The organism is Pseudomonas khavaziana, assembly GCF_036704165.1.
Classification (GTDB): Bacteria; Pseudomonadota; Gammaproteobacteria; order Pseudomonadales; family Pseudomonadaceae; genus Aquipseudomonas; species Aquipseudomonas khavaziana.
Genome location: NZ_CP129946.1, coordinates 4821280 through 4878731, shown reverse-complemented (window position 1 = coordinate 4878731; position 57452 = coordinate 4821280). Strand labels below are relative to the sequence as shown.

The 57452-nt window shown below is 60.2% G+C and carries 52 protein-coding genes and 1 pseudogene (3 of these 53 cut by a window edge); 26 read left to right on the top strand and 27 right to left on the bottom strand.

Translation table 11 applies throughout. From position 1 onward, the window contains the following. Positions 1–19, bottom strand: the beginning of a protein-coding gene (locus QYQ93_RS21695) for a helix-turn-helix domain-containing protein (RefSeq protein WP_043047106.1). The gene continues 350 nt to the left of window position 1, outside the view; only the first 19 of its 369 coding nucleotides appear in the window; its start codon is at positions 17–19; the stop codon falls past the left edge of the window. Then, positions 1–212 (bottom strand): annotated as a pseudogene (locus QYQ93_RS21690) (type II toxin-antitoxin system RelE family toxin) (its annotated part extends 40 nt beyond the left edge of the window); the annotation flags it as partial. The pseudogene QYQ93_RS21690 and the gene QYQ93_RS21695, both read right to left, overlap by 59 nt. A gap of 225 nt (positions 213–437) precedes the next feature. On the opposite strand from QYQ93_RS21690, the gene QYQ93_RS21685 reads away from it, so the two are divergent. Beyond that, positions 438–1127, top strand: a complete 690-nt coding sequence (locus tag QYQ93_RS21685) for an HAD-IA family hydrolase (protein ID WP_043047105.1) — start codon at positions 438–440, stop codon at positions 1125–1127. 111 nt (positions 1128–1238) lie between these two features. On the opposite strand, the gene QYQ93_RS21680 is transcribed toward QYQ93_RS21685, so the two are convergent. Beyond that, entirely contained in the window at positions 1239–1985 is a 747-nt protein-coding gene (locus QYQ93_RS21680) for a 3-oxoacyl-ACP reductase family protein (RefSeq protein ID WP_338475445.1), read from the bottom strand. Positions 1986–2091: 106 nt separating this feature from the next. On the opposite strand from QYQ93_RS21680, the gene QYQ93_RS21675 reads away from it, so the two are divergent. Further along, positions 2092–3015 (top strand): LysR family transcriptional regulator, encoded by a 924-nt coding sequence (locus tag QYQ93_RS21675; protein WP_043047103.1) that lies wholly within the window; start codon positions 2092–2094, stop codon positions 3013–3015. 116 nt (positions 3016–3131) lie between these two features. Here QYQ93_RS21675 and QYQ93_RS21670 read toward each other — a convergent pair whose 3' ends face one another. The 3 genes from QYQ93_RS21670 to QYQ93_RS21660 form a co-directional block, all read right to left on the bottom strand. Then, entirely contained in the window at positions 3132–3860 is a 729-nt protein-coding gene (locus tag QYQ93_RS21670) for an aspartate/glutamate racemase family protein (RefSeq protein WP_043047102.1), read from the bottom strand. Positions 3861–3873: 13 nt separating this feature from the next. Then, positions 3874–5403, bottom strand: a complete 1530-nt coding sequence (locus QYQ93_RS21665; protein WP_338475444.1) for an NCS1 family nucleobase:cation symporter-1 — start codon at positions 5401–5403, stop codon at positions 3874–3876. A gap of 473 nt (positions 5404–5876) precedes the next feature. Next, a complete protein-coding gene (locus QYQ93_RS21660) occupies positions 5877–6611 on the bottom strand; it encodes a phosphoadenylyl-sulfate reductase (protein ID WP_338475443.1) in 735 nt (244 codons plus the stop codon). Between the two features lie 150 nt (positions 6612–6761). On the opposite strand from QYQ93_RS21660, the gene thrH reads away from it, so the two are divergent. Next, a complete protein-coding gene (thrH, locus tag QYQ93_RS21655; RefSeq protein ID WP_043047099.1) occupies positions 6762–7379 on the top strand; it encodes a bifunctional phosphoserine phosphatase/homoserine phosphotransferase ThrH in 618 nt (205 codons plus the stop codon). Between the two features lie 130 nt (positions 7380–7509). Here the strand turns inward: thrH and QYQ93_RS21650 are convergent, their stop codons facing one another. The 6 genes from QYQ93_RS21650 to QYQ93_RS21625 all read right to left on the bottom strand — a co-directional run bounded on the left by QYQ93_RS21650 (position 7510) and on the right by QYQ93_RS21625 (position 12903). Then, on the bottom strand, positions 7510–7866 hold the full coding sequence (locus QYQ93_RS21650; RefSeq protein WP_043047098.1) for a helix-turn-helix domain-containing protein: 357 nt from the start codon (positions 7864–7866) through the stop codon (positions 7510–7512). Further along, complete coding sequence (locus QYQ93_RS21645) at positions 7866–8168, bottom strand: type II toxin-antitoxin system HigB family toxin (protein WP_043047097.1); 303 nt, start codon at positions 8166–8168, stop codon at positions 7866–7868. The genes QYQ93_RS21650 and QYQ93_RS21645 overlap by 1 nt, the downstream gene beginning before the upstream one ends. Before the next feature lie 227 nt (positions 8169–8395). Continuing rightward, a complete protein-coding gene (gene pabB, locus QYQ93_RS21640; protein ID WP_043047096.1) occupies positions 8396–9739 on the bottom strand; it encodes an aminodeoxychorismate synthase component I in 1344 nt (447 codons plus the stop codon). 103 nt (positions 9740–9842) lie between these two features. Further along, on the bottom strand, positions 9843–10829 hold the full coding sequence (locus QYQ93_RS21635) for an alpha-L-glutamate ligase-like protein (protein WP_005790412.1): 987 nt from the start codon (positions 10827–10829) through the stop codon (positions 9843–9845). Next, entirely contained in the window at positions 10829–12361 is a 1533-nt protein-coding gene (locus QYQ93_RS21630; RefSeq protein WP_043047095.1) for an inactive transglutaminase family protein, read from the bottom strand. Before QYQ93_RS21630 ends, QYQ93_RS21635 begins: the two co-directional genes overlap by 1 nt. Before the next feature lie 5 nt (positions 12362–12366). Further along, entirely contained in the window at positions 12367–12903 is a 537-nt protein-coding gene (locus QYQ93_RS21625; protein ID WP_043047094.1) for an ATP-dependent zinc protease, read from the bottom strand. Positions 12904–13174: 271 nt separating this feature from the next. On the opposite strand from QYQ93_RS21625, the gene QYQ93_RS21620 reads away from it, so the two are divergent. The 7 genes from QYQ93_RS21620 to prpD all read left to right on the top strand — a co-directional run bounded on the left by QYQ93_RS21620 (position 13175) and on the right by prpD (position 21721). Continuing rightward, positions 13175–13888, top strand: a complete 714-nt coding sequence (locus tag QYQ93_RS21620; protein WP_043047093.1) for a GntR family transcriptional regulator — start codon at positions 13175–13177, stop codon at positions 13886–13888. Continuing rightward, entirely contained in the window at positions 13885–14778 is an 894-nt protein-coding gene (prpB, locus tag QYQ93_RS21615; RefSeq protein ID WP_043047092.1) for a methylisocitrate lyase, read from the top strand. Before QYQ93_RS21620 ends, prpB begins: the two co-directional genes overlap by 4 nt. A 30-nt stretch (positions 14779–14808) precedes the next feature. Then, on the top strand, positions 14809–14952 hold the full coding sequence (locus QYQ93_RS28615) for a hypothetical protein (protein ID WP_164486652.1): 144 nt from the start codon (positions 14809–14811) through the stop codon (positions 14950–14952). Next, positions 14945–16072 (top strand): bifunctional 2-methylcitrate synthase/citrate synthase, encoded by a 1128-nt coding sequence (gene prpC / locus QYQ93_RS21605; protein ID WP_124379005.1) that lies wholly within the window; start codon positions 14945–14947, stop codon positions 16070–16072. The genes QYQ93_RS28615 and prpC overlap by 8 nt, the downstream gene beginning before the upstream one ends. Before the next feature lie 191 nt (positions 16073–16263). After that, a complete protein-coding gene (acnD, locus tag QYQ93_RS21600; RefSeq protein ID WP_338475442.1) occupies positions 16264–18858 on the top strand; it encodes a Fe/S-dependent 2-methylisocitrate dehydratase AcnD in 2595 nt (864 codons plus the stop codon). 11 nt (positions 18859–18869) lie between these two features. Further along, on the top strand, positions 18870–20060 hold the full coding sequence (gene prpF / locus QYQ93_RS21595; protein ID WP_043047089.1) for a 2-methylaconitate cis-trans isomerase PrpF: 1191 nt from the start codon (positions 18870–18872) through the stop codon (positions 20058–20060). Between the two features lie 176 nt (positions 20061–20236). Then, a complete protein-coding gene (gene prpD / locus QYQ93_RS21590) occupies positions 20237–21721 on the top strand; it encodes a 2-methylcitrate dehydratase (RefSeq protein WP_338475441.1) in 1485 nt (494 codons plus the stop codon). A 155-nt stretch (positions 21722–21876) separates the two neighbouring features. Here prpD and QYQ93_RS21585 read toward each other — a convergent pair whose 3' ends face one another. The 5 genes from QYQ93_RS21585 to QYQ93_RS21565 are packed head-to-tail and all read right to left on the bottom strand — an operon-like array spanning position 21877 to position 27354. Continuing rightward, entirely contained in the window at positions 21877–22611 is a 735-nt protein-coding gene (locus QYQ93_RS21585; RefSeq protein ID WP_338475440.1) for an alanyl-tRNA editing protein, read from the bottom strand. Between the two features lie 2 nt (positions 22612–22613). Continuing rightward, positions 22614–23606 (bottom strand): serine O-acetyltransferase, encoded by a 993-nt coding sequence (locus tag QYQ93_RS21580; protein ID WP_043047086.1) that lies wholly within the window; start codon positions 23604–23606, stop codon positions 22614–22616. A 37-nt stretch (positions 23607–23643) separates the two neighbouring features. Further along, positions 23644–24558, bottom strand: coding sequence for a PLP-dependent cysteine synthase family protein (locus tag QYQ93_RS21575; protein WP_043047188.1), 915 nt, complete (start codon positions 24556–24558; stop codon positions 23644–23646). 16 nt (positions 24559–24574) lie between these two features. Next, complete coding sequence (gene moeB / locus QYQ93_RS21570; protein WP_338475439.1) at positions 24575–26437, bottom strand: molybdopterin-synthase adenylyltransferase MoeB; 1863 nt, start codon at positions 26435–26437, stop codon at positions 24575–24577. 23 nt (positions 26438–26460) lie between these two features. Next, positions 26461–27354, bottom strand: coding sequence for a DMT family transporter (locus QYQ93_RS21565; protein WP_161796497.1), 894 nt, complete (start codon positions 27352–27354; stop codon positions 26461–26463). Between the two features lie 160 nt (positions 27355–27514). On the opposite strand from QYQ93_RS21565, the gene QYQ93_RS21560 reads away from it, so the two are divergent. Then, positions 27515–28939, top strand: coding sequence for a PLP-dependent aminotransferase family protein (locus tag QYQ93_RS21560; RefSeq protein WP_043047083.1), 1425 nt, complete (start codon positions 27515–27517; stop codon positions 28937–28939). Between the two features lie 121 nt (positions 28940–29060). Here the strand turns inward: QYQ93_RS21560 and ppsR are convergent, their stop codons facing one another. Beyond that, positions 29061–29879, bottom strand: coding sequence for a posphoenolpyruvate synthetase regulatory kinase/phosphorylase PpsR (ppsR, locus tag QYQ93_RS21555; protein WP_003193298.1), 819 nt, complete (start codon positions 29877–29879; stop codon positions 29061–29063). 178 nt (positions 29880–30057) lie between these two features. Here ppsR and ppsA point away from each other — a divergent pair, with 178 nt between their 5' ends. The 8 genes from ppsA to QYQ93_RS21515 all read left to right on the top strand — a co-directional run bounded on the left by ppsA (position 30058) and on the right by QYQ93_RS21515 (position 38196). Beyond that, positions 30058–32433 (top strand): phosphoenolpyruvate synthase, encoded by a 2376-nt coding sequence (gene ppsA, locus QYQ93_RS21550; protein WP_043047082.1) that lies wholly within the window; start codon positions 30058–30060, stop codon positions 32431–32433. A 106-nt stretch (positions 32434–32539) separates the two neighbouring features. Next, positions 32540–33529, top strand: coding sequence for an alpha/beta fold hydrolase (locus QYQ93_RS21545; RefSeq protein ID WP_338475438.1), 990 nt, complete (start codon positions 32540–32542; stop codon positions 33527–33529). A gap of 229 nt (positions 33530–33758) precedes the next feature. Continuing rightward, complete coding sequence (gene rraA / locus QYQ93_RS21540; RefSeq protein ID WP_043047080.1) at positions 33759–34250, top strand: ribonuclease E activity regulator RraA; 492 nt, start codon at positions 33759–33761, stop codon at positions 34248–34250. Positions 34251–34275: 25 nt separating this feature from the next. Next, positions 34276–35271 carry a zinc transporter ZntB gene (locus tag QYQ93_RS21535; protein WP_338475437.1) on the top strand — a complete coding sequence of 332 codons (996 nt, stop codon included), beginning with the start codon at positions 34276–34278 and terminating at the stop codon, positions 35269–35271. A gap of 86 nt (positions 35272–35357) precedes the next feature. Further along, entirely contained in the window at positions 35358–35603 is a 246-nt protein-coding gene (locus tag QYQ93_RS21530) for a hypothetical protein (protein WP_005790375.1), read from the top strand. Positions 35604–35605: 2 nt separating this feature from the next. Continuing rightward, positions 35606–36430: a mechanosensitive ion channel family protein gene (locus tag QYQ93_RS21525; RefSeq protein ID WP_003193288.1), complete on the top strand. Its 825-nt coding sequence runs from the start codon at positions 35606–35608 to the stop codon at positions 36428–36430. 87 nt (positions 36431–36517) lie between these two features. Next, complete coding sequence (sigX, locus tag QYQ93_RS21520) at positions 36518–37108, top strand: RNA polymerase sigma factor SigX (protein ID WP_003193286.1); 591 nt, start codon at positions 36518–36520, stop codon at positions 37106–37108. Positions 37109–37215: 107 nt separating this feature from the next. Then, positions 37216–38196, top strand: a complete 981-nt coding sequence (locus QYQ93_RS21515; RefSeq protein WP_043047078.1) for an OmpA family protein — start codon at positions 37216–37218, stop codon at positions 38194–38196. 57 nt (positions 38197–38253) lie between these two features. On the opposite strand, the gene cobA is transcribed toward QYQ93_RS21515, so the two are convergent. The 8 genes from cobA to QYQ93_RS21475 all read right to left on the bottom strand — a co-directional run bounded on the left by cobA (position 38254) and on the right by QYQ93_RS21475 (position 49530). Beyond that, on the bottom strand, positions 38254–38997 hold the full coding sequence (gene cobA / locus QYQ93_RS21510; RefSeq protein ID WP_338475435.1) for a uroporphyrinogen-III C-methyltransferase: 744 nt from the start codon (positions 38995–38997) through the stop codon (positions 38254–38256). A gap of 9 nt (positions 38998–39006) precedes the next feature. Next, the gene (locus QYQ93_RS21505; RefSeq protein ID WP_338475434.1) at positions 39007–41715 is read right to left on the bottom strand and encodes a molybdopterin-dependent oxidoreductase; all 2709 of its coding nucleotides are present in this window, start codon (positions 41713–41715) and stop codon (positions 39007–39009) included. Beyond that, positions 41715–42032 carry a nitrite reductase small subunit NirD gene (gene nirD, locus QYQ93_RS21500; protein ID WP_005790365.1) on the bottom strand — a complete coding sequence of 106 codons (318 nt, stop codon included), beginning with the start codon at positions 42030–42032 and terminating at the stop codon, positions 41715–41717. Before nirD ends, QYQ93_RS21505 begins: the two co-directional genes overlap by 1 nt. Next, entirely contained in the window at positions 42029–44482 is a 2454-nt protein-coding gene (gene nirB / locus QYQ93_RS21495; RefSeq protein ID WP_043047075.1) for a nitrite reductase large subunit NirB, read from the bottom strand. Before nirB ends, nirD begins: the two co-directional genes overlap by 4 nt. A gap of 223 nt (positions 44483–44705) precedes the next feature. Further along, a complete protein-coding gene (locus tag QYQ93_RS21490) occupies positions 44706–46376 on the bottom strand; it encodes a bifunctional protein-serine/threonine kinase/phosphatase (protein ID WP_338477283.1) in 1671 nt (556 codons plus the stop codon). Further along, positions 46376–47587: a nitrate/nitrite transporter gene (locus QYQ93_RS21485; protein ID WP_338477282.1), complete on the bottom strand. Its 1212-nt coding sequence runs from the start codon at positions 47585–47587 to the stop codon at positions 46376–46378. The genes QYQ93_RS21490 and QYQ93_RS21485 overlap by 1 nt, the downstream gene beginning before the upstream one ends. 154 nt (positions 47588–47741) lie before the next feature. Continuing rightward, positions 47742–48317, bottom strand: a complete 576-nt coding sequence (locus QYQ93_RS21480) for an ANTAR domain-containing response regulator (protein ID WP_043047073.1) — start codon at positions 48315–48317, stop codon at positions 47742–47744. A 13-nt stretch (positions 48318–48330) separates the two neighbouring features. Next, positions 48331–49530: a CmpA/NrtA family ABC transporter substrate-binding protein gene (locus tag QYQ93_RS21475; protein ID WP_338475433.1), complete on the bottom strand. Its 1200-nt coding sequence runs from the start codon at positions 49528–49530 to the stop codon at positions 48331–48333. A 245-nt stretch (positions 49531–49775) separates the two neighbouring features. Here QYQ93_RS21475 and QYQ93_RS21470 point away from each other — a divergent pair, with 245 nt between their 5' ends. The 5 genes from QYQ93_RS21470 (at position 49776) to QYQ93_RS21450 (ending at position 52290) form a co-directional block, all read left to right on the top strand. Continuing rightward, positions 49776–49898 (top strand): hypothetical protein, encoded by a 123-nt coding sequence (locus QYQ93_RS21470; protein WP_268794451.1) that lies wholly within the window; start codon positions 49776–49778, stop codon positions 49896–49898. Between the two features lie 65 nt (positions 49899–49963). After that, complete coding sequence (locus QYQ93_RS21465) at positions 49964–50179, top strand: FliM/FliN family flagellar motor switch protein (RefSeq protein WP_043047071.1); 216 nt, start codon at positions 49964–49966, stop codon at positions 50177–50179. 164 nt (positions 50180–50343) lie between these two features. Continuing rightward, complete coding sequence (locus QYQ93_RS21460) at positions 50344–50730, top strand: winged helix-turn-helix domain-containing protein (protein WP_043047070.1); 387 nt, start codon at positions 50344–50346, stop codon at positions 50728–50730. Further along, positions 50723–51184, top strand: coding sequence for a transglycosylase SLT domain-containing protein (locus QYQ93_RS21455; protein ID WP_043047069.1), 462 nt, complete (start codon positions 50723–50725; stop codon positions 51182–51184). Before QYQ93_RS21460 ends, QYQ93_RS21455 begins: the two co-directional genes overlap by 8 nt. A gap of 86 nt (positions 51185–51270) precedes the next feature. Continuing rightward, entirely contained in the window at positions 51271–52290 is a 1020-nt protein-coding gene (locus tag QYQ93_RS21450) for a quinone-dependent dihydroorotate dehydrogenase (protein WP_043047068.1), read from the top strand. 136 nt (positions 52291–52426) lie between these two features. Here the strand turns inward: QYQ93_RS21450 and rmf are convergent, their stop codons facing one another. After that, entirely contained in the window at positions 52427–52642 is a 216-nt protein-coding gene (gene rmf / locus QYQ93_RS21445) for a ribosome modulation factor (RefSeq protein ID WP_002553055.1), read from the bottom strand. Positions 52643–53185: 543 nt separating this feature from the next. Between rmf and rlmKL the strand changes: the two genes are divergently transcribed. Both rlmKL and QYQ93_RS21435 read left to right on the top strand, forming a co-directional pair. Further along, a complete protein-coding gene (gene rlmKL / locus QYQ93_RS21440) occupies positions 53186–55450 on the top strand; it encodes a bifunctional 23S rRNA (guanine(2069)-N(7))-methyltransferase RlmK/23S rRNA (guanine(2445)-N(2))-methyltransferase RlmL (protein WP_043047067.1) in 2265 nt (754 codons plus the stop codon). A gap of 232 nt (positions 55451–55682) precedes the next feature. Further along, a protein-coding gene (locus QYQ93_RS21435) for a diguanylate cyclase (protein ID WP_338475428.1) crosses the window boundary here: on the top strand, positions 55683–57452 show its 5' portion. Its footprint extends 636 nt past the window's final position; 1770 of the gene's 2406 nt are visible here — the first part of the coding sequence; it begins with the start codon at positions 55683–55685; its stop codon lies off the right edge, out of view.

Here is a 57452-nt window from a genome sequence, read left to right as displayed (position 1 = left end):
ACCACCTGGATGCTGCCATCCCAGTCGAAAAGGACGCGGTAATTACCTACCCGCAACCGATAGCTGTGAGGATGGTTAACCAGCGCCTTGACGTTGACTGCATCGGGCATTCGCTCAAGAGCGGACACGGCATCGCGTACCTGTTGCTGATGGTACGAATGCAGCCGAAGCAATTGTTTGACGGATTTTCGCGTCCAGTGGATTGAATTCATCGGAGATTAATAAGTCTTTTATAAGGTTTGCAAGGTGTATTTTCCTGCGCGAGTCAATCGCAGATCGCTTTGCCTTGGTAAACCCTAGACGGCCGCTGTGGGTGTCGGCTGGTGAAACTGTTGCCTGGTATGAATTACTGATCGTGGGCAACGAAGGTTGCTTGCAGGCAACGAGGGCCGTTATTGTGCTGAATCCTTTTAGTCTTACCCCAGGGTTTTGTTGTGATGAATGCACCGCGTACAGCAGTCGGTCCAATCAAGGCCGTGATTTTCGATATGGACGGGTTGTTGCTGGATACCGAAGGCATCTACACCGAAGTCACGCAGATCATTGCCGAACGCTACGGCCGTACCTATGACTGGGGGATTAAGCAGCACATCATTGGGCGCGGTGCCCAAGACCTGGCCGATTACGTGGTCAAGGCGCTGGACTTGCCGATCACACCCGCCGAGTTCCTGGAGATCCGCGAGCCGCTGATGAGCGAGCGTTTTCCCAAGGCCCTGGGTATGCCGGGCGCGGAGGCGTTGGTGCGGCATTTGAAGGCGCACAATATTCCGATTGCGGTGGGCACCAGTTCATCGCGTAATTCGTTTGGCCACAAGACCACCCTGCACCGTGAATGGTTTGGCCTGTTCGACACTATCGTTACGGCGGACGACCCGGAGGTGGGCGCTGCCAAGCCTGCGCCGGATATCTTCCTGACCGCCGCGCGCCGGTTGGGTGTAGCGCCTGAGGATTGCCTGGTGTTCGAAGATTCGCCGTTCGGCGTGACGGCCGCGAAGGCTGCGCACATGACCGCTATTGCGGTGCCCGATGAGGCGATGGCTGACAGCAAGTACCAGCATGCTGACCAGATTATTCGCAAGCTCGCGGATTTCGATCTGGCGGCCTATGGCTTGCCACCCATGGCCTGATTCAACATAGGGCAAAATGTGGGAGGGGGCTTGCTCCCGATGGCGGTGTGTCAGTCAGCTGATCTGTATCTGACCCACCGCTATCGGGAGCAAGCCCCCTCCCACATTGGGTTATGCGCTGAAGCCACCATCGATGGTCAGGCTGGCACCGGTGATGTACCCGGCTTCCGGCCCTGCCAGATAGGCCACAAAACTGGCAATCTCCTCCACATGCCCATACCGACCTACCGCCATCAACCCGATCAGGCTTTCGGCAAAATCACTGTTCGCCGGGTTCATGTCGGTGTCCACCGGCCCAGGCTGCACGTTGTTGATGGTGATGCCCCGTGGCCCCAGGTCCCGCGCCAATCCCTTGGTCAACCCCACCAGCGCCGCCTTGCTCATGGCGTAGGGCCCGCCACCGCCAAAGGGCATGCGTTCGGCGTTGGTGCTGCCGATATTGATCACCCGGCCACCTTCGCCCATATGCTTGGCCGCTTCCTGGGTGGCGATAAATACGCTGCGCACATTGATCGCCAAGGTCTGGTCGAAGTCTTCCAGCTTGAATTCTTCCAGCGGCGCGATGGCCAGCACGCCAGCGTTATTCACCAGGATATCCAGGCGTCCAAACGCCTTGACCGTGGCGTTGACCGCAGCGCGAATCGCCGTGGCATCGGCGCTGTCGGCGTGAACCGCCAGAGCCTGACCCCCTGCGCTGATCACCTCGTTCTGCAGTGTTTCAGCCTTGGCGGCCGAGCTGACGTAGGTAAAGGCAACCGCTGCCCCCTGGGCGGCGAGGCGCTTGACGATGGCGGCGCCGATGCCGCGGGAACCGCCTTGGATCAGGGCGACTTTGCCGGCGAGGTTTTGTGTGGTCATGTCGATCTCCGAGTAGTTGATGGGCCGAGTATCGACCTCACCCATCCAAGCCGGTAGATCGCGATTGCTATAGTCTGTGTAAACCAAAAGTTTAGAGTGGGGCGATATGGAGAGCTTTGGCAGTATCGAATGCTTTGTGCGCAGCGCCGAGGGCGGCAGCTTTGCCGAGGCCGCCCGGCACCTGAGCCTGACCCCGGCAGCGGTGGGTAAAAGCGTTGCCAAACTGGAAGCGCGCCTGGGCGTGCGGTTGTTCCAACGCAGTACCCGACGCCTCACCCTGACCGAAGCCGGCAAGCTGTTCCTGGACGAGGTCAGCTCCAGCCTCACCACCATCCAGAATGCCGTAGCCAACCTGGCCAGCGCCGAAGGGCGGCCGGTGGGCACGCTCAAGGTCAGCATGGGCACGGTAGTCGGCTGCTTGTATATCGTGCCGCTGCTGGGTGAATTCCTGAAACGTTATCCCGATATCATTCCGGACTGGCATTTCGACAATCGCCAGGTCGACCTGATTGGCCAGGGTTTCGATGCCGCCCTTGGCGGTGGCTTTGAGCTGCCCCAAGGGGTAGTCGCACGCAAGCTGGCGCCGGCGCATCGGGTGTTGGTGGCATCCCCCGATTATCTGGCAGCATGGCCGGCGGTGTTACAGCCCGAGGACTTGGAGCGTTGCGACGGTATCCTGATTCGTTCACCGCAAACCGGTCGTGTGCGCTCCTGGCAACTGACTCATCGCAATGGCGAGCACGGCCCATTGAAGCTCAAGTCGCGCATGACCATGAGCGACTCCCAAGCCGCCTGCATCGCCGCCGACCAGGGGCTGGGCGTTGCACTGGTGAGCATGCCGTTTGCCGTACCCTGGCTGGCGAGCGGCAAGTTGCTGCGGGTGTTGCCGGATTGGTATGTGAACGACGGCAACATTTCCATCTACTATGCCGAACACAAACTGTTGCCCGGCAAGACTCGGGTGTTTGTGGATTTCATCATTGAGCAGTTTGCCGAGCAGCAGTTAGGCCAAAGATTCAGTGCCATCTAAAACCTTGTAATGATCAAAATGTGGGAGGGTGCTTGCTTCCGATAGCGGTATATCAGCCAGCTTATCTACAGCCGAACCACCGCAATCGGGAGCAAGCCCCCTCCCACATTTGATCTTCAGTGGCCGAACTTGCCGGGCCAACCAATGATCTTCTTGGGTCTTGGCTGCGCATAGGTCCTGACTTTGGATGTCGACAACCCCAACCTCACCAACGACTCGGCAACCATCACCGCCGCCGTCACCCCATCCACCACCGGCACCCCGGTGCGTTGGCGAATCTGCTCGTCCAGTCCGGCCATGCCCCCGCATCCCAGGCAGATCACCTCGGCCTTATCGTCGCGAATCGCCAGTTCCGCCTGGTGCACAATGGCCTCCATGGCAGCCAGGGGGGCTTCTTCCAACTCCAGCACCGCCATGCCGCTGGCGCGCACCGACGCACAACGCTGGTACAGGCCGGCGAGTTTCAGCCGGTCTTCAATCAGTGGCACGGTACGGTCCAGGGTGGTCACCACCGAGTAGGCATGGCCCAGGAACATCGCGGTGCTGGCGGCCGCTTCGGTAATATCCACCACCGGCACATTCAACAATTCCTGCAAACCTTCCCGACCATGCTCGCCATAGCCGGCCTGGATCACCGCATCGAACGGCTGATCGTAGGCCATCACCCGGTCCATCACGGCGATGGCCGCCAAGTAACTTTCAAAATTGCCCTCCACCGATTCTGCTCCGAAGTACGGAGTGAGCCCGACAATCTCGGTGCCCGGTGACGCCACGGCCCGCGCTTGCTGGGCGATGGTTTCAGTGATGGATTCGGTAGTGTTGACGTTGACCACGAGGATGCGCATGGAAAGTCCTTGTTTAATGACTGACGTTATCGACGGCAATGCTTTCGCCGCTGACATCGGCGTAGAACGGCTGACGCTTGGCGATCAGCAGGTACAGCGACCCCGCGATACCGGCGCCAAACAACCAGGAAAATGGCGAGACACTGGCAAACCCCGGCAATAGCGCCAGCAGGATGGCGATCACCGCTGCAGGAATGAACGCCGCCACTGCGCGCAGATTCACCCCGCGGTTGTAGTAATAAACGCCATGGGGGTCTTCGCTATACAGTTGTGGCACATCCACCTGGCTTTTACGGATCAACCAGTAATCGACCATGATCACTCCGTACAACGGCCCCAGCAGCGCGCCCAGGCCAGAGAGGAAATACACGATCACCAGCGGGCTGTTGTAGAGGTTCCACGGCAGGATCAGCACGGCAACGAAGGCACTGATCAACCCGGCGCGTCGGAAGTTCAGGTACTTGGGCGCCAGGTTGCTCAGCACAAAGGCCGGGGCGACGAAGTTGGCCATGATGTTCACCGCCACGGTGACGATCAGGAAAGCCAGGCAACCGAGCACCAGGAAGAAGGTGTTGGGGATCGCCGCGATGATTTCGGTGGGGCTTTCGATCACCCGGCCATTGAGCTGGAACTGTCCGCCGCACAGCAGCACGGTGATGGCAGCAAACACCAGGATATTCACCGGCAGGCCCCAGAAGTTGCCGACCTTGATGGTCTTGCGGCACGGAGAAGAGCGAGCGAAATCGCAGAAGTTGAGGATCAAGGTGCCATAGATCGCCAGCCACAAAGCGCCGCCAGCAAAGATATTACGCCACATCTCGCCGCCGCTCAGCGGTTCGCGGATCGACCAGGCAATCACGCCGCCCGCCTGGAAGTACATCCAACCGGCCAACGCAGCCACGGTCAGCAAAATCACCGGCCCGGCAAACCCTTCATAACGGCGCACCATCTCCATGCCATAGGCGAGGATCACCAACTGCACCAGCCATATCGCCACAAAGCACGCCCAGCCCAGGGTCGACAAGCCGAGGATCGAATTGTGGTCATAATCGGCAAAGCCCGGATGAATCGCCGTCAGTAACACGCGGAAAACCACCGATGCCAGGTAGGTCTGGATGCCGAACCAGGCGATTGCAATGACTGCGCGGATCAAGGCCGGAATCTGCGCGCCGTGGATACCGAAACTGATGCGGCTGATCACGGGAAAGGGCACGCCGGTCTTCTGCCCCATATACCCCGACAAGTTCATGAAGAAGTACACCAGCGCCGCGCCGATCCCCAGGGACAGCAATATCTGCCAACCGCCCAGGCCCAATGCATATAAGCCAATGGCAAATGAATAATTGGCAATGTTGTGCACGTCATTGGTCCACAACGCAAAGATGCTGTAGCGCCCCCAGCGTCGGCCCTCGACTTTGGTGGGTGCCAGGTCCTTGTTGTGCAGGCGCGGGCTGAGCACCAGCGGGCCGGGGCTTGCAGCCGTGGGATTCAGGGTGGAGGAGGGCAGATCCAGTGCGATGTTGCTCGAGAGACTTGTACGCATTCCGGCAGGCTCCAGCACATCTGCAGCAAAGCGGCGGATGGCAAAGTGTATGTAGGTTTTGTATTGATTGTATACAAGGTGTGCATTTCACTAAGCCACATGCGTGCCAGTTTTCGTTATATAAAAAACGTGGCTAATTTCGTTTTAATCGTATTGTTAAATAAACTACTGAATTAAAAGCAATATAAATTGACCGTTTGAACAGGTATTTATTTTTGATTGGGAATGGGGTGATTCGGGTGCGTGGGAACTAGCAGAGATGGATGTTACGTTTTGGTGCGATCGAATATGAATTGCACACAAAAATGGCACCGATGGTTACAAGGTTGTGTACATTTTATGCTGCGCACAAAACAAAATGTGGGAGGGGGCTTGCTCCCGATAGCGGTATATCAGTCAGAAAATCTGCAACTGACCCACCGCAATCGGGAGCAAGCCCCCTCCCACATTGTTACCACACCAGTTTGCCAGGCTCATGCCTTGCTGATGATATTCCCCGCATGCAGCCCGCATTCCTTCTGCGTGGCTTCTTCCCACCACCAGCGGCCTTCGCGCTCATGCTGGTTGGGCAATACCGGCCGGGTGCAGGGCTCGCAGCCGATGCTGATAAACCCGCGCTCATGCAGGCTGTTATAAGGCAGTTCCAGCATGCGGATATAACCCCAGATCTCTTCACTGGTCATCTGCGCCAGCGGGTTGAACTTGTACAAGGTACGTTCCGGGGTAGAGAACGCCGTGTCGATTTCCAGCGCCGCCACCTGGCTACGGGTGCCGGGGCTCTGGTCGCGGCGCTGGCCGGTGGCCCATGCACTTACACCTGCAAGCTTGCGGCGCAGCGGTTCGATCTTGCGGATGCCACAGCATTCGCCATGGCCGTCCTTATAGAAACTGAACAAGCCCTTTTCCTTGACGAAGGGTTCCAGCTTGCTCTGGTCCGGCGAGATCAGTTCGATATCGATCTTGTAGAACTCGCGCACCTGCTCGATAAACCGGTAGGTCTCCGGGTGCAGGCGGCCGGTGTCGAGGCTGAACACCTTGACGTTCTTGTTCAGCTTCCAGGCCATGTCCACCAGCACCACATCCTCGGCACCGCTGAAGGAAATCCACAGGTCATCGCCGAACTGGCTGAACGCCAGCTTGAGAATGTCCTGGGCAGACTTGGTGGCATAAGTCGTGGCGAGTTCAACGACGTCGAAGGCTTGGTTCATCAGGACGGTTCCTACAGGTCAGTGGCGCTGAGCGCTCTATAGGCGGCGATGGTATCAAAATCTGCCGTGCGTTGCGGCGGCGGGCTTGAGTCGCTAGAGTTCGGCAGTCCTTTTGCTCGCTCAACTAACAACATCTAACAGGAGTGTCGTGTGGAAATTGCCTGCCTTGACCTGGAAGGGGTACTGGTTCCGGAAATCTGGATCGCCTTTGCCGAGAAAACCGGCATTGAGTCCCTGCGGGCCACCACCCGTGACATCCCCGACTACGACGTGCTGATGCAACAGCGCCTGCGCATACTCGACGAGCATGGGCTCAAGCTGGCCGATATCCAGGCCGTTATCGCCACGCTCCAGCCGCTGGACGGCGCCATTGAGTTCGTCAACTGGCTGCGCGAGCGTTTCCAGGTGGTGATCCTGTCCGATACCTTCTACGAATTTTCCCAGCCGCTGATGCGTCAGCTGGGTTTCCCGACCTTGCTTTGCCACCGCTTGATCACCGATGAAAACGACCGGGTGGTCAGCTATCAACTGCGCCAGAAAGACCCCAAGCGCCAATCGGTATTAGCGTTCAAGTCGCTTTACTACCGCGTGATCGCGGCCGGGGATTCCTACAACGACACCAGCATGCTGGGTGAAGCGGACCGTGGGATTCTGTTCCATGCGCCGGACAATGTGATTAGCGAATTCCCGCAGTTCCCGGCGGTGCATACGTTTGAAGACCTGAAGAAAGAGTTTATCAAGGCGTCGAATCGGCAACTGAGCCTGTAAGTTATGCGGCGCGGCTGATTGCCTCATCGCAGGCAAGCCAGTTGCTCCCACCTTCGATCATGTAACGTCAAACGACGCGGTCAACTGTGGGAGCCAGGCTTGCCTGCGTCGGCGTCGGCGCCGTCACCGCCTAACCCTCGGCCAGCAAGCGCTCATAAGGAATACGCAAGCCTTCATGCAGACGCTTGATCATCGACAGGCTCAGCTTGCGCTTGTGGTTCAGCACCTCTGACACCCGCCCACTGGTGCCGATAAACGGCTCTAGATCGCGGGCGGTCATGCCCAATTGCTCCATGCGAAACTTGATAGCCTCTACCGGATCCGAAGGGGGCATGGGGTAATACTCGGCTTCGTACTTCTCGATGAGGATTGCCAGGATTTCCAGCTCATCACCTTCAGGCGAGCCGGGTGGTGCTCCCCATATCTGCTCGACTCGTACGAGTGCCGCAGTCAGGTCTTCCTGGGAGTGAATAGGTTTGATGTTCATCACGCAGTCTCCGCGTTGATCTGGTCGTACTGAGCGTGGGTCCCCACGAACCGTATAAACCCTAGTTGTCGCTGGTAGTCGATCGCCATGATCACTCGATACTTGTTGCCGCCGACGTTGAACACGACCCTGCTGCCCTTAAGAATGCTCGCTGTTCTGAGTTCGGCCTTGAGTGCTTGCGGTGTTGGATAATTGGCCTTTTCCATGTGCCGATACAACTCGACCAGCGGTGTTCTGGCGTCGCTATAAGCTGAATGGCTTTCCCAGAATATTCGTAGGGTGGATAGAGCGATTATCCGCATCGCTTCAACCTCCCGTTTTGGGAGATCATAGGTGCGATTGCGTGGATAGGCAATCTCGGAAATATTTCCAGACGAGGAGGCAGTCGCTTCATGTGATCCTTCACAGGTGGCGGGTGGACGGTCGATCCGGACGCTATCTGCAAGCGTCTATCCCGTCCACAGCGGTTCTGATTCAGGCTTTTTCTATCGCATGGCGTTCTACTCGAACGCTAGGAAGGGGCTGTGCCCTACAGATTTTCCAACGTTTGTAACAACACCCGCACCTTCGTCAACGACTCCTGATACTCCGCCTGCCACTCTGAGTCCGCCACAATCCCGCCACCACCCCAGCAGCACACCTGGCCATCCTTGACCAGCAAGCTGCGGATAGCGATGGAACTGTCCATCTCGCCGCGCACGTCCAGGTACACCAACGAGCCGCAGTACAGCCCGCGGCGGGTGGGCTCCAGTTCGTCGATGATCTGCATCGCGCGAATCTTCGGCGCGCCGGTAATGGAGCCGCCGGGGAAGCTGCCGGCGATGAGGTCCAGGGCATCTTTGTCGTCGGCCAATACGCCGGTGACGCTGCTCACCAGGTGGTGCACGTTGGGATAGCTTTCCAGGCTGAACAACTCCGGTACTTTCACCGAACCGATACGGCAACTGCGGCCGAGATCATTGCGCAGCAGGTCGACGATCATCAGGTTTTCTGCGCGGTCCTTGGGGCTGGCCAGCAGTTCGGCGGCGTGGTCGGCATCCTCTGCGGGGGTTACACCGCGAGGCCGGGTGCCCTTGATCGGGCGGGTCTCGACCTGGCGTTCGCTGATGCGCACAAAGCGTTCCGGGGACAGGCTTAGCACCGCGCCGTCATCCGGCAGGCTCTGGAACCCGGAAAACGGGGTAGGGCAGGCTTCGCGCAACGCGCAGTAGGCCACCCACGGATCACCGCTGCAGGGGGCACGAAAGCGTTGGGCGAAATTGACCTGATAGCAGTCGCCGGCCTGGATGTAATCCTGGATGCGGAGGATGGCCTGGTGGTAGTCCTCGGCACTAAGGTCGGACGCCATGGGGCCTTGAAGCTTGAAGGTCGCAGTTAAGTTGATCACTTCGCTGGCGAATAAGGCAATCAGGCGTTGCTGCTCGCTCTCGGCCAGCGCAGGGTGAAACACCAGCTGGCTGGTTTGCGCCTGGTGATCGCTGACCAGCGCCCAGGCATACAGCCCGAAGCGCGCATCCGGCAGATGCAGGTCGTCCACCGCCAAGTGCGGCATCTGTTCCAGATGCCGACCAAAATCATAACTTAAGTAACCGATCAAACCGCCTGCAAACGGCAAGTCATAGCCGACAGGCAAGGCCGCCTCGCCCAGTTGCGTCAGGTTCATACGCAAGCGTTGTAGGAAATCGCTGCCGTTTTCGTCCGGCCCTACCGTCAGGGTCGCGTCGGGCCAGGCACTGAGCAGGTCATAACGGCCGCGGTCCGCGGTTGGGCGACCGCTGTCGAGCAGCACCGCCCCTGGGGCATGGTGAATCGCCGCAAAATACTCGGCGGGGTTGGCCCGGTAGGGCAACGGGTACACGGAACAGGTCAACATGCGGGGGTGGATCAGCCAATGGCGCGGGGGAGGGGATTGTAGTCTTCTGTAGGATTTGCTCCTAGAGGCAATAGCGGGATATCCATCCCGCCAGGGGTTGGTCTTAGCCCTCAACAGGCGGTATATGCCCAAACATCTCCTGCACGAACTTCACCCGCTCTTGCGGGGTTTCCGTCACGCCGGCAGCTTTGAGTTCCTCCAGTCGCGCCTCTACCGCATGGGTGCGCAAGGTCAGCCCGCAGTCATTGGCGATCTGGATATTCAGCCCCGGCCGTGCATTCAATTCAAGGATCAGCGGGCCTTTTTCCTGGTCCAGCACCATGTCCACGCCGATATAGCCCAGCCCGCACAGCTCGTAGCAGCCAGCCGCAAGCTGCATGAAGCCGTCCCAGTTGGGCAGTTGCACGCCATCCACGGCATTGGTGGTGTCAGGGTGCTTGGTAATGATGTTGTTCAGCCAGGTGCCGCGCAAAGTCAGGCCGGTAGCCAGGTCGACGCCCACGCCAATCGCGCCCTGGTGCAGGTTGGCCTTGCCACCGGACTGGCGGGTCGGCAAGCGCAGCATGGCCATCACCGGGTAGCCCATCAACACGATGATGCGGATATCCGGCACGCCTTCGTAGCTGATGCTCTTGAAGATCTGGTCGGGCACCACGCGGTACTCGATCAGCGCCCGGTCGCGGTGGCCGCCCAGTGAATACAGGCCAGTGAGGATGCTGGAAATCTGGTGCTCGATCTCTTCGTGGCTGATGATTTTGCCGGATACCGTGCGATAGCGTCCTTCAAACCGGTCGGCCACCACCAGGATGCCATCACCGCCTGCACCCTGGGCCGGCTTGATCACGAAGTCGCTGCGCCCGCCGATGATCTCGTCGAGCTTGTCGATTTCCTTCTCGGTGGAGATCACCCCGTACATTTCCGGCACATGGATACCGGCCGCCAGCGCCCGCTCCTTGGTGATGATCTTGTCATCCACAATCGGGTACAGGCTGCGCTTGTTGTACTTGAGCACGTAGTCGGCGTTACGCCGGTTGATGCCCATGATCCCCCGCGCTTCCAGGGCCTTCCAGGTCTTCCAGAAGCCGAACATCAGGAGTCAGCCTTCAAGAACGCCTTGAAACGCACCAGCTCGGTGAGGCGATAGCCGCGATAACGCCCCATGGCCAGCATGAAGCCCACCAGGATCAACAGGATCGCCGGGAAGGTGAACACGAAGTAGATCAGCTCCGGCACGCTCATGATGATGTGCGCCAGGGACGCTGCGAACAGTGTGCCAATTGCCACCTTCAGCGCATGGTTGGCGCCACGCTCCTCCCAGGTGATCGACAGGCGTTCGATGGTCATGGTCAGGATCACCATCGGGAACAGCGCGACCGACAGGCCGCGTTCCAGCCCAAGTTTATGGCTGAACAGGCTGATGGCGGCAATCAGCACCACCACGAAGGTCAACACCACCGACAGCCTCGGCAGCATCTGCAGTTTCAAATGCTCAAGGTACGATCTGAGGGACAGCCCCAGCGCCGTGATGATGGTGAACAGCACAATCCCGAAGCCCAGCTGCGTCTCGCGGAATGCCAGGGCGATCAGCACCGGGGTGAAGGTGCCCAGGGTCTGCAGGCCGATCAGGTTGCGCAGGATCAGGATCACCAGTACGCCAATCGGGATCATCACCATGATCATGAAGGTCTGCTGGGTTTGCAGCGGCAGGCCATATAGGGAGTATTCGAGGAAATTGGCGTCGGTATTCTCGTCGGTCAGCTTGGCCAGGCGAATGGCGTTCATTTCGCTGTTGTTCAGGCTGAAGGTCACCATGGCTTTCTTGCCGCCATCGACCGTGATCAGGTTTTCATCACCAGTCCACCACAGCAGACGGTCGGCTGGCAGGCCCTGTTCGCCGGTTTCCGGGTTGAAGTACAACCAGTCACTGCCATTGAAGCTGCGCAGCCACAGTTCAGGGGTTTGCGGCTGGTCGGCCACCAGGCGGATGGTGTGGACTTTCTCTACCGGCACGTGGGCGATGGACAGCAGCAGCTCGACGATCTTGGCCTTGTGTGGCGTCGACGGGTCGCCGGCCAGCAGCAATTTCACATTGTCATCGTTGAGGTTGTTGGTGCGCTTGATCGCTTCGCTGATAAAGGTCTCGACGTCGGCCGAGTGCTGGCGGATCGGCGCCAGCAAGGCTTCGGCAGCGATTTTTTCCGGGCCTTCCACAGCGATGCTGTCGCGGAATGTGGGGCCCTTGATCTTGACCTTCTCGCCACTGTAGCGCTTGGTCAGCACCAGGCGGTAATACAGGGTCTGGTTGCCCTTGGCCCGACGCGCCGACCAGGTGACCTTGCGATTGCCGTCGATGCGATTGACGCTTACCCCGTAATTGTTCGAGATAAAGCTTTCGTTGAGGCTGACGAAGTCGCGGCTCAGGGGCGGCACGAACATCTGGATCTTGACGGGGTCTTTCGGGTTGGCGACGAACTCGACCTTGGCGTCGATGTTCCACAAGTCGTCGGTGGCATCCTCGGTGACGGGGATGCCCAGCACGAAAATCTGATAGGCGGTGACCGAAATGCCCAGCACCACCAGCAAGGTGATCAGGATTTTCAGGTGCAGGGTCAGAGAGCGCATTCGGTTTACTCGGCGGTGTGAGCGTCGGCGGCGCAGGCGGGTTTGCCTGCTGCGTATTTAAGACTGGGGTCGACCAGCGCATCAAAGCGTTTGAGCGCTTCGGAGCCGATCAGCAGCGGGTATTGGAAAGCGCTGCGGTCAGTCAAGTTCACTTCTATGCTGCGTAAAGCAGTGCCCATGCAGATATCCAGGGCAACCACCGGACGGGCGGTGTAGTTCTTGTCTTCATCGGGGTCGTAGTCGCCGGCGCGGCGTTTGATCTTGCTGACGCGGGCCAGGGGCAGTTCGATGGGGTGAGAGTGGGCGGTGTCGATGGCCAGGTAGAAGCGCACCCAGGACTCGCCGTTGCGCTTGAAACGCTTGATATCACGGGCACTCAGCGAGGCGGTCTTGGCGCCGGTGTCGAGCTTGGCCGCGACTTCCAGGTCGATGCCGTCCAGCTTGGCGTATTCATTGAGGCCATACACCGTCTTCTCGGCGGCGATGCCGAGGCTGGGTATAAACAGAAGGCAGAAAAACAGGGGGAAGGGCTTGAGTCTCATAAATCCTGAGGCGGTGCCGTGCGATGTTCAATTCAAGGCGACTGGCATTGCTGCGCAAACTCCCTCGTGCGCCGTTTCATCCAGAGATGTCAGGCAAATACGCGGGGCATTCTAACATGATGCTTTTTTGGCGCCAGCGCTGGCAGGCGGCCATGCCCGGCATAAGTAAAGCGAGTGCATTAGACGATTGTCGACAATATCTAATTATTCTTTGACTATTACGGGTGGATTGGCTAGTTTTTGCCGCATTGATTTTAAAGGTGTCGACAATATGCTCGATCAGGCGGAAATTCCGATAGCGACGTCAGACGAATCCCAAACCATGTCTGAGAACGTGTTCCGTCGTATCCAGGCGGCTATCGTCAAGGGCGAGATTGCCCCCGGCAGCAAGATCTCCGAGCCGGAGCTGGCACGCACCTACGGTATCAGCCGCGGCCCGCTACGCGAGGCGATCCATCGTCTGGAGGGCCAGCGCCTGCTGGTGCGCGTGCCCCATGTTGGCGCGCGGGTGGTGTCTTTGAGTCATGCCGAGCTGGTAGAACTCTATGAAATCCGCGAGTCCCTCGAAGGCATGGCCTGCCGGCTGGCTGCCGAGCGCATGACCGACGCGGAAATCGAAGAGCTGCGCCAGGTATTGCACACCCATGAACGGGATGCGGCATTCCAGGCCGGCGTCGGTTACTACCAGCAGGAAGGCGACTTCGACTTTCATTACCGGATCATCCAGGGCGCCGGCAACCGTACCCTGACGCAAATGCTGTGCGGCGAGCTGTATCAGCTGGTGCGCATGTACCGCATCCAGTTCTCCGCCACCCCCAATCGTCCACGCCAGGCCTTTGCCGAGCATCACCGCATTCTTGACGCGATTTCCGATCGCGATGGCGAGCTGGCCGAACTGTTGATGCGCCGTCATATCGGTGCATCCAAACGCAACATTGCCCGTCACTTCCCGGACGGCGCTCCTTCATCACGAGGTGAGTCATGAGTTCCAACAACAACAGCACTCCCGGCCAGCGTTTCCGCGACGCAGTTGCCAGCGAAAAGCCCTTGCAAGTGGTCGGCGCAATCAACGCCAACCATGCGCTGCTGGCCAAGCGCGCCGGCTTCAAGGCGATCTACTTGTCAGGTGGCGGGGTAGCCGCCGGCTCGCTCGGCGTGCCGGACCTGGGTATTACCGGCCTGGACGACGTACTCACCGATGTGCGGCGCATCACCGACGTATGCGACCTGCCGTTGCTGGTGGACGTGGACACCGGTTTCGGCTCCTCGGCGTTCAACGTGGCGCGCACCGTCAGGTCGATGATCAAGTTCGGCGCCGCGGCCATCCATATCGAAGACCAGGTCGGCGCCAAGCGCTGCGGGCATCGCCCCAACAAAGAGATCGTGTCCCAGCAGGAAATGGTCGACCGTATCAAGGCCGCCGTGGATGCGCGTACCGATGACAGCTTCGTGATCATGGCGCGCACCGACGCCCTGGCTGTCGAGGGCCTGGAGTCCGCCCTTGAGCGTGCCGCGGCCTGTATCGAAGCCGGTGCCGACATGGTCTTCCCGGAAGCCATTACCGAACTTGAGATGTACAAGCTGTTTGCCTCCCGCGTAAAGGCCCCGATCCTGGCGAACATTACCGAGTTCGGCGCAACCCCGCTGTACACCACCGAACAGTTGAAATCTGCCGATGTTTCCATTGTGCTGTACCCGCTCTCGGCCTTCCGCGCCATGAACAAGGCCGCCGAGAACGTCTACACCGCGATCCGTCGCGATGGCACCCAACAGAACGTGATCGACACCATGCAAACGCGCATGGAGCTCTACGATCGCATCGACTACCACACCTTCGAGCAGAAGCTCGACGCGCTGTTTGCCGCGAAAAAATAATCACACGGCAGAATACCTGTAGGAGCGAGCTTGCTCGCGAAGATCGTCAACGATAACGCGGCAAACCTGGAGAAACGCGATGCCCTTGCGTTTTTCGCGAGCAAGCTCGCTCCTACAGAGTATGAGCTGGACGGCTCCCTGATAATTACAAAATTGGAGAAGAACCATGGCTGAAGCAAAAGTATTGAGTGGCGCCGGCCTGCGTGGCCAGGTGGCCGGGCAGACTGCCCTGTCTACCGTGGGCCAGGCCGGGGCCGGCTTGACTTATCGTGGCTACGACGTGCGCGAACTCGCTGCCGATGCGCAGTTTGAAGAAGTCGCCTACCTGTTGCTGTACGGCGAACTGCCGACCAAGACCGAACTGGCCGCCTACAGCGCCAAGCTGAGCAAGCTGCGGGACTTGCCCCAGGCGCTCAAGGAAGTGCTTGAACGCATCCCCGCCGACGCGCACCCGATGGACGTGATGCGCACCGGTTGCTCGTTCCTGGGCAATATCGAGCCGGAGAAAGATTTCAACGTACAGCGCGATGTCACCGACCGTCTGCTCGCCGCGTTCCCGGCGATCATGTGCTACTGGTACCGTTTCAGCCACGACGGCAAGCGCATCGATTGCGTGACTGATGAAGCGAGCATCGGCGGTCATTTCCTGCACCTGCTGCATGGCAAGAAACCCAGCGAGCTGCACGTCAAAGTCATGAACGTATCGCTGATTCTCTACGCCGAGCACGAATTCAACGCCTCGACCTTCACCGCTCGCGTGTGTGCCTCGACCTTGTCCGACCTGTACTCCTGCGTCACCGCCGCCATTGGTTCCCTGCGCGGCCCGCTGCACGGCGGCGCCAACGAAGCGGCCATGGAAATGATCGAGCGTTTCTCTTCTGCCGAAGACGCTGTCGAAGGCACCCTCGGCATGTTGGCGCGCAAAGACAAGATCATGGGGTTCGGCCATGCCATCTATAAAGACAGCGACCCGCGTAATGAAGTGATCAAGGGCTGGTCGAAAAAACTCGCTGATGAAGTGGGCGACACCGTGTTGTTCCCGGTCTCCGAGGCCATCGACAAGACCATGTGGGAGCAGAAAAAGCTGTTCCCCAACGCCGACTTCTACCATGCCTCGGCGTACCACTTCATGGGCATCCCGACCAAATTGTTCACGCCGATCTTCGTGTGCTCGCGCCTGACTGGCTGGGCCGCGCACGTGTTCGAACAGCGCGCCAACAACCGCATCATCCGTCCAAGCGCCGAGTACATCGGCGTTGAGCAGCGCAAGTTCGTGCCAATCGAACGTCGCTGAAAACCAACGCTTCCAGAATTGGAATGAGGCCAAAAATGTGGGAGGGGGCTTGCCCCCGATAGCATTCTGTCAGCTGATACAACTGGCACTGAACCACCGCCATCGGGGGCAAGCCCCCTCCCACATTTGAACTGCATTTCAAATCTGGATCAGTAGGTCCCTTTTGTAATCACCGTGACCGAGTCCTGACGATGAACACTGAGTTTCGCAAACCGCTCCCCGGCAGCCGCCTGGATTTCTTCGACGCCCGTGCGGCTGTCGAGGCAATCACCCCCGGCGCCTACGCCACCTTGCCCTACACCTCGCGCGTGCTTGCCGAGAACCTGGTGCGCCGTTGCGACCCGGCCACCCTCAATGCGTCCCTGAGCCAGTTGATCGAGCGCAAGCGCGATCTCGACTTTCCGTGGTTCCCGGCCCGCGTGGTATGCCATGACATCCTCGGCCAGACTGCGCTGGTGGATCTCGCCGGCCTGCGCGATGCTATCGCGCTGCAAGGCGGCGATCCCGCCCAGGTCAACCCGGTGGTGCCGACCCAACTGATCGTCGACCACTCCCTGGCCGTCGAGGCTGGTGGTTTCGATCCGCAGGCATTCGAGAAAAACCGCGCCATCGAAGACCGTCGCAACGAAGACCGCTTCCACTTTATCGAGTGGACCAAAAAGGCCTTCAAGAACGTCGATGTGATCCCGCCGGGCAATGGCATCATGCACCAGATCAACCTGGAGAAAATGTCCCCGGTAATCCAGGTGCGCGACGGCGTTGCCTTTCCGGATACCTGTGTCGGCACCGACAGTCACACTCCCCATGTGGACGCCCTGGGCGTGATCGCCATCGGCGTCGGCGGCCTGGAAGCCGAAAGCGTGATGCTCGGCCGTGCATCGTGGATGCGCCTGCCGGAAAGCGTCGGCGTGGAATTGACTGGCAAGCTGCAACCCGGCATCACCGCCACCGACATGGTGCTGGCGCTCACCGAGTTCCTGCGCCAGCAGAAAGTGGTCGGCGCCTGGCTGGAGTTCTTTGGCGAAGGGGCTTCGGCACTGACCCTGGGCGACCGCGCAACCATCTCCAACATGGCCCCGGAATACGGCGCCACGGCAGCGATGTTCTATATCGACCAACAGACTATCGCCTACCTGAAACTCACCGGCCGCGAAGATGAGCAAGTCACCCTGGTGGAACAGTACGCCCGCCACACCGGCCTGTGGGCCGATGACCTCAAGGGCGCGCGGTACGAGCGCGGCCTGACCTTCGACCTCTCCAGCGTCGTGCGCAACATGGCCGGCCCGAGTAATCCTCACGCCCGTGTCGCTACTCGCGACCTGGCATCCAAAGGCATCAGCGGCCAGTGGGACGAAGTACCAGGTCAAATGCCCGACGGCGCGGTGATCATCGCTGCTATCACCAGTTGCACCAACACCAGTAACCCGCGCAACGTGATCGCCGCAGGCCTGTTGGCGCGTAACGCCAACAAGCTTGGGCTGACCCGCAAGCCGTGGGTCAAGTCGTCCTTGGCGCCGGGCTCAAAAACCGTGGCCATGTACCTGGAAGAAGCTGGCCTCGGCCATGAGCTGGAAAAGCTCGGTTTCGGCGTGGTGGCGTTTGCCTGCACCACCTGCAATGGCATGTCCGGTGCCCTCGACCCGGTGATCCAGCAGGAAATCATCGACCGCGACCTGTATGCCACCGCGGTATTGTCGGGCAACCGCAACTTCGACGGACGCATCCACCCTTACGCCAAGCAAGCCTTCCTGGCGTCGCCGCCGTTGGTGGTGGCCTATGCGATTGCCGGCACCATCCGTTTCGATATCGAGAAGGACGTGCTCGGCCTGGATGCGGACGGCAAGGAAATCCGCCTGCAAGATATCTGGCCGAGCGACGAAGAGATCGACGCGGTGGTCAAGGCATCGGTCAAGCCCGAGCAGTTCCGTGCGGTGTACATCCCGATGTTCGCGATCCACGAAGACACCGGCCCCAAGGTCACCCCGCTGTACGACTGGCGCCCGCAGAGCACCTATATCCGCCGCCCGCCGTACTGGGAAGGCGCGCTGGCCGGTGCGCGACCGCTCAAGGGCATGCGCCCGCTGGCGGTGCTCCCGGACAACATCACCACCGACCACCTGTCGCCGTCCAACGCGATCATGCTCGACAGCGCTGCGGGTGAATACCTGGCGAAAATGGGCTTGCCGGAGGTCGACTTCAACTCCTACGCGACTCACCGTGGCGACCACCTGACTGCGCAGCGCGCTACTTTCGCCAACCCGAAACTGTTCAACGAAATGGTGCAGGAAAACGGCAAGGTCAAGCAGGGCTCCCTGGCGCGCATCGAGCCGGAAGGCAGGGTCACGCGGATGTGGGAAGCCATCGAGACCTACATGGAACGCAAGCAGCCGCTGATCATCATTGCCGGCGCCGACTATGGCCAGGGTTCGTCCCGCGACTGGGCAGCCAAGGGCGTGCGCCTGGCCGGTGTGGAAGCGATTGCCGCCGAAGGCTTCGAGCGCATCCACCGCACCAACCTGGTGGGCATGGGCGTGTTGCCCCTGGAGTTCCTGCCAGGCACCGACCGCCACACCCTGCAGATCGACGGCAGTGAAACCTACGACGTGGTCGGCGAGCGCACCCCGCGGGCGCAACTGACCTTGGTGATCAACCGCAAGAATGGTGAACGTGTCGAAGTGCCGGTGACCTGCCGCCTGGACACCGCCGAAGAAGTGTCGATCTACGAAGCGGGCGGCGTGTTGCAACGTTTTGCCCAGGACTTCCTGGAATCGGCGGCGACCGCCTGAAGAGGATTACCATGGCACACGTAGCGCAAATCAAGATCCCCGCCACCTACATGCGTGGCGGCACCAGCAAGGGCGTGTTCTTCAGCCTCAAGGACCTGCCCGCAGCGGCGCAGGTCCCGGGGGCGGCGCGCGATGCCTTGCTGCTGCGAGTGATCGGCAGCCCCGACCCCTACGACAAACAGATTGACGGTATGGGTGGGGCTACCTCGAGCACCAGCAAAAGCGTGATCCTCGCCAAAAGTACCCGCGCCGACCACGACGTGGACTACCTGTTCGGCCAGGTTTCCATCGACAAGCCGTTTGTAGATTGGAGCGGCAATTGCGGCAACCTTTCGGCGGCGGTGGGCTCTTTCGCCATCAGCGCGGGCCTGGTCGATCCGGCCCGCGTGCCCCACAACGGTATAGCCGTTGTGCGGGTGTGGCAGGCCAATATCGGCAAGACCATCATCGCCCACGTGCCCATTACCGACGGCGCGGTGCAGGAAACCGGTGACTTCGAACTCGATGGCGTGACCTTCCCGGCCGCCGAGGTCCAGTTGGAATTCATGGACCCGGCGGCAGAAGAAGAGGGCGGCGGCGGCTCGATGTTCCCTACGGGCAATCTGGTCGACGACCTGGAAGTGCCCGGTGTCGGCACCTTCAAGGCCACATTGATCAACGCTGGCATTCCGACGATTTTCATCAATGCCCAAGACCTCGGCTACACCGGCACCGAGCTGCAAGGCGCGATCAACAGCGACCCCAAGGCCCTGGCGATGTTCGAGACCGTGCGCGCCTATGGCGCGCTACGCATGGGGCTGATCAAACATGTGGACGAAGCCGCCCAGCGCCAGCACACGCCCAAGGTAGCGTTCGTGGCCAAGCCAGCCGATTACGTGGCGTCCAGCGGCAAAGCGATCAAGGCCGGCGATGTGGATCTGCTGGTGCGCGCCCTGTCCATGGGCAAACTGCACCACGCCATGATGGGCACCGCGGCGGTGGCGATTGGCACGGCGGCGGCTATTTCCGGCACCTTGGTCAACCTGGCGGCCGGCGGTATTGAGCGAAATGCCGTGCGCTTCGGGCATCCGTCGGGGACGTTGCGCGTTGGCGCCGAGGCCACCCAGGTGAACGGCGAATGGGTGGTGAAAAAAGCCATCATGAGCCGCAGTGCGCGGGTGCTGATGGAAGGCTTCGTCCGCGTTCCGGGTGACGCTTTTTAGCTTTATGTGGGAGGGGCTTGCTCTCGATAGCAGGGTGTCAGTCGCCCCATTCATTAACTGACCCACCGTCATCGGGAGCAAGCCCCTCCCACAGGGATACAAGCAGGCAATCAGACCTGCGCAACGATTAACCCTGACCCTGAGGATGGAACAACCCAACTTTTAGGAGAACTGCCATGAGCGCCAACGTCGACCAGAACAACCGCCCCGACTACGACCAGGTTTTGCAGGACATCGCCGACTATGTCCTCAACTACCGCATCGACTCCCGGGACGCATTGGACACTGCCCGCAATTGCCTGATGGACACTCTCGGTTGTGGCCTGCTGGCCCTGCGCTTCCCCGAGTGCACCAAGCACCTGGGGCCGATAGTGGAGGGGACGATGGTGCCATTCGGTGCACGGGTGCCGGGCACGTCGTTTCGCCTCGACCCGGTCAAGGCCGCCTGGGATATTGGCTGCATCGTGCGCTGGCTCGATTACAACGACACCTGGCTCGCCGCTGAGTGGGGCCATCCTTCGGACAACCTTGGCGGCATCCTTGCCGTGGCCGATCACCTGTCGCAAAAGCGCGTGGCCAATGGTGACGCGCCGCTGACCGTGCGTGCGGTGCTGGAAGCGATGATCATGGCCCACGAAATCCAGGGTGTGATTGCCCTGGAGAATTCTTTCAACCGCGTCGGTCTCGACCATGTGCTGCTGGTGAAGGTCGCCTCCACAGCCGTCACCGCCAAGCTGATGGGCGCTGACCGTGACCAGCTGCTATCGGCACTGTCCCAGGCCTTTGTCGATGGGCAGGCGTTGCGCACCTATCGGCATGCGCCGAATGCCGGCTCGCGCAAATCCTGGGCTGCGGGGGACGCATCGAGCCGCGGCGTGCGTCTGGCGGATATCGCCCTGCGTGGCGAAATGGGTATCCCCGGTGTGCTGAGTGCGCCGCAGTGGGGCTTTTATGATGTGTTGTTCAGCCACACCAACAAGGACCTGGCGCTCAAGCCTGAGGACAAGCGCACCTTCAGCCTGTCCCAGCCCTACGGCACCTACGTGATGGAAAACGTGCTGTTCAAGATCAGCTTCCCTGCCGAGTTCCACGCGCAAACCGCCTGTGAAGCGGCGGTGACCCTGCACCCGCAGGTCAAGCCGCGCCTGCACGAGATCGAGCGCATCGTGATCACCACCCATGAGTCGGCGATTCGTATCATTTCCAAGGTCGGCCAACTGGCCAATGCCGCCGACCGTGACCATTGTCTGCAATACATGACCGCCGTGCCATTGGCGTTCGGCAACCTGGTGGCCGAGCATTACGAGGATGACTTCCACGCGGCCCACCCGATCATCGATGAGTTGCGCGGCAAGATGGTCATTGTCGAAGACCCTCGCTACAGCCGCGAGTACCTGGAAGCCGACAAACGCTCCATTGCCAATGCCGTACAAGTGTTCTTTACGGACGGTACCTGTACCGAGCAGGTGGCGGTGGAGTACCCGATTGGCCATCGTCGCCGTCGAGTGGACGGTATCCCATTGCTGGAGGACAAGTTCAAGGCCAACCTGGCGACGAGGTTCACCGCGCAGCGCAGCGCCGAGATTTTTGCGTTGTGCAAGGATCAGGCACGGCTGGAGGTGACGCCTGTGAACCGTTTCATGGACCTGTTCGTGATCTAGAAAGTAACTCGGTCAATGTGGGAGGGGCGGTGCGACGATTCGACTTGCTCCCGATAGCTGGGTGTCAGTCAACAGATTCATTGACTGGTCCACCGCTATCGGGAGCAAGCCCCCTCCCACATTTGCCCTCCACAGTGGCCGCTATTGTGGCAGGCTCAGGCTTGTTCAAACCGCAGTATCACCCTGCGATTGTGCTTGCTCTTTTTCTCGATCTTCTCGCAGAACACCCGGCCGATTTCCTCGGTGTTGAGCACATGGGTGCCGCCGCATGGTTGGATATCGATGCCGGGAATTTCAATCACCCGTACCGAACCCGAGACCACTGGTGGCGCCACGGCTTGCGTGCGGGTGATCTGCAACAGCGTCGCGTACTCGGTGGCGGGCATCGACAGGGTCTTCACCGCGTGGGCCTGCTCGATCAGGGCATTGAGGTCGCGGGTGAGGCTGTCTTTGTCCAGGGTCATTTCCGGCAGGTCGAAATCCAGGCGGCCTTTATCCGAGCTGATGCTGCAACCGGTCACCGGCGCGTCGATGAGCGAGCACAGCAGGTGCAGGCAGGTGTGCATCTTCATGTGCTGGTAGCGCCGCTCCCAATCCAGCCCTGCGTCAACCTGGACGCCGGCGGTCAATTGCTCGGGGCAATGCTCCACCTGGTGCCAGATGATCGAGCGCAACACCGGGTCGCGCACGGTACCCGTCACGTCGACCCGCGTGCCATCGGTCAGGGTCAAATGGCCAGTATCGCCCGGTTGCCCGCCGCCGGTGGGGTAGAACAGCGTGTGCTCCAGGGCGATGCCATGTTCGCTGACGGCAATCACCCGGGCGCTGAAAGCGTTCTGGTAGGGCGCGCTGTCGAACAGCGCCAGGGTTTCCATGGAATGCACGGACATGTTCAACCTCCGACGATCAGTGGGCTGGCTTGCAGTAGGTGGCGCACCATTGCGCTCAAGCCAGGAGGAGAGAGCAGGGTGATTTCAAATTCTGGTCCGCAGACTTTCAAGTTCAGCGGCAGGCGCGGCAGTTGGTCACCGGTGTCGAGGCGATGCAGGCGGAATTGCAGATGATGCCGCTCTTTTATCGTGGGCTCGAGCATCAACCCTTGCAGTGGATGAAAGTCAGCATCCAGCACGGTGACCTTGTGGCCGGCACTGACCTCGCCGACGACATGCAAACGCTCATCCAGGGCAAAGGCGCCGAGGTAGTTGCTGTGGTCCGATTCATCGTTTTTTTGCAGTTGGATCTGGTTGACCACCTTGACCTTGGTGCCTGCCGGCACGTCCTGGGTGATGACGCAGGAGGGGCTGATAAACACGTTATCGCCAATCGATACATAACCCAGCACCCGGGCACCGGCGCCCACCTCGACATTGTTGCCCAGGCGCGGGTGGCGCTTGCCGTCCGGGTTGTTGGCGATGCCGCGTGCGCCCAGAGTCACGCCGCAGAGGATGTAGCAATCGTTGCCAATCACGCAGGTCTCGCCGATAACGGTGCCGAAACCGTGGTCCAGCACAAAGCGCCGGCCAATGCGCGCCGCCGGGTGAATTTCGGCGCCGGAGAGGATCTTGCCCTGGTTGCTGAGCTTGAGGGCCATGCGCGAAAACATCGCGTGGCCAGGGTCGGGAAAATTCCACACCAGATGCGCAAGGCGATAGAACAGCACTGCCTTGAACGAGGCATAGGACTCCAGGATCAATTCCCCGCGCCCACGCGATGCGGGGTCACGATAGGCGTAGGCGATCAAGTCTTCGGCCACCGCCTGGGCCGCGTTCTGGATCAGCGGCGCAAGGTGCGGTTCCAGCTGCTTCATCTGTCCGGGCGTCAGGGTCGTGATGAGATGGGTCAGCAGCTCATCGTGCAGCTGTTGCATGTCGATAAAGCCCCCCATGGAGGCACCCCCGCATTCTGGATGGTTGGTAAACCCGTTACTCGAAACTGGGCAGGTAGCTGTCGGCATTGTCGTAGACCATGGTCAACACCACCGTTTCAGGCGGTAATTCGGGGGCGAGCTGGGCGATGGCAACCATGTTGGCGGCCGAGGACAACCCCAGGCTGATGGCGTCGGTGCGCATGATGCGTTTGATCATGTCCAGGCATGCCGCGTGCGACACCTTGAGCATGCCGTCGATCACATCCAGATTGAGAATGCTCGGGATCAGGCCAATCGACAGGCCCTGGATCGCGTGCGCGGCGTGCTGGTCTTTCAACAGGTCGCATTCTTCCGGCTCCACCCCCATGATGCGCAGCGCCGGCCAGGCTGTCTTGAGGGTTTCGCCGATACCGGTGATATGGCCACCGGTGCCGATACCACTGACGAAATAATCGACGCGCCGCTCACCGAAGGCACGGAGGATTTCCGGTGCGGTGGTGTCGCGGTGGGTCTGAGGGTTGGCGCCGTTGCGCTGCTGGTTGAGCATCACGTAGTTGGGATTCTCCAACTGCAGTTCCAGGCACTTTTCGCCATGGGAGTTATTGCCAAGGCGGCTGTCCGACAGCACCACCTTGGCACCATACAGGCGCAGCAGTTTCTGCTTTTCGGGGCTGTAGTTATCCGGGATCACCAGCACCACTTTGTAGCCGAGCACGTTGCCGGCCATCACCAGGCCGATGCCGGTGTTGCCACCACTGGGCTCGATGATGGTTTGTCCGGAATCACGGATCAGCACGCCCCGGCGCTCAGCATCGAGGATCATGCCCAAGGCGATGCGCGCCTTGTGGCTGCCGCCCGGGTTCAGGGACTCCAGCTTGGCGTAGACCTCGATGCCGAGATCTTCGGAAAATTGGGCCAGACGCACGATTGGCGTCTGGCCGATGACGTCGAGAATCGAGTTATGCAACATCAGCACGCCCCCACGATCAATACAAAGGCATGTCGGGTTCGACGTCGCGAACCCAGTGCTTCATGCCGCCCTGCAGGACTTTGGTATTGGCAAAGCCGGCCGCCAGCAAGGTGCTGGCGGCTTGCTCGGCACGGGTGCCCGCGTAGCAGATCAGGTAGTGGGTGTTGTCGCGGCTCAGGTTGGCCAATTGCCCATCCAGTTCGGCCAGGGGGATATGCACCACACCCGGCAGTTTGCACACCTCCAGCTCGCTGGCGTCACGTACATCCAGCAACACATCGGCGCTGCTGGGGTGTTCGAGCACGTGCTTGAGGCCCTGGGGCTTGATGTAGCGCTCTGCCGCCAGGGACGGCAGGCTTGGTACGGCATCCGCGCAGGTAGCAGGTGCGACGCTTTCGCTGTGACGCAACTCCGAGCAGCAAGGGCAGTCGGCGCGGCGCTTGAAGCGGATCTCGGTGAATTTCATCGCCAGTGCGTCAAAGCGCATCAGGCGCCCGGACAAGGGCTCGCCGATGCCGATCAGCAACTTGATCGCCTCGGTAGCCTGGATCATGCCCACCACGCCTGGCAGCACGCCGATCACGCCGCCGGCGCTGCAATTGGGCGCCAGTTCGGCAGGGGGAGCCTTGGGAAACAGGCAGCGATAGCACGGGCCGCCTTTATAGTTCAGCACGCTGATCTGCCCATCGAAGCGGTAGATGGCACCGTACACCAAGGGCTTGCCCAGCTGTACGCAGGCGTCGTTAACCAGGTAGCGGGTGTCAAAATTATCGGTGCCGTCGATCACCAGGTCATAGGCGCCCACCAGCTCCAGGGCATTGTCGGCGTTGAGCGCCGTGTCGTGGGCGTTGATCTGGATATGGCGGTTGAGGTCTTGCAGGCGCTGCTTGGCGGACTCGACCTTGGGCATCCCCAGGGTGCTGTTGCCGTGCACAATCTGGCGTTGCAGGTTGCTGCTTTCCACCACATCAAAGTCCACCAGGCCGAGGGTGCCGATACCGGCCGCCGCCAGGTACAGGCTGATCGGCGAGCCCAGGCCGCCGGTGCCGATGATCAGCACCTTGGCTTTCTTCAGGTTCAACTGGCCCTCGCGACCGACGCCGGGCAGGGTGATGTGGCGCACGTAGCGCTGCACTTCTTCATTGCTCAGGGTATCGACGTCCATGCCACCGGAGGTGGCAAGCAACACTTCGATGCGGGCTTTTTCCGGCAAGCGTTCGTCGGCCTCGATCAGTTCTTCCTCGGCGGTGAACAGGAAGTGTTCCTTGAGCTGGTTGTTCTTTTCATGAAACAGGTGCTGGCGCAACTGTGGGTAACTGCTGCAGAGGTTTTCAATGACTTCGCGCAATGTCGATCCAGTGCCCTCAAGGGTTGATTCCGGCAGCTTGGCCACGCGGACCAGGATGTCGGGGAAAGAGACAGCGTTCATGGACAACTCCGTGTGCAGGTCGTTGAAAGGTTGAAGGGCGAAATGCCTGCCATCCCAGGCAAACAGCTTCGAGCCCAGGGCCTGGCCCTGGCGAACATCCACCACCAAGTAGCTGACGGGGTAGATCGGCTCACCCAGGAACAGCGCCTTGTCCTGGTCTTCATCACTGAAATAAGCGCCGACATCCGGGTGCGAGTGGTAGATCACTGCTACCGGGTTGTCGCTGCGAAACGCCTTGTTCATCAACAAGGTGTCGGCCACCGAAAAGGTGTAGCCGTTGGCCGCGCTGCGCGGGTACATCTCGGGGTTCTTGCGGTGCAGCTCGTTCTGGATATTGCTGCCCAGGTACACGCTGCCGTCGGCGAAGACAAAACCGCAACATTCCTCGGGGTAGCTGCAGCTGGCGTGAGCGTAGATTTGTTCCAGGGCGGTGGGGCGGAGGACTTCCATGTTTCTCTCGCGTTGGTCAGGGGTCAATTTTTCTTGGCCAGGAGTTTTTCGATGGGCAACTTGGTGATCGCAAAGCCGGCCAGCAGGATCGCCGAGTACAGCATCAGGTCGCGGGAAATTTCCACGCCTTCGTACCAGGCACCGATGATGACTGCGAACACCGGGAAGATGATGAAGACGAACGACAGGATGATCGGGCTCAGGCGCTTGAGCAGCATGAAATACACGATGAACCCGCCTACCGATGCCACCAGCCCCAGGTAGAACAGCGCACTCCAGGAACGCAGGGTGATGGCGTTGAAGACCGGGGTTTCAAACCACAGGCCGGCCACGAACAGCATCAGCCCGGCAATGCCGATGGGCAGGGTGTTGTAGGTAATCACGCTGATGGCGCTGCCTTTTTGCTTGGTGATGACATAGCACAAGGCATGCATGATCGCCGCGCTCAGGATGGCCAGTACACCGAAGAACTCGGCGTGGTCCAGGTGCAGGCCCTGGCTCCTGATGATCATGTAGAGGCTGGCGAATCCGATGCCGATGCCGACCACCTGGGAGAAGTAGATGCGCTCACGCAGGAACAGCGCGGAAAAGATCAGGATGAACACCGGCATGCAGCTGAACAGCAGGGCGGTGAGCCCGGACGACACATGCATCTCGCCGTAGTTGAGCAGGTAATAAGGAATGCTGAAGTAGGACAGGGTCACGAATACGAAAAACCAGCGACTTTCCCGGGGGAACAGGATCGGTTCGCGCCGCACCATGGCAAAACACAGGAATAACGGGAAGGCAATCAGGAAGCGCAGGCCGGCAGACGTCAGCGGCGGCACGCTCTCCACGGCAATTTTGATGCCCAGCCAGGTGGTGCCCCAGCTCAGGCATACGATGAGGAACATCACGCTGGTCACCAGCCCGGCCAACCACTGTTTTTGCGTTTTAGTTTTTGCAGTGTTTTCGAGAACGGCGGACATTGGCATCGTTTATTGCTTCCCTGAGCCGGAATTGAACTCTATATTGGACTTGTAATGAGGTAGTTTTATCGGTGATTGAACCCGTAAAAGCACACTATTAGGGCGAAAGATGGCTGTCAAAACAAATATTGACATGGTGTCAATTATGCGTGAGGGCTTGTCCAGCGGGCAGGGCGTGAAGTACAAGCGCCTGTCCGATGTCATGGAGCGGGGCATCCTCGAAGGCTTGATTGAACCGGGACGAAAACTGCCTCCCCATCGGGTGCTTTCCGACAACCTGGGGGTGACCATCGGCACCATCAGCCGCGCCTATGGTGAGTTGGAGCGCCTGGGGTTGGTGGTCGCGCGGGTAGGTGATGGAACCTTCGTGCGCAAACGGGGGATGGAGCGCCAGCGCGATGAGGGCTTTCGCAATTTCAGCGAGGAGCCGCGCCAATACTTCGACATGAGCCGCAACATGCATATTCCTGGGCAGGAGACGGTATTTCTCGCCCAGAGCTTCCAAACCCTGTCGACCAACGCCAAGTTCCTCCAGGACATCAGTGCCTACACCCCCGACGCCGGCCTGCCGCGTTACCGTGAAGCCGGTGCACAATGGCTGGTGCAGCGCGATTTCCATCCAATCCCCGAGCAGGTCATCTGCGTCAACGGCGGCCAGCATGGCTTGCTGTGCTCGATGATGGCTTTGCTGCGCGCCGGCGATACGGTGGTCACCGAGCAACTGACGTATCCCGGGCTGATTACCGCTGCGCGCATGCTCGGCATACGGCTGATTGGCCTGGAAATGGATGAGGAGGGCGTGCTGCCCACGGCGCTGGATGAGGTCTGTCGTAATCACCGCATTTCGGCGTTGTACTGCACGCCGACTATTCAGAATCCGACGACGGCGGTGCTATCGGTTGCGCGTCGCGAAGCCCTGGCAAAGGTGTGTCGCGAGCACAACCTGCTGATTCTTGAAGACGAAGCTCACGGTGTGCTGGTGGAAGATCGTCCGCCGCCCCTCAGCTATTTTGCGCCTGAGCGTACGATTTTGATCAGCAGCCTGAGCAAGGCGGTGTCGGCAGGTTTGCGGGTTGGCTACGTGCACGCGCCACCGGCACTGGTCAGCCGCATCTCGGCGGCACTGCGCTCGACCTGCTGGATGGCCACGCCCGTGACCCTGGAGCTGGCCACCCAGTGGATTGAAAACGGCACGGCGGAATATCTGCTGCGCCAACAAATCAACGAAATCAGCCGTCGCAAGACCTTGGTCGAGGATTTATTGACCGGGTTGACGTATCGCACCCACCTCAACAGCCCGCATTTCTGGATAGAAGTACCGGAGCCATGGCGTGCGTCGGAAATCGAGGCAGAACTCAAGCAGAACAATTACCTGATCGCCACCGCCGAGGCGTTTGCCGTGGGCCAGACGGCGGTGCCGCAGTTTATTCGAGCGAGTATCTGCAACACATCTGGCGATGATCAGTTACTGCGCGAGGGGTTTGATGCGCTGGCGACGGCGCTGGGGCAGGGGGGCGGGCGGTTTCATCTGTAAATCCGCGTTACCGTTCATCGCAGGCAAGCCAGCTCCCACATTGGACCGAGATCCTTCTTTGGAATACGGTCAAAATGTGGGAGCGGGCTTGCTCGCGAAAGCGCCAGTTCAGGCAATACAACTACTTGAATCTGCGCTCCACACCCTTCTCCACCAAAATCTTCGCCGAAATCTCTTCCACCGAAAAATGCGTGGAATTGATGTGCGCAATATTCTCGCGACGGAACAGATTTTCTACTTCGCGCACTTCAAACTCACACTGGGCATAGCTGGAATAACGGCTGTTGGGCTTGCGCTCGTTGCGGATGGCGGTCAGCCGGTCCGGGTCAATCGTGAGGCCGAACAACTTGTGCGAATGCGCACGCAGGGCGGCGGGCAACGTCAGGTGCTCCATGTCATCTTCGGTCAACGGGTAGTTGGCCGCACGGATGCCGAATTGCATGGCCATGTACAGGCAGGTCGGGGTCTTGCCGCAGCGCGATACGCCCACCAGGATCAGGTCGGCCTTGTCGTAGTAGTGGGTGCGGGCGCCATCGTCGTTGTCGAGGGCGAAGTTCACCGCCTCGATACGCTCCATATAGTTGGAGTTATGCCCGATGGAGTGGGACTTTCCGACGGAGTACGATGAATGCTCACTCAACTCCTGTTCCAGCGGCGCCAGAAAGGTCGAGAAAATGTCGATCATGAAACCATTCGACGTTGCGAGAATCTCACGAATGTCTTGATTGACGATGGTGTCGAAAATGATCGGACGAAATCCGTCTTTTTCAGCCGCCAGATTGATTTGTTGTACCATGGCCCGCGCTTTATCCACGCTGTCTATATAAGGCCGTGTGAATTTGGCGAAGGTAATGTTTTCGAACTGCGCGAGAAGGCTCTGGCCCAATGTTTCGGCTGTGATGCCGGTGCCGTCGGAGATAAAGAAAGCAGATCGTTTCATTTGAGCCCTGGGCCTTAAGCTGATGGCGAATCTTGGATATGATAGGCGCGATTTTGCCGTCCCGCAGTGGGCCGCATTCTCACTTATTTTCCAGGTCCAGGCCACAAGCGCTGGCGTTAGCTCCTACTGAGCAGTCGGCGTCCTGAGCTTTTCCAACACAGAAAGTGGAGAGATCACCTTGGTAGAGTACGTAGTTTCCCTCGATAAGCTCGGCGTCCATGATGTAGAGCACGTAGGGGGCAAGAACGCATCCCTCGGCGAGATGATCAGTAATCTTGCAGGCGCTGGTGTCTCGGTGCCCGGTGGTTTCGCCACCACGGCCCAGGCTTACCGCGACTTCCTCGAGCTGAGCGGCCTCAACGCCCAGATCCACGCCGCGCTGGACGCCCTGGACGTCGACGACGTCAACGCCCTGGCCAAGACCGGCGCCCAGATCCGCCAATGGATTATGGAAGCCGAGTTCCCCGAGAAGCTCAACGAAGAAATCCGTACCGCCTTCGCCACCCTGTCCGCCGGTAACCCGGACATGGCCGTGGCCGTGCGCTCCTCGGCGACCGCCGAAGACTTGCCGGACGCCTCCTTCGCCGGCCAGCAAGAGACCTTCCTGAACATCCGCGGCGTGGAAAACGTGATCCGCGCTGCCAAGGAAGTCTTCGCCTCTCTGTTCAACGACCGTGCAATTTCCTACCGCGTCCACCAGGGTTTCGACCACAAGCTGGTGGCCCTGTCTGCCGGCGTGCAGCGCATGGTGCGTTCGGAAACCGGCACGGCCGGCGTGATGTTCACCCTGGACACCGAATCGGGCTTCCGTGACGTGGTATTTATCACGGGTGCCTACGGCCTGGGCGAAACCGTCGTACAAGGCGCGGTCAACCCCGACGAATTCTACGTGCACAAGCACACCCTTGAGGCCGGCCGCCCGGCCATCCTGCGCCGCAACCTGGGCAGCAAGGCGATCAAGATGATCTACGGCGACGAGGCCAAGGCCGGTCGCTCGGTGAAAACCGTTGACGTCGACAAGGCCGAGCGCGCGCGTTTCTGCCTGACCGACGCTGAAGTCAGCGAGCTGGCCAAACAAGCGATGATCATCGAGAAGCACTACAAGTGCCCGATGGACATCGAGTGGGCCAAGGACGGTGACGACGGCAAGCTGTATATCGTGCAAGCCCGTCCCGAGACCGTGAAGAGCCGCACTTCGGCCAATGTCATGGAACGCTACCTGTTGAAGGAGACCGGCACCGTACTGGTGGAAGGTCGTGCCATCGGCCAGCGCATCGGCGCCGGCAAGGTGCGGATCATCAAGGACGTGTCCGAGATGGACAAGGTCCAGCCTGGCGACGTGCTGGTCTCCGACATGACCGACCCGGACTGGGAACCGGTGATGAAACGTGCCAGCGCCATTGTCACCAACCGCGGCGGGCGTACCTGCCACGCGGCGATCATCGCCCGTGAGCTGGGGATTCCTGCGGTAGTCGGTTGCGGCAACGCCACCCAACTGCTCAAGGACGGCCAGGGTGTGACCGTGTCCTGCGCCGAAGGCGACACTGGTTTCATCTTCGAAGGTGAGCTGGGCTTCGATATCAAGCAGAACTCCATCGACGCCATGCCTGACCTGCCGTTCAAGATCATGATGAATGTCGGCAATCCGGATCGCGCCTTCGACTTTGCGCAGTTGCCGAACGCCGGCGTGGGCCTGGCCCGCCTGGAGTTCATCATCAACCGCATGATCGGCGTGCACCCCAAGGCCCTGTTGAACTACGACGGCCTGCCGCTGGACATCAAGGAAAGCGTCGACAAGCGCATTGCCGGCTACAACGACCCGGTAGGCTTCTACGTCGAGAAGCTGGTGGAAGGCATCAGTACCCTGGCGGCGGCGTTCTACCCGAAAAAGGTCATCGTGCGCCTGTCGGACTTCAAGTCCAACGAATACGCCAACCTGATCGGCGGCAAGCTCTACGAGCCGGAGGAAGAAAACCCGATGCTGGGCTTCCGCGGTGCTTCACGCTATATCAGCGAAGCGTTCCGTGACTGCTTCGAGCTCGAGTGCCGTGCACTCAAGCGCGTGCGCAACGAGATGGGCCTGACGAACGTCGAGATCATGGTGCCATTTGTGCGCACCCTGGGCGAAGCGAGCCAGGTGGTCGACCTGCTCGCCGAAAACGGCCTGACCCGTGGCGAGAACGGCCTGCGCGTGATCATGATGTGCGAGTTGCCGTCCAACGCCATCCTCGCCGAAGAGTTCCTGGAGTTCTTCGACGGGTTCTCCATCGGCTCCAACGACCTGACCCAGCTGACCCTGGGCCTGGACCGCGACTCGGGGATCATCGCTCACCTGTTCGACGAGCGTAACCCTGCGGTCAAGAAGCTGCTGGCCAACGCCATCCAGGCCTGTAACAAGGCCGGCAAATACATCGGGATCTGCGGCCAAGGCCCTTCGGACCACCCTGACCTGGCCAAATGGCTGATGGAGCAGGGCATCGAGAGCGTTTCGCTGAACCCCGATTCCGTGCTGGAAACCTGGTTCTTCCTGGCGGAAGGCCAAGCGTCCGCCTGAGGTCGCGATGTCAAAAGTGCCGGTCACTCATAGAGGGTGACCGGCATTCTTATCTGTACAGGGCGGAACTCCTTGCGGACGCCGCCCTTTTTTGTGCAAGAGCATTATGCAAAGCAGCAGCAAACTATTTCCTGTCGCCTTGATCAGCGCTGAACGGCGTGGCGACCTGAGTGAAGATGTGTACCGGCTCAAGCCCGGCAACAGTCCCGACGGCACCGTCGAACTGGCGGTGACCCGTTTGGGCCTGGCCAATGTCCCCGAAAACCGGGGCACGCCTATTATTCTGTTGCACGGCAGTTTTTCCAATCGACGCTTCTGGTACTCCCCCAAAGGCATCGGCCTGGGCGCTTACCTGGCGCGCCGGGGCTTTGATGTATGGATCCCGGAAATGCGCGGGCATGGCCTGTCCAAGCGTAACCAGGACTACGCCAGAAACCGGGTTGCTGATTACGCGCGCTACGATTTGCCGGCCATCGGTGCGTTTGTGCGTGAGCAAAACGGACAAATCCCCCATTGGATCGGGCATTCCCTGGGTGCCACGACCTTGGCTGCGGCCCTGGGTGGCCAGCACCTGGGGGCGCCAATGGTAGCTTCGGTGGCCTTGTTCGGCTGCCAGGTCAGTCGCACCCATTGGCCGTTGAAAATTCCACCGGTGGAGTGGGGCGGTCGATTTATCCTCAAGCGCCTTGCCCTGGTGTCCGGCCCGCGATTCAAGCGCGGTCCGGAGGACGAGCCGGCCGGTGTGATGATCGAAGCGATGCGCTGGAACGGCCTGTTTGGCCGTTTTGGCGATGCCGAGCGTGATTGGTGGAAGGGCCTGGCAGAGGTCGACGTGCCACTGCTGGCGGTCAGCGCGGCCGGTGACCGCCAAGATCCAGACTGGGCGTGCCGTGAACTCTTCGAGCAAGTCGGCAGCGAGCATCGTCAGTACCTGTGCCTGGGGCGCAAGCAAGGTTTCAGTGAAGATTTCGGGCATGTGCAGATGCTGGTCAGCAACGCCGCGCAGGCCGAAGTATGGCCATTGGTAGAACGTTGGTTGCGAGATCCGCTGACACCTGTATTCGGTACGCAGCCTGACATGGCCGCGGCGGTTTGACGAAACGCTCTACCAAGGGCGTTTCACTCTTGAGTGGTTGCGGCTAAGATATGACGCGCCAGGCGCTTCTGGTCATATTCAGTCGCGCAACGTGTATTGCGTTGCGCCTAGGTGGATCTGATCATGGCCGCCGCTGTCCGACACGCAGTTAAAGAATGCCTGTCGCGGCGCGTTTTCCTGATGTACAGCGTGGATGTTTGACCTCTTCTTTGACGACAGGAGTTTCTCGATGAACCATTACGTGACCCCCGACCTGTGTGACGCCTACCCGGAGCTGGTGCAGGTAGTGGAGCCGATGTTCAGCAACTTCGGTGGCCGAGACTCCTTTGGTGGCGAGATTGTCACCATCAAATGCTTCGAAGATAACTCCCTGGTCAAGGAACAGGCGGACCAGCCAGGCGCCGGCAAAGTCATGGTGGTCGATGGCGGCGGTTCCCTGCGCCGTGCACTGCTGGGCGACCTGATCGCCGAGAAAGCTGCGAAAAATGGTTGGGAAGGGCTGGTGATCTACGGTTGCATCCGTGATGTCGACGTTATCGCCCAGACCGACCTGGGCGTGCAGGCGCTGGCATCGCACCCGATGAAAACCGACAAGCGCGGTCTGGGCGACCTGAACGTGGTGGTGACGTTCGCAGGCGTGACGTTCCGCCCGGGCGAGTACGTCTATGCCGATAACAACGGCGTGATCGTATCGCCCAGCCCGCTGAAAATGCCTGAATAAACCGCAGTAGCCGATAGGGGTGAGGATGTTCGAGGAAGAGAACGCGCAATGGGGGCTGGTGCATGCCCTGGTGCTGGACGGTAAAGGCGGTGCGCGTTCGATTGCCCGGACTGAGCTCGACGATTTGCAAGTGCAGCCCCATGAAAGCCTGTGGCTGCATTGGGATCGCAGCCATCCCCAGACCCAGACCTGGCTGCGCAAATCCAGCGGCCTGAGCGAGTTTGCCTGTGACCTGCTGCTGGAAGAGAACACTCGCCCACGGCTGTTGCCGCTGCCGGACGCCGAATTGCTGTTGTTTCTGCGCGGGATCAACCTCAACCCAGGCGCCGAGCCCGAGGACATGGTGTCGGTACGTATCTTTGCCGCCGCCAACCGGGTGATTTCCCTGCGTTTGCGCCCGCTGCGTGCGACCGATGAGCTGCTGGTGCAATTGGCGGACGGTAAAGGCCCCAAGACTGCCTCTGAACTCATCCTTTATATGGCCCAGTACCTGACCAATAAAGTGCAGGATCTGGTCACGTCCTTGTCTGAAATCGTCGATGCAGAGGAAGAAAAACTCGATGCCGACGAACGGTATACGCCGGAGCACGGCAGTGTCTTGCAGATCCGTCGGCGAGCGGCAGGGCTCAAGCGTTTCCTGGCGCCGCAGCGGGATATTTTTGCCCAGCTGACGCGGATCAAACCGGCGTGGTTTTGTGACGACGATGCCGACTATTGGAATGAACTGCACAACAGCCTGACCCGTTACCTGGAAGAGCTTGAATTGGCGCGAGAGCGCGTGGGGCTTGTGCTTGAGGCCGAAGACCGGCGCTTGAGCGTGCGCATGAACCGCACTATGTACCGCTTCGGGATCATCACCGGGATCTTCTTGCCGATGAGTTTTCTCACCGGTTTGCTCGGTATAAATGTGGGGGGCATTCCGTTCTCTGACAGCCCTTATGGATTCATGATTGCCTGCCTGTTGATGGTCTCGGTGGCACTGGGGCAGTGGTGGTTATTTCGACGATTGCGCTGGGTTTAACCTGAATATGAGCTGAACGTAAGAAGGGGCCGATGTGACCCCATGAAATTTACCCTCGTCTTTTAAAACACTTGCGAGAGGTCTCTATGCACGATCCGTTCGAACAGTCTTTGCGTGACATGCTCAATGCCTCGCCATCCAACCGGGATGACGATGCTTGCCTGGGTCGCGTACTCAAAACCGCCAACCGTCAGGTCGGAGCGGGAGATCTGTTCGGTCTGCTCGGGCGCTGGCTGCCGGCATTGATGATGGCCCTGAACAATGGTTCGGCCCATGTTTCACCGGTTTCCCGTCGTAAACCTCTTGCTCGCACTGCTGATAAGGCTGATTGAATATGGAACTTGATCTCTGGACCCAGAGCCTGGTTACCGCAATGACCGCATTGTGGACCAAGGTGGCGAATTTCATTCCCAACTTGTTTGGCGCCCTGGTTCTGGTATTGCTGGGTTTTGTCGTGGCCAAGTTGCTCGACACCCTGCTGTCCAAATTGCTGGCAAAACTGGGGCTGGATCGCCTGATGGCCGGCACCGGCCTCACCAAGTTACTGGGCCGCGCCGGGCTGCAGGTGCCGATTTCGACCCTGATCGGCAAGATCGTCTACTGGTTCGTTCTACTTATTTTTCTGGTTTCTGCGGCTCAATCCCTTGGACTTGAGCGAGTTTCAGCTACGCTCGACATGCTGGCGCTGTATTTGCCGAAAGTCTTCGGCGGCGCGCTGGTGTTGCTGGTGGGGGTTCTACTGGCGCAACTGGCCAACGGGCTGGTGCGCGGGGCCGCCGAAGGCGTGGGGTTGGACTATGCGGCAGGCCTGGGACGAATCGCCCAGGGGCTGGTGATCATCATCAGTATTTCCGTCGCGATCAGCCAGTTGGAGGTCAAGACTGACCTGCTCAACCACGTGATTGTGATTGTTTTGATTACCGTTGGTCTGGCCGTTGCGCTGGCCATGGGCTTGGGAAGCCGGGAAATTGCCGGCCAGATTCTTGCGGGAATCTATGTGCGTGAGCTGTATCAAGTTGGGCAACAGGTGCGTGTGGGCGAGGTCGAAGGGCAAATCGAGGAGATCGGCACAGTCAAGACAACCGTGCTGACCGATGACGGGGAACTGGTGTCGCTGTCCAACCGGATTCTTCTTGAGCAGCAGGTCAGTAGCCGCTAACCCGGCAAACCCTGCTAATGTACGCCGCCGCGAACCCGGGTGACCGGGTTGCAACGGACATTGACCTGACTGTCGGCACGACTTGTTTTGAATAAAGCCCAAACGCTGTCCACGCGCTATGACCCACGTGAGCTCTCTGATGAGGAGTTGGTCGCGCGCTCGCACACGGAGCTGTTTCACGTAACACGTGCGTACGAAGAATTGATGCGCAGGTATCAACGCACTCTGTTCAACGTTTGTTCAAGGTATTTGGGGAACGATAGAGATGCGGACGATGTCTGTCAGGAAGTGATGCTCAAGGTGCTCTACGGCCTGAAGAACTTCGAGGGCAAATCGAAGTTCAAGACATGGCTGTATAGCATCACGTACAACGAGTGCATCACGCAGTATCGGAAGGAACGGCGAAAGCGTCGCTTGATGGACGCTTTGAGTCTGGACCCCCTCGAGGAGGCGTCTGAGGAAAAGGCGCCGGCACCCGAGGAGAAGGGCGGACTTGATCGCTGGCTGGTGCATGTGAACCCGATTGACCGAGAGATTCTGGTGCTTCGTTTTGTCGCAGAGCTGGAATTCCAGGAAATCGCTGACATCATGCATATGGGCTTGAGTGCTACAAAAATGCGTTACAAACGTGCTCTTGATAAATTACGTGAGAAATTTGCGGGCGAGACTGAAACTTAGTGCGTAGCAAATATCTCTTACGTGTAGGCAAGTTCTGTTAGACTTGTCGCCGAGTTGTCCCCCGGTTTGTGGGACTGCTTTACAATCACCAGATGGGGATTTAACGGATGAAACTGAAAAACACCTTGGGCTTGGCCATTGGTTCTCTTATTGCCGCTACTTCTTTCGGCGTTCTGGCACAAGGCCAAGGCGCAGTTGAAGGCGAGCTGTTCTACAAGAAGCAGTACAACGATAGCGTTAAGCACATCGAAGACGGCTTCAACCCAGGCGCTCGCATTGGTTACTTCCTGACCGACGATCTGTCGTTGAATCTGTCGTACGACAAGACCAACCACACCCGTTCGAACGACGGCACTGGCAACCAGAAGATCAAAGGTGACACTGGCAGCCTCGTTGCCCAGTACCACTTCGGTCAGGCTGGCGTTGATAGCCTGCGTCCATACGTTGAAGGCGGTTTCGGCCACCAGAGCCGTACCAACGTCAAGGTTGATGGCCACAGCGGTCGCGATCAGACCACTTTCGCTACCATCGGTACCGGCGTGAAGTACTACTTCACCAACAACCTGTACGCACGTGCTGGTGTTGAAGCTGACTACGGTCTGGACAACGGCAAGTGGGACTACTCCGCACTGGTTGGCCTGGGCGTGAACTTCGGCGGTAACGCTGGCGCAGCTGCTCCAGCTCCTACCCCAGCACCAGCTCCAGAGCCAGTTCCAGAGCCAGAAGCTCCGGTTGCTCAGGTTGTTCGTGTTGAGCTGGACGTTAAGTTCGACTTCGACAAGTCGGTTGTTAAGCCTAACAGCTACGGCGACGTGAAAAACCTGGCCGACTTCATGGCTCAGTACCCAGACACCAACGTAGAAGTTGCTGGTCACACTGACTCCGTGGGTCCAGACGCCTACAACCAGAAGCTGTCCCAGCGTCGTGCTGACGCTGTTAAGCAAGTCCTGGTTAAAGATGGCGTAGCGCCTAGCCGCATCACTTCCGTAGGTTACGGTGAGTCCCGCCCAGTTGCTGACAACGCAACTGAAGCTGGCCGCGCTGTTAACCGTCGCGTAGAAGCTGCTGTTGAAGCCACCGCTAAGTAATTAGCCTGGCTTAAAAAAACCCGGCTTAGGCCGGGTTTTTTTCGCCTGCGATTTGCCTCAGGCGCTGGCCGCTGCAGCGACACAAGCCGTCTGTGCGGCAGCAGCAACGTGGCCAATCACCAGGATTGCCGGGCTTTTCAAGGCGAATGCCTGCGCATCCGCATGCATCCGTGCAAGCTCGCTGCGGCATTCGCGCTGTTGGGGCAGCGATGCGTTTTCGATCATCGCTACAGGCATATCAGCCGCCATGCCACCTTCCAGTAGTTGCTGACCAATTTCCTCCAGCTTCGCCACTCCCATGTACACCACCAACGTGGTTCCACCTTCGGCCAGTGCGCGCCAGTTCAGTTGGCTGTCGTCCTGGGTATGGGCGGTGACCAATGTCACGCCGCGACTGATACCGCGCAGCGTGAGCGAGATATCGCAGTTGGTCGCGCCCGCCAGCCCTGCTGTGATGCCGTTGACCAATTCAACTTCAACGCCGCGCTCGCGCAGCCAAAACGCCTCTTCACCACCGCGACCAAAGATGCACGGGTCGCCGCCCTTGAGCCTCACCACACATTTACCCTGGCGTGCATAACGCAGCATCAGGCGATGGATAAATTCCTGGGGCGTGGAGCGGCAGCCACCGCGCTTGCCGACAGTCACCACGCGTGCGCTGCGACAGTGGTCCAGCACGGCCGGGTTGACCAGATCATCAATCAGCACCACATGGGCTTCATGCAGGGCTCTTACCGCCTTGAGGGTCAGCAATTCCGGATCGCCGGGCCCGGCGCCTACCAGCCATACTTTTGCGCTCATATTGTTCCCTCATACACTGATTGCGATTGGCTGCGGGGTGCTGGCCAAAAGACGTTTGATTTCCGGCACGCAGGAGCCGCATTGCGTGCCGCAGCCCAGCTCCTGCTTGAGGCCGTCCAGGTCCAAGCCCTGCGCAATACCTTCGCATACGGCGTTTTCACTGACGTTCTTGCAGTTGCACACAATCTTGCTGCTGGCCGCCGCACCGCCCGGTGGCGCACTTAATGGCGCCAACAGCCAGCGCCGCAGCTGCTCGTCGGCACGCCCTTCCAGCCATAGGCTTTGCAGCCAGTGACGGGCCAGGGTCTCGCCGGCCAGGCGCAGGGCGGTGATGCGTCCCTTCTCGATCTTCACGCGCTTGCCGATTGAGCGGCGTGGGTCGTCATAGGCCATGACCGGCCCGTCGTCCAGACCCAACAGTTGGTCAATGCGGTTCAACTGTTGCAGGTCGGGTGCCTCGGTATGTGCCGCCCGCACCACTAGCGCTGGTCTCTCACGTCCGGCCAGGCTCAGGCTCACGTAGGCAAAGCCCTCACACAGCGGGCGCAGGGCGTCGAAGTGTTGCTGCACATCGCCCTCGATCAGCGCGAACAGTTGCCACGGCAGTTGCACCGCTTCCAGACGCACACCGCTGTGCTTGAGTTCCGGCTGCTTGGACAAGGGATCGAACGCCGGCTGCGTGAGGACGTTCACGCCGCCCTTGAGGAAACGGTCGCCCCAATGCATAGGCAGAAACGCCTGGCCGGGGCGCACGCTGTCATCGCTGCTGACGGCGACGATCACATTGCCTCGACGGCTTTTCAGGTTGACCAGGTCACCTTCTTTGAAACGATGGCGACGCAGTTCGTCCGGATGCAGGCCCAGCAACGCCTCGTTGACATGCCCGAACGACTGCGCGGCCGTGCCGGTGCGGCTCATGCCATGCCACTGGTCGCGCAGGCGCCCGGTGATCAGGGTCAGGGGGAAGCGTGCGTCACGCTGCTCCTTGGCAGCGCGGTAAGGGTCGGCGATAAACCGCGCCCGGCCATCGTCCGTGGGGAAAATACCGTCTGTGTAAAGGCGCGGCGTACCCGCCTGCGCGCCCTTGGGAAACGGCCATTGCTGCGGGCCGAGCTGGTCGAGCAGTGCGTGGCTGATACCTGATAAATCCAGGTCGCGACCTTGGGTAAGTTGCTTGAATTCATCAAACAGCTGGGTCGTTTGCTCAAAGGCAAACAGGCTGGGCAACCCCGGGCGCATTCGTTGTTCCAGGCGCTTTGCGAAATCCACGGTAATCGCCCAGTCTGCCCGCGCTTCTCCCGGCGGGGCGATGGCGCGACGTACGTGGGAAATACGCCGTTCTGAGTTGGTCACCGTGCCGTCCTTTTCGCCCCAACTGGCTGCCGGCAGCAGCAGGTCGGCATAGGCAGCGGTTTCGGTGGTGCGAAAAGCCTCCTGCAACACCACGAACGGACACGCCGCCAAGGCTGCACGTACGGCATTCTGGTCCGGCAAAGATTGCGCAGGGTTGGTGCAGGCGATCCACAGGGCCTTGATCTTGCCGGCCTGCACCTGTTCAAACAGTTCGATCGCAGTGAGGCCGGTGGGCGCCGGCAGTTGCTCCACGCCCCAGTAGGCGGCGACTTCGGCGCGATGTTCCGGGTTGGACGTCTCGCGGTGGCCCGGCAGCAAATTGGACAGGCTGCCGGTCTCGCGCCCACCCATGGCATTCGGTTGCCCAGTCAGGGAAAACGGCCCGCAGCCCGGCCGGCCAATGGTTCCCGTGGCCAGGTGCAGGTTGATCAATGCGCTGTTTTTTGCGCTGCCAGCAGTGGATTGGTTAAGCCCCATGCACCACAGCGACAAAAAGCTACTGGAAGTGCCTATCCACTGGGCGCACACGCGCAATTGCTCGACACTGATGCCGCACAGCTGCGTGACCATTTGCGGCGTGTAGTCATGCACCAGGCGTTTGAGCTCGGCCAAACCCTCGGTGTGGGCCCGGATGAAGGCGTGGTCGATCCAGCCTTCCCACAGCAGCAGGTGCAGGATCCCATGGAACAACGCCACATCCGTCCCCGGCAGGATTGCCAGGTGCAGGTCGGCCAAATCGCAGGTGTCTGTACGCCGAGGGTCAATCACCACCACTTTCATCTGCGGGCGTTGCGCCTTGGCTTGCTCCAGGCGTCGGAACAATACCGGGTGGGCATAGGCCATATTGCTGCCGACGATCATCACGCAGTCGCTGTTTTCCAGGTCTTCATAGCTGCACGGCGGCGCATCGGCGCCCAGGCTGCGCTTGTAGCCGACCACGGCCGAGGACATGCACAGCCGTGAGTTGCTGTCGATATTGTTGGTGCCCACCAAGGCCCGAGCCAATTTGTTGAAGCTGTAGTAATCCTCGGTCAGCAGTTGCCCCGAGATATAGAACGCCACGCTGTCGGGCCCATGTTCGGCGATGGTATCGGCGAACACAGTGGCCGCGTGTTCCAGGGCGGTGCCCCAATCGGTGCGCGTGCGTGCCAAGTCCTTGCCCAGGCGCAACTCCGGGTACAGGGCGCGAGCGCTCAAGTCGCCGGTCAGGTGCAGGCTGGCGCCTTTACTGCACAATTTGCCGAAGTTGGCCGGGTGGCTCGGATCGCCTTGCACCCCCAGGATCTGTTCGCCGTCATGCTCGATCAGCACGCCGCAGCCCACCCCGCAATAACAGCAGGTGGACGCGGTGGTCTGGCGGTTCATCAACCAGCGTCCCGCAGGGCCAGCATCACCCGACCGTTTTCCACCCGGGCCTGATGATGGTGGGCACAGCCGATATCCGGGGCCTGGGCTTCGCCGGACGCCAGGTCAATCTGCCAATTGTGCAGCGGGCAGGCCACGCGCTTGCCGTAGATCAAGCCTTGGGATAGGGGGCCGCCCTTGTGCGGGCAACGGTCGTCGAGGGCGAAGACTTCGTCGTCACTGGTGCGAAAAATCGCGATGTCGCCTTTCGGCCCACTGATGATGCGCGAGCCCAGAGTGTTGATTTCATCCAGGGCGCAGATATCCAGCCAGTTCATAGCGAGACCTCCAGCTGTTTCACGGGGATAACGTCGAATTCCTTTTTCAGCAGCGGCTGTTCCAGGCGCTCTTTCCACGGGTCCTGCTCGAATGACAGCGAGAACTGCAGGCGCTCGTTGAGGGTCTTGCGGCGGGCCGGGTCCTCGAGCACTGCCTTCTTGATATGCTCCATACCCACCCGTTGCAGGTAGTGCACCGTGCGCTCCAGATAGAAAGCTTCTTCGCGGTACAGCTGCAGGAACGCGCCGTTGTATTCGCGCACCTCCTCGGCGGTTTTCAGCTTGACGAAGAACTCCGCGACTTCGGTCTTGATCCCGCCATTGCCGCCGATATACATCTCCCAGCCGGAGTCGACGCCGATGATTCCGACATCCTTGATCCCCGCTTCCGAACAGTTGCGTGGGCAGCCGGAGACCGCCAGCTTGACCTTGTGGGGCGACCACATATTGAACAGGTCATGCTCCAGCTCGATGCCCAGTTGCGTGGAGTTCTGCGTGCCGAATCGGCAGAACTCGCTGCCCACGCAGGTTTTTACGGTGCGGATGGACTTGCCGTAGGCGTGGCCGGACGGCATATCCAGGTCCTTCCATACGCCCGGCAAGTCCTGCTTCTTGATGCCGAGCAGGTCGATGCGCTGGCCCCCCGTGACCTTGACCATCGGCACGTTGTACTTGTCGGCCACATCGGCGATGCGGCGCAGCTCCGAGGGGTTAGTCACACCGCCCCACATCCGTGGGACTACCGAGTAGGTGCCATCTTTCTGAATATTGGCGTGGGCCCGCTCGTTGATCAGCCGCGATTGCGGATCGTCCTTGGCCTCGCCGGGCCAGGTGGAAATCAGGTAATAGTTGAGCGCCGGGCGGCAGGTGGCGCAGCCATTGGGCGTGCGCCAGTTGAGGTAACGCAGGGTGCTGTCGATGGTCAGCAGGTGCTGCTCGCGGATGGCCTGGCGGATCTGCCCGTGATTGAGATCGCTGCAGCCGCAGATGGCCTTTTCGCTTTTGGGTTTGACGTCGGCGGCGCCGCCCACGGTGTTGATCAGGATCTGTTCCACCAGGCCAGCACAGGAGCCGCAGGAACTGGCGGCCTTGGTGTGCTTTTTCACCTCGTCGACGCTGAACAGCCCTTGTTCCTGGATCGCCTTGACGATGGTGCCCTTGCACACGCCGTTGCAGCCGCAGACTTCGGCGCTGTCGGCCATGCTCATGGCCTTGTCCTGTCCTTGGTGGCCGACGTCGCCCAGTGCATTCTCACCGAACATCAAGTGATCGCGGATTTCGCCAATGGCGTGATTCTCGCGAATCTGACGGAAATACCAACCGCCGTCCGCGGTATCGCCGTACAGGCAGGCGCCGACCAGTATGTCGTCCTTGATCACCAGCTTCTTGTACACGCCGCCAATGGGGTCGGAGAGGGTGATGGTCTCGGTGCCTTCGCCGCCCATGAAGTCGCCGGCCGAGAACAGGTCGATGCCGGTGACCTTCAACTTGGTCGAGGTGACCGAGCCCTTGTAGGTGGCAAAGCCCAGTTGGGCAAGATGGTTGGCGCAGACCTTGGCCTGTTCGAACAACGGCGCCACCAGGCCATAGGCGATGCCACGATGGCTGGCGCATTCGCCGATCGCATAGATGCGCGGGTCGTAGGTCTGCATCGTGTCGTTGACCAGGATCCCTCGGTTGCAGGGAATACCGGACTTTTCCGCGAGTTCGGTATTGGGGCGGATACCGGCGGCCATCACCACCAGGTCGGCGGGGATGATGTCGCCATTCTTGAACTGCACCGAGCCGACCCGGCCATTGCCGGCGTCGTGCAGGGCCTGGGTTTGTTCGCACAGGCGAAACACCAGGCCACGGCTTTCCAGCTCGGTCTGCAGCAGTTGGCCGCTGGTCTTGTCCAGCTGACGTTCCAGCAACCATTCGCCCAGGTGCACTACCGTGACGTGCATGCCACGCAGCATCAGGCCATTGGCGGCCTCCAGGCCGAGCAGGCCGCCGCCGATCACCACCGCATGCTTGTGGGTCTTGGCGGTGTCGATCATGGCCTGGGTATCGGCGATATCGCGGTAGCCAATCACGCCCTGCAGGGTATTGCCGGGGATCGGCAGGATAAACGGCGTGGAGCCGGTGGCGATCAGCAGGCGATCATACTCGGCCTCGGTACCGTCTTCGGCGATGACTCTGCGCTTGACCCGGTCGATCTGCACCACCTTGCGGTTGAGCAGCAACTTGACGTTGTTATCCAGATACCAGTCCAGGTCGTTGAGTACGATCTCTTCGAAAGTTTGCTCACCGGCCAGTACCGGCGACAGCAGGATGCGGTTGTAGTTGGTGTGGGGCTCGGCGCCGAACACGGTGATGTCATAAATGTCGCTGCTGAGCTTGAGCAACTCCTCCAGGGTACGTACCCCGGCCATGCCATTGCCGATCATCACCAGTTTGAGTTTTTTCATGTCGCTCTCCGACCAAACACGCGCAAACAAAAAAAGGCGTCCCCGCTAGTCAGCTAGCGAGGACGCCTTTGTCCTGGTCCCGTTCTCTCGGGAAGCACGCGCCTTCGACGTTGAAGGGCGGCTATATGTGGGTTGTTGGGAAAGCTAATGCAGCAGCTGTGCCAAGTTCCCATACCCCCAGTTTTATTGGGCGTTTAAATAGAGCCTCGGCGGATTTTGCTCGTTAGTGGTGCAAAAGCCAGTACAGCAGCACCAGATTGATCAGCAGCGAAGCCACCGCCAGGGTTTGCCACACCTTGAGCGGTTCGCGTTCCAGCAGGGGGCGTGGCCGCACACTGAGTTCATGGCGGTCGGACTGTTCCATTACCAGCAGCCATTCTTCGGCGGTTTCATAGCGTTGTGCGGGCAGGGCGGCCACGGCACGTTCCAGGCTGTGCGGCAACCAATCCGGCAAGTCGGGACGATAGCGGCTGGCGCTGACCGGCTGGTTAAAGCGCGGGCGTTGAAAGGCTTCGATTTCGCCGTAGGGATAATGCCCGGTCAGCAGGTAATACAAGGTCACACCAACGCCATACAAATCCTGTTGCCCTGTAGGCTGCTCGCCACCGAAGGCTTCTGGTGCGATAAAGCTCGGAGTGCCGGGCAGCAGATGGGCGCGGTCTTCAGACAGCCCGGGGCAGTAGGCCAGGCCGAAGTCCAGCACACGCAGTTCGCCATCGTCTCCCAGCAGCAGGTTTTCCGGCTTGATATCGCGGTGCAGGATCTGCCGGCGATGCAACAGGCCCACGGCCCGCAGCAAACGTTCGGCGATCGTCTGCCACTGCGCCAGCGGCAGTGGGCCTTGCTGCTGGAACAGTTGGGCCAGGGTCTGCCCGGGATATTCGCGCATCACGTAGTACAAATGCTGACGACCACTGGCGGCATGCACTTCAGGAAAGGCACGGCCGGCGACCCGGCGCAGGAACCATTCTTCCGACAACAAGGCTTGGGCCGCGTCGGTGTCGTCATCGTGGCTCAGTGGCAACGTCTTGAGCAGCCAGGGTTGTTGCTGGGCATCGCGGACACGGTACAACAGCGACTGGCGACTCTGGGCCAACACGCTCTCCACCCGCCAGCCCTCAAAGGTCTGGCCGGCCTTCAGCGCTGGCGGCAGCGGCCATTGCTGCAGCTGCACCAGGGCGTCGCCGAGAGTGGCGGCGCCGAGTCGGTCGATACGCACCAGTAAGGCGCTGGCGTTGTCTTGGCTGCCGGCCAGGTGCGCAGCGTTGACCAGGGTGCTGACGGCCAGGTCGAGGTCGCTTTGTTCACGCAGGATCGTGCCGATGCTGGCGTCGCCCAGTGTGGCCCACACCCCGTCGCTGAGCAAAAGGAAGCATTCACCTTCGCGCAGCTCGCCGTCGAGGAAGTCCAGCACCAGATGCTGATCCAGGCCGAGGGCGCGCTTGAGCACATGTTGCATGCCCGGCTGTTCCCACACATGGTCTTCGCTGATGCGTTGCAACTCGCCGTCGAGCCAGCGATATACCCGGCAATCGCCGACATGGGCCAGGGTGAAACGCCGGCCGCGAAACACCAGGGCGCTCAAGGTGGTCAGCAACGGTTGCCCGCCGCCATTGGCCTGCAACCAGCGGTTCTGCGCCAGCAGCAGACGCTCCAGCGCCTGGGCCACGCCCCAGGTCTGCGGCGTGGCGTAGTAGTCCAGGGCCAGGGCCTGCAAGGTCGAGCGCGCGGCCAGACCACCGTCGGCGCATTGGCTGACGCCATCGGCCAATGCGCACAGATAGCCTTTGCTCGCCGCCAGTTCCGCCAGGGGCGTGACCACCCGCAGCGCATCCTGGTTTTCGCTGCGGGGGCCGATGGCGCTGGCTTGGGCGATGCTCAGTTGCAGGCTCATCAAACGCGTGCGGCGGTCACGGCGGCCGAACCCCAAGTGGTTCTCCAGCGCCGCTTCACGCCATGCAGGCCGAACCAGGCCAGCACACCGAGGCTGGCGAACAACCACAGGGCCAGTTGATAACTGCCAGTGCTCTGTTTGATCGCTCCCATGCCCGCCGCGAGGGCGAAGCCGCCGATACCGCCGGCCATGCCGATCAGCCCGGTCATCACGCCGATCTCACTACGAAAACGTTGCGGCACCAATTGAAATACCGCGCCATTACCGGCACCAAGGCCGAGCATGGTGCAGACGAAAAGCGCCAGCGCCGCGTAGGAGCTGGGCAGGTTGAAACCCACTGCCGCAATACAGATCACCGCCACGCTGTACATGCCGAGCAGGGTCTTGATCCCGCCGAAACGGTCCGCCAAGGCACCGCCCAAGGGCCGCATCAGGCTGCCGCCGAACACGCAGGCGGCGGTGTAGTAGCCGGCAGTCACCGGACTCAGACCGTACTGGTCATTAAAATAGCCGGGAAGGGCGCTGGCCAAGCCGATAAAGCCACCGAAGGTCACGCTGTAGAAGAACATGAACCACCAGCTGTCGCGGTCGCCCAAGGCCTTAAAGTAGTCGGCCATGGATTTGGCTTTCGGCCGCTCTGGGGCATTGCGTGCGAGCCAGGCGAACACGATCAGCGTCAGCACCAGCGGAATCAGCGCAAAGCCGAACACATTGCTCCAGCCGAACGCGGCCGCCAGCACTGGTGCCAGCAAGGCGGCGAACACGGTGCCGGAGTTACCGGCCCCGGCGATGCCCATGGCCTTGCCCTGATGTTGCGCCGGGTACCACTGGGACGCCAAGGGTAGGGCGACCGCAAAGGAGGCACCGGCCATGCCCAGGAACAGGCCCAGCAGCAAGGCCTGCTCGTAGCTCTGGATCCCCAGTTTCCAGGCACAGAACAGCGCCACGATCACAATCACCTGGCCAATCAAACCTGCGGTCTTGGGCGATAGCTTATCGGCGAGCATGCCCATCAGAAAGCGCAGCAGCGCGCCGGCCAGGATCGGTGTCGCCACCACCAGGCCACGCTGTTGAGTGGTCAGTTGCAAATCGGCGGCGATCTGCACCGCCAACGGGCCCAGCAGGTACCAGACCATAAAGCTCAGGTCGAAATACAGGAACGCGGCGAACAGGGTCGGGGTGTGCCCGGATTTCCAGAAGCTTGATTTCATCATGCACCTCAACGGTTGGGAGCTAGGGGACCAAAACGCAAAAAACGCCGCCACCAGGTTCGCGAGGGGCAAACCGGATGGGCGACGTCTTTGTCGTGGAGGGGCAACCGCCGTTGGCTACCTGTAAGGATTGTTTAGCAAGAGCTGAGCCAGATCAGCCGAGCAACTCGCTCATGGCAATAATCTGCTCCGCCACCTGGATCAGTTTCTGCTGGCGGCTCATGGCCTGGCGGCGCATCAGGGTGTAGGCCTCTTCTTCATTACAGTTCTTCATCTTCATCAACAGGCCCTTGGCCAACTCGATGCGCTTGCGCTCGGCCAACTGCTGGTCGCGGGCGTGCAGCTGGGCGCGCATGGCCTGGTCGCTCTCGAAGCGGGCCATGGCGACATCGAGGATCGGTTGCAAGCGCTGTGCCTGGATGCCTTCGACGATATAGGCACTGACTCCCGATTTGATCGCCTGGCGCATCACGTTCGGATCGTGCTCATCGGTAAACATCACGATGGGCCGGGGCTGGTCGCGGCTGACCAGCACCACTTGCTCCATCACATCGCGGCCGGGTGACTCGGTATCGATCAGGATCACATCCGGGCGCACCGTTTCGACGCGTGCGGGCAGGTCAATAGTCAGGCCCGACTCATCGATCACCTCGAAACCGGCTTCGGTTAACGCGGCCTTGAGCCGACCGACTTTGCGCGGGGTGTCGTTGATCAACAGGATTCGTAACATGCTCGTGCTCCTGTCAGCGCAGCGCTTGGTGGCGGATGTCAGGCGCCATGGCATGCAAGCGGAAGCTGCGGGCGTAGCCGGCGGGGTCGGAGCCGTCCCAGGTCTTGCCGTCGATCAACTGGCTGCTGCGCATATCCTCGTCGTAGGTGGTGATACCCAGCGCCGTGGCCGCCTGGCGATACAAGGCCAGTTGCTGCACCTGGCGGGCGACGCCAAGGTAGTCAGGCTCTTCACGCAGCAACCCCCAGCGCCGGAACTGGGTCATGAACCACATGCCGTCGCTGAGGTAGGGCAAGTTCACCTCGCCACCGGCGAAAAAGCGCAGTGCATGGGGGTCTTGCCACTGGTTGCCGAGGCCGTCGTCATAGTTGCCCAGCAGGCGGGGTTCGATAGTGTCCAGCGGTGCGTCGAGGTATTCGCGGGCGCTGAGCAAGCGGGCGGTGGAGCGGCGGTTTTCAGTGCTCTGTTCGATAAATCGGCTGGCCTCGAGGATTGCCATGACCAGCAGGCGAGCCGTATTGGGGTAGGCATCGACAAAGGCCTGGGTGCAGCCCAGGACCTTTTCCGGATGATTCGGCCAGATCGCCTGGGTGGTCGCCAGGGTAAAACCCTGGTGGTGTCGCACCGCACTGGCACTCCAGGGTTCGCCGACACAAAACCCGTCGATGCGCCCGGCCTGTAGGTGGGCGACCATCTGCGGCGGTGGCACCACCACGCTTTGAACGTCCTGCAATGGATGAATCCCCTGGCTCGCCAGCCAGTAATACAGCCACATGGCGTGGGTGCCTGTGGGAAACGTCTGGGCGAAAGTCAATTTTGTCCGGCTTTGGTGCACATGGCGTTCCAGCGCCTCAGGAGTGATCACCCCTTGGTTTTGCAGACCCTGGGACAGGTTGATGCTTTGGCCGTTCTGGTTGAGCCCCATCAGCACCGCCATGGGGCAGGGGACGACGCCGCCGATGCCCAGATGCACGGCATAGACCAGCCCGTAGAGACTGTGGGCGGCGTCCAGTTCGCCGCTGACCAGCTTGTCACGCAGGTTGGCCCACGACGACTGGCGCTTGAGATTCAGCGTGAGGCCATAGGGTTGGGCAAAGCCCTGGGTAGCGGCGACTACCAGCGAGGCGCAATCGCTCAATGCCATGAAGCCCAGGTCGAGGCTGCTTTTTTCCGGAGCGTCACTGCCGTTTACCCAAGCCAGTGGATCGTTCATCGACACCTGCCTTTTTTCAAGAAAGCCGTGATTTCCAGGGCGGCCATGCAGGCCAATGCAGGGCAACCACGGCTATGTACGTAGGCTCGCCGAGTCTTTGGCGCGGGCCTGTTACAGAGTGCATAGCAAGGCACATGCCATGGGTTGGAAGGTGGGTTCTGCCGTCAGCTTTCCATCATGATTGAACCTCTTGCGCCTCGCAGTATGGCCGCTTCTTCAAGCCATACAGCCCAGGAATATCCACGGTGCACGCTGATTCACCTGTAACGATCAAATACCGCTGGCTGTACCTGGTGCTGATCTGTGGCGTGTTGTTGCTGGGCAGTTGCGCTGTCTGGTGTGAGGCCGTTGACCACCGGGCAATCTGAGCCTGTGTAACGTGCGTTCCTGCAAACAGATCCTGAGTTTTCCCCCCTGAAAAAGGCCTTTGTCCATGCATCTGGAAATACTGTTGCAGGAGCAACTGATCAGCCGCAAGCGTCTGGCTGCGTTCGCACCGGGGAAGGTGCTGCCCTTGGATCCAGGCGTAACCCGATGTGTGGAGGTGCGGGTCAATGGACAACTGATGGCATTGGGTGAGCTGGTGCAACTGGAGGACCGGCTGGGGGTGGAGCTGCAGGAGACCTATCAGGAATGGATCTCTCAATAAGGGCGGGTAGCGAATTTTCCTACCGGAAGGTGCAAAAAATAATTGGCTGAATGGGTTTTGTCCTAGCGCGGGCCGAAGTGCCGATTTCTATAGTTGTGACATTGGCGCGAGCTGGCACAGGAAATAAGGATTTTGAATGGCAGTAGTCGAATGCAGAGGTGCGTATGGTCGTCGTGAATGCTGAACCTGCGACTTCCCTGGTCTTTGCTCGCTGGACTTTGCATGGCGATGGCCGGTTGACGGGCGGGCACGCGGACATTCAGTTGCCACCCAAGGAGGGGCAGGTTCTGCGCCTGCTGCTGGCCTCCGGTGGCACGTTGATGACCAAGGACCGTTTGTTGGAACTGGCCTGGTCCCGGGGCGAAGTGGCCGATGAGTCACTGACGCGGTGCATTTACTCCCTGCGCAAGCACCTGGGAACCGATAAAGGGTTTATCAAGACTATCTATGGCAAGGGGTATCGTTTTACCTGCCCGGTGCGGGTGGTGAGCGACCCATCAAGGCACGTTATGCACGTGTGTTCATTCTGTGGTCAGGCCAGCAATGCTTAAGGGGGGGAGCAGGGGCCTGCTGCTCGGCTTGCTGATGGGCAGCAACCAGGCATTGGCCTACTGCTGGGACGAAATGGCCAGGCGATACGACCTGGAACCTGAGTTGTTGCAGGCCATCGCTGCGGTAGAGTCGGGTTACCGCTCCCAGGCAATGAACTACACCAACCGCAACGGCACGCGTGATATCGGCCTGATGCAGATCAACAGCATCCACCTGCCGCGTTTACTCAAGCAGGGCATTACCGAAGAGCGTCTGCTGAACGAGCCTTGCCTGTCAGTGGAGGTCGGTGCCTCGATCCTGGCTGAGTTTATCCAGCGTTTCGGATATAACTGGACGGCGGTGGGTGCCTACAACGTCGGGCCGGGGCCAGGCCCGCAGCGTGAGGCACTACGTCTGCGGTACGCAGAAAGGATCTGGGTGCGTTATGAAGCGCTGGTTTCGCAGCGCCGATGAGATCAGCGCGGCGCGCCTCGCATGCGGCCCGCCACCCCGGCTATAATCGGCGCCACCTTTTGCCGCCATCCGAGTCTAGCCCGCCCATGTATACCCTGGCCCGCCAGCTGTTGTTCAAACTTTCCCCGGAAACCTCCCACGATCTGTCCCTGGACCTGATCGGTGCCGGTGGCCGCCTGGGACTCAATGGCCTGGTATGCAAGGCTCCGGCGAAAATGCCGGTGTCGGTGATGGGGCTGGATTTCCCCAACCCGGTCGGCCTGGCAGCCGGCCTGGACAAGAACGGCGCAGCCATCGATGGGTTCGCGCAGCTTGGGTTCGGCTTTGTCGAAATCGGCACCGTGACTCCGCGGCCGCAACCGGGCAACCCCAAGCCCCGCATTTTCCGCTTGCCGGAAGCCGAGGCGATCATCAATCGCATGGGTTTCAACAACCTGGGCGTCGACCATCTGCTGGCGCGGGTCCAGGCGGCGAAGTACACAGGTATCCTGGGTATCAACATCGGCAAGAACTTCGATACGCCGGTTGAGCGTGCGGTGGATGACTACCTGATCTGCCTGGACAAGGTCTACGCCCACGCCAGCTATGTCACCGTCAACGTCAGTTCGCCCAATACCCCGGGCCTGCGTAGCCTGCAATTTGGTGACTCCCTCAAGCAATTGCTCGAAGCCTTGCGCCAACGCCAGGAAGATCTGGCCGTGCGCCACGGCAAGCGTGTGCCATTGGCAATCAAGATTGCCCCGGATATGAGCGATGAAGAAACCGTGCTGGTGGCCCAGGCCCTGGTGGAGTCGGGGATGGACGCAGTGATTGCGACCAATACCACCCTCAGCCGCGTGGGCGTCGAAGGCCTGGCCCATGGCGACGAGGCGGGCGGCCTGTCGGGCGCGCCGGTACGGGACAAGAGCACCCATATTGTAAAGGTGCTGGCGGCCGAGTTGGCCGGGCGTTTGCCGATCATCGCAGTGGGCGGTATTACCGAAGGCAAGCATGCAGCCGAGAAGATCGCGGCTGGCGCGAGCCTGGTGCAGCTGTACTCAGGCTTTATCTACAAGGGGCCGGCGCTGATTCGTCAGTCGGTGGATGCCATCGCTGCCTTACGCTGACGCTGACGGCTAACCGGCAGGTAATAAAAAGGGCTCCATAAAGGAGCCCCTGGGCCGAAGCCCGCCGCCCGGATGGGGCGCGCGTGGTTAAGTCATTACATATTCAGAGGTGGTGTGTCGGAATTTAATGCCCTGATTAGCCGACGGCGTGAAGTTCGTTGAGTCTGTGGATGCCCGCAGTGCCAGTCATACCGTCCCAGTTGTCGCCGCGTCCTTCTCGCCAGCCGTTGATCCAGGCTTGGCGTACCGACGGTAGAGTAAATGGGCAAAGCTCACGGGATTTTCCATGAACACCATATTGATATCCGCGTAAAAATGCTCTTTCCAACGGATCACGCTTAAGTCTTCTCATAGGGTGTTTCCCTCACTTGTTGACTGTCTAGATATCCTTCGGCCTTGTCCAAGGCCGGGCAGAGTTTTTCTGCCGTTGGTGGGCTCGCTGCCGGCGTGGCGAGCCGATGTGTCGGCGTCGTGACGGCGCCAACCTGTGTTGAGTTCTAACCAATAGGTCACATGGATTCAATGATCGTTTTGTCATAAGCACGTAACGATAACGATGCTATAGCCATAAGCTGGGATGGCTTTTCGTCCCTTTTATGGGGCAAAGCCAGCTATGATGTGCCCTGCAAAGAGAAAGGGTTTAATCCTTTAGTGAGAATTTCCGCCTGTTGCAGTCGGTTATTATTCGACGAAGGGTCAGATTATTTCTTTTTGTTGCGGATGTAATCGCTAAAAAGTTCTCTCTGCCCCGTCAACAAAGGCCCGAGGGCCCGTCAGACGGGGTGGAACGGCACATTCGTGCCACGCGAGCACTCTTCAAGAAAAGTGCTCGATTGAAAACCGAGCCGGCGATGCGTCGCCCGTTCATTTATTGCTGAAAAGCCTGGAATGCCCCATGTCGGACCGTTTTGAACTCTTCCTCACTTGCCCCAAAGGCCTCGAAGGCCTGCTGATCGAGGAAGCCGTCGGGCTTGGCCTTGAGGAAGCCCGCGAGCACACCTCGGCTGTGCGCGGCATGGCCGACATGGAAACCGCGTACCGCCTGTGCCTGTGGTCGCGCCTGGCCAACCGTGTGCTGCTGGTACTCAAGCGCTTCCCGATGAAGGATGCCGAGGACCTCTATCATGGCGTGCTGGATATCGAATGGGCCGACCACATGGTGCCCGATGGCAGCCTGGCGGTGGAGTTCAGCGGTCATGGCTCGGGCATCGACAACACCCACTTCGGCGCGCTGAAGGTCAAGGATGCGATCGTCGACAAGCTGCGCACCCCGACCGGCGAACGTCCGTCCATCGACAAGATCAACCCCGACCTGCGCATCCACCTGCGCCTGGACCGTGGCGAAGCCATCCTGTCCCTGGACCTGTCCGGCCACAGCCTGCACCAGCGCGGCTACCGCCTGCAGCAGGGCGCGGCACCGTTGAAGGAGAACCTGGCGGCGGCGATTTTGATCCGCGCCGGCTGGCCACGCATTGCCGCCGAAGGCGGCGCGCTGACTGACCCGATGTGCGGCGTCGGCACCTTCCTGGTCGAAGGCGCGATGATTGCCGCCGACATGGCCCCCAACCTCAACCGCGAACTGTGGGGCTTCACCACCTGGTTGGGCCACGTCCCGGCGCTGTGGAAGAAGCTGCACAGCGAGGCCGCCGAGCGCGCGGCCATCGGCATGAACAAACCGCCGTTGTGGGTACGCGGCTACGAAGCTGACCCACGCCTGATCCAGCCGGCACGCAACAACATCGAGCGCGCTGGCCTGAGCCATTGGATCAAGGTGTATCAGGGCGAAGTCGGCACCTTCGAGCCGCGCCCGGACCAGAACCAGAAAGGCCTGGTGATCTGCAACCCGCCCTACGGCGAGCGTCTGGGTGACGAAGCCAGCCTGTTGTACCTCTACCAGAACCTCGGCGAGCGCCTGCGCCAGGCGTGCATGGGCTGGGAAGCGGCGGTGTTCACCGGCGCGCCGGACCTGGGCAAGCGTATGGGCATCCGCAGTCACAAGCAGTATTCGTTCTGGAACGGTGCATTGCCGTGCAAATTGCTGCTGATCAAGGTCAATCCGGATCAGTTCGTCACTGGCGAGCGTCGCACTCCGGAACAGCGTCAGGCCGAGCGTGAGCAAGCGGCCTACGACCAGGCCCCTACCGAGCCGGTCGAGCGCCAGTACAACAAGAACGGCAACCCGATCAAGCCGGCCCCGGCACCCGTGGTGGAACAGGCACGCTTGAGCGAAGGCGGGCAGATGTTTGCCAACCGCCTGCAAAAGAACCTCAAGCTGTTGGGCAAATGGGCCAAGCGTGAAGGCGTGGATTGCTACCGTGTGTATGACGCTGACATGCCTGAATACTCCATGGCCATCGACCTGTACCACGATTGGGTGCATGTGCAGGAATACGCCGCGCCGAAATCCATCGACCCGGAAAAAGCCTCGGCCCGCATGTTCGACGCCCTGGCAGCGATTCCCCAGGCCCTTAACGTCGACAAGAGCCGCGTGGTGGTCAAGCGTCGTGAGCGCCAGAGCGGTACCAAGCAATACGAGCGCCAGAGCGCCCAGGGCAAATTCACCGAAGTCAGCGAAGGCGGCGTGAAGTTGCTGGTCAACCTCACCGACTACCTGGACACCGGCCTGTTCCTCGATCACCGCCCGATGCGCATGCGTATCCAGAAGGAAGCGGCGGGCAAGCGCTTCCTCAACCTGTATTGCTACACCGCCACCGCCAGTGTGCACGCTGCCAAGGGCGGTGCGCGCAGCACCACCAGCGTCGACCTGTCCAAGACTTACCTGGACTGGGCGCGTCGCAACTTCTCGCTTAACGGTTTCTCCGACAAAAACCGCCTGGAGCAGGGTGACGTGATGGCCTGGCTGGAAGCCAGCCGTGATGAGTTCGATATGATTTTCATCGACCCGCCAACCTTCTCCAACTCCAAGCGCATGGAGGGCATCTTCGACGTGCAGCGCGACCACGTGCAGTTGCTCGACCTGGCCATGGCCCGCCTGGCACCGGGTGGCGTGTTGTACTTCTCCAACAACTTCCGCAAGTTCCAGCTCGAAGACAACCTCAGTGAACGCTATGCGGTCGAGGAAATCAGCGACAAGACTATCGATCCGGATTTTGCGCGCAATGCGAAGATCCACCGGGCCTGGAAAATCACCGCACGCTGATTAAACATCAAGAGTTCTGAATGCGCTGAGTATCCAGTGTGGGAGGGGGCTTGCTCCCGATAGCAGAGTGTCAGTCAGCCGATGTATTGACTGATTCACCTCTATCGGGGGCAAGCCCCTTCCCACATGAGCCCCCGCATTCTTTTGGCTGGTCAAACACCCGACCGATGGCTATAACTTAAAGTCCTAGCCAAAGTGACACCCCCGCACGCTGGCGTTGTGAGTGTTGCTTATGCCGATGCAAGCCGTCCGCCCGAAAATCCTTGGTTTTATCAGTGAGCAGGCATCGGCTTGGCTGGTGGCGTTGGTGGTGTTATTGGCCGGCAGCGCGCTGACGGTGATAGTCGCATGGGCGGCTGCCGACCTGTATCAGCAACAAGTGCGCCAGCGGTTCCAGTTGCTGGTCAACGAACGCTATACCCGCATTCAAGAACGTTTTGAAGACCAGGAGCAACGCCTGGGTAGCTTGCAGCGTTTTTTCGTCAACTCCGGCGACGTGTCCCGTGCCGAGTTCGACGGTTTCGCCCAACCGCTGTTGTTGAATGCCCGTGCCTATGCCTGGGCGCCGCGCATATTTCGCGAGCAACGCAGCCTGTTTGAACAGGACATTTCCCGCCAACGTGGCGTCCCTTTCAGCATCCGTGAACTGAACACTGTGGGTGAGTTGGCGCGCGCCGCCGAGCGCGATGAATACGTGCCGGTGCTCTTCAGCCAGACGCAAAGCTTGCTGGGCTCGCCGTTGGGGTTTGATCTGCTGGCCCAGCCTCTACGGCGCTCGGTGTTGGAACGCGCCCAACACAGCGGCAAGTTGGCGGTATCACAACCCATGCAATTAGTGGGCGTGGAGCCTGCCTATGCGGCGGGTGTGCTGCTGGTGGCTCCCGTGAGCAAAGTTGCCGATACCGAGCCCTACGGTTTTGTCATGGCGGTGATCAGCATGCGCCAGTTGGTTGCCGATGGCTTGCCCCGGTCGAACCGCGACAATCTGGTGATGCAGATCGTCGACACTTCCGACACTCAGCAACGGGTGTTGTATGAGTCCAGCAATGCCGTGGGCGACAGCGACTTAAGGGCGGCTCGCCGTCTCGTCCTGGGGGACCATGTCTATGCCCTGAGCCTGCGTGCGAGCGAAATATTCGACAAGTCCAACCATTCCTCGATGCGCGCCATCCTGGCCATGGGCGTGTTGCTCAGCGCCTTGCTCAGTGCGTTGCTCTACGTGCTGGTCAGCCAGCGTCAGCGAGCCCTGAAGCTGGTGGAGCAACGCACCGTGCAGCTACGCGCCCGAGAGCAGGAGTTACGCGGTGCCCATGGGCAATTGCGCAGTGTGCTCAATGCAGCGACTCAAGTGGCCATCATCGCCACGGACTTGCGCGGTGTGATCAATACCTTCAATGCCGGCGCCGAACAGATGCTGGGCTTGAAAGCTGAGGAGGTGCTGGGCCACCTGACGCTGGAGAGCTTGCATGTGGGCGTGGAGCTCGAAGCGCGCGCGGGGCTTTTAAGTCTGGCGCTAGGCAAGCGTATTCCGCCGAGCCAGGCGATGCTGGTGGAAAGCCCGGACAGCCAGCATGAAGCCCGCGAGTGGACGCTGGTACGCAAGGACGGCAGCCAGTTGACAGTCAACATGCTGGCGACCGTGCTCTTGGATGACTATGGTTTGTGGGTCGGGTACCTGGCGATTTACCTGGACGTCACCCAACAAAAGCGCGCCTATGAGGCCTTGGCCGCCCGTGACCGCCTGCTGAAGAAACTCAGTGCGCATGTGCCGGGCGGGATCTTCCAGTTCACCCATGAGCCCCAGGATAATTGGCGCTTCATCTATGCCAGCGAAGGCATGCGCGATATCTATGAAATTGAACTGAGTGTATTGCAGCAGGATGCGGGCAGGGTATTCGAGCGCATTCATCCCCTGGACGCCGAGCGCGTGCGCGCCTCGATACGCTTGTCGGCGCTGCAGCTGAGCCATTGGCGCGAAGAGTACCGTGTGCAATTACCCCAG

Bases quoted from the DNA above. Each gene is read 5' to 3' on its own strand.
- QYQ93_RS21635 (WP_005790412.1), bottom strand. From the start codon at position 10,829: ATGTTCGGCTTCTGGAAGACCTGGAAGGCCCTGGAAGCGCGGGGGATC.
- rlmKL (WP_043047067.1), top strand. From the start codon at position 53,186: ATGTCGGACCGTTTTGAACTCTTCCTCACTTGCCCCAAAGGCCTCGAA.
- QYQ93_RS21505 (WP_338475434.1), bottom strand. From the start codon at position 41,715: ATGAACCGCCAGACCACCGCGTCCACCTGCTGTTATTGCGGGGTGGGC.
- rraA (WP_043047080.1), top strand. From the start codon at position 33,759: ATGAACCATTACGTGACCCCCGACCTGTGTGACGCCTACCCGGAGCTG.
- nirD (WP_005790365.1), bottom strand. From the start codon at position 42,032: ATGAACTGGCTGGATATCTGCGCCCTGGATGAAATCAACACTCTGGGC.
- acnD (WP_338475442.1), top strand. From the start codon at position 16,264: ATGAACACTGAGTTTCGCAAACCGCTCCCCGGCAGCCGCCTGGATTTC.
- QYQ93_RS21490 (WP_338477283.1), bottom strand. From the start codon at position 46,376: ATGAGCCTGCAACTGAGCATCGCCCAAGCCAGCGCCATCGGCCCCCGC.
- QYQ93_RS21670 (WP_043047102.1), bottom strand. From the start codon at position 3,860: ATGCGCATCCTCGTGGTCAACGTCAACACTACCGAATCCATCACTGAA.
- QYQ93_RS21575 (WP_043047188.1), bottom strand. From the start codon at position 24,558: ATGTTGCATAACTCGATTCTCGACGTCATCGGCCAGACGCCAATCGTG.
- QYQ93_RS21530 (WP_005790375.1), top strand. From the start codon at position 35,358: ATGCACGATCCGTTCGAACAGTCTTTGCGTGACATGCTCAATGCCTCG.
- QYQ93_RS21625 (WP_043047094.1), bottom strand. From the start codon at position 12,903: ATGAGACTCAAGCCCTTCCCCCTGTTTTTCTGCCTTCTGTTTATACCC.
- QYQ93_RS21525 (WP_003193288.1), top strand. From the start codon at position 35,606: ATGGAACTTGATCTCTGGACCCAGAGCCTGGTTACCGCAATGACCGCA.
- QYQ93_RS21545 (WP_338475438.1), top strand. From the start codon at position 32,540: ATGCAAAGCAGCAGCAAACTATTTCCTGTCGCCTTGATCAGCGCTGAA.
- QYQ93_RS21515 (WP_043047078.1), top strand. From the start codon at position 37,216: ATGAAACTGAAAAACACCTTGGGCTTGGCCATTGGTTCTCTTATTGCC.
- cobA (WP_338475435.1), bottom strand. From the start codon at position 38,997: ATGAGCGCAAAAGTATGGCTGGTAGGCGCCGGGCCCGGCGATCCGGAA.
- QYQ93_RS21620 (WP_043047093.1), top strand. From the start codon at position 13,175: ATGCTCGATCAGGCGGAAATTCCGATAGCGACGTCAGACGAATCCCAA.
- prpB (WP_043047092.1), top strand. From the start codon at position 13,885: ATGAGTTCCAACAACAACAGCACTCCCGGCCAGCGTTTCCGCGACGCA.
- QYQ93_RS21460 (WP_043047070.1), top strand. From the start codon at position 50,344: ATGGTCGTCGTGAATGCTGAACCTGCGACTTCCCTGGTCTTTGCTCGC.
- QYQ93_RS21535 (WP_338475437.1), top strand. From the start codon at position 34,276: ATGTTCGAGGAAGAGAACGCGCAATGGGGGCTGGTGCATGCCCTGGTG.
- nirB (WP_043047075.1), bottom strand. From the start codon at position 44,482: ATGAAAAAACTCAAACTGGTGATGATCGGCAATGGCATGGCCGGGGTA.
- QYQ93_RS21660 (WP_338475443.1), bottom strand. From the start codon at position 6,611: ATGAACCAAGCCTTCGACGTCGTTGAACTCGCCACGACTTATGCCACC.
- prpF (WP_043047089.1), top strand. From the start codon at position 18,870: ATGGCACACGTAGCGCAAATCAAGATCCCCGCCACCTACATGCGTGGC.
- QYQ93_RS21585 (WP_338475440.1), bottom strand. From the start codon at position 22,611: ATGTCCGTGCATTCCATGGAAACCCTGGCGCTGTTCGACAGCGCGCCC.
- QYQ93_RS21630 (WP_043047095.1), bottom strand. From the start codon at position 12,361: ATGCGCTCTCTGACCCTGCACCTGAAAATCCTGATCACCTTGCTGGTG.
- QYQ93_RS21650 (WP_043047098.1), bottom strand. From the start codon at position 7,866: ATGAACATCAAACCTATTCACTCCCAGGAAGACCTGACTGCGGCACTC.
- QYQ93_RS21685 (WP_043047105.1), top strand. From the start codon at position 438: ATGAATGCACCGCGTACAGCAGTCGGTCCAATCAAGGCCGTGATTTTC.
- QYQ93_RS21485 (WP_338477282.1), bottom strand. From the start codon at position 47,587: ATGAAATCAAGCTTCTGGAAATCCGGGCACACCCCGACCCTGTTCGCC.
- QYQ93_RS21465 (WP_043047071.1), top strand. From the start codon at position 49,964: ATGCATCTGGAAATACTGTTGCAGGAGCAACTGATCAGCCGCAAGCGT.
- moeB (WP_338475439.1), bottom strand. From the start codon at position 26,437: ATGGAAGTCCTCCGCCCCACCGCCCTGGAACAAATCTACGCTCACGCC.
- QYQ93_RS21455 (WP_043047069.1), top strand. From the start codon at position 50,723: ATGCTTAAGGGGGGGAGCAGGGGCCTGCTGCTCGGCTTGCTGATGGGC.
- QYQ93_RS21580 (WP_043047086.1), bottom strand. From the start codon at position 23,606: ATGGGGGGCTTTATCGACATGCAACAGCTGCACGATGAGCTGCTGACC.
- pabB (WP_043047096.1), bottom strand. From the start codon at position 9,739: ATGTTGACCTGTTCCGTGTACCCGTTGCCCTACCGGGCCAACCCCGCC.
- QYQ93_RS21680 (WP_338475445.1), bottom strand. From the start codon at position 1,985: ATGACCACACAAAACCTCGCCGGCAAAGTCGCCCTGATCCAAGGCGGT.
- QYQ93_RS21475 (WP_338475433.1), bottom strand. From the start codon at position 49,530: ATGAACGATCCACTGGCTTGGGTAAACGGCAGTGACGCTCCGGAAAAA.
- QYQ93_RS21450 (WP_043047068.1), top strand. From the start codon at position 51,271: ATGTATACCCTGGCCCGCCAGCTGTTGTTCAAACTTTCCCCGGAAACC.
- prpD (WP_338475441.1), top strand. From the start codon at position 20,237: ATGAGCGCCAACGTCGACCAGAACAACCGCCCCGACTACGACCAGGTT.
- QYQ93_RS21480 (WP_043047073.1), bottom strand. From the start codon at position 48,317: ATGTTACGAATCCTGTTGATCAACGACACCCCGCGCAAAGTCGGTCGG.
- QYQ93_RS21675 (WP_043047103.1), top strand. From the start codon at position 2,092: ATGGAGAGCTTTGGCAGTATCGAATGCTTTGTGCGCAGCGCCGAGGGC.
- QYQ93_RS21560 (WP_043047083.1), top strand. From the start codon at position 27,515: ATGGCTGTCAAAACAAATATTGACATGGTGTCAATTATGCGTGAGGGC.
- QYQ93_RS21645 (WP_043047097.1), bottom strand. From the start codon at position 8,168: ATGCGGATAATCGCTCTATCCACCCTACGAATATTCTGGGAAAGCCAT.
- prpC (WP_124379005.1), top strand. From the start codon at position 14,945: ATGGCTGAAGCAAAAGTATTGAGTGGCGCCGGCCTGCGTGGCCAGGTG.
- ppsR (WP_003193298.1), bottom strand. From the start codon at position 29,879: ATGAAACGATCTGCTTTCTTTATCTCCGACGGCACCGGCATCACAGCC.
- QYQ93_RS21665 (WP_338475444.1), bottom strand. From the start codon at position 5,403: ATGCGTACAAGTCTCTCGAGCAACATCGCACTGGATCTGCCCTCCTCC.
- rmf (WP_002553055.1), bottom strand. From the start codon at position 52,642: ATGAGAAGACTTAAGCGTGATCCGTTGGAAAGAGCATTTTTACGCGGA.